Consider the following 57,671-nt stretch of genomic DNA (forward strand, 5'->3'; position numbering starts at 1 on the left):
CTACCAGCACTTTTCGGAGCAAGTGGCAGGTCAAAACGCCCAGCGCATCTGACTACGGATCAGAAGGTTAGGGGTTCGAATCCCTTCGGGCGCACAGAGATCGGCCCCGGCCCGCGAAAGCGGATCGGGGCCGAGCTACGTTCTCGATGAAGAGACCGGATGCCGTGCCTCGCCCGTACGAACGAGCCCTTACTTCCTCCGGCGTACCGGTCGAATGCGCCCCGCACGTCCGGCCCCTGAGCCCGGTGCCGGAAGCGGTGCTGCTGGGCAGTGGACGGCTTCGAGTGCGACAGCTGCGCCCGGGCCGCGATCATCTCGGACCACCGCGGCCGCCACAGCTCGTCCGACGCCGGGCGTGGACCGCGGTATCAACGGAATGCGTCGATGCTACGGCCGGCCCAGACCGCGAAAGAGGTGGCGGGCCGTCCAAGGACCGTCCGGACGTCGGCGCTGACACGAAGCTCCTCGGCGGTCGGTTGCCCGAGGATGGCGAGCGTGCCGTCGGCGACCGGCTCCGGCATCGACTGCAGCAGTTGCGCCCGTGCCCGGTCGTGTTCGAGCTCGACGAAGTCCAGGTGCTCGCCGAGGGCCGCACCGAGGATTTCGGACCGACGCCGCGGGCTGGTCGGCTCCGGCCCGGTGAGTATGTAGGTCCGGCCCGCGTGACCGTCGCCGGTGAGCGCGGCCGCGGCGACCTCGGCGATATCGAGAGGGTCCACCGCGGGAAGCGCTACATCGGCGTACGGCGCGTAAATCTTGCGCTGCGCACGGATCGACTCCACCCAGGCGAAGGCGTTGGTGGTGAAGCCGCCCGGTCGGAGGATCGTCCACGCCAGGCCCGAGGACCGGACGACCTGTTCCAGCGCGGCGAGCGGTGCGTGCGAAACCGACTCGGGCCGGGTGCCGGCGGCCTGCGACGACAGGAGGACGACGCGCTGCACACCGGCCTCGGCCGCATATCGCAACACCGCGGCGCCGTCTACGTGCGCTCCCGCGCCGGACACCATCAGGAACAGTGCCTCCGCTCCGTCCAGCGCCGGCGCCAGGCCGGCCGCATCGGCCAAGTCCGCGACGACCGGGGTGACCCCCTGCCGCGCGAGCAGTGGGGAAGTCACACCGCGGGAAACAGCGGTCACGGCATGGCCGGAGTCCGCCAAGGCCTCGACGAGAAGGCTGCCGACATTGCCCGTGGCACCAGTAACGACGATCAAGAAAACGCTCCTCGGTCAGGAGAACGCCGATGCTCTCCGAGCACCGGACCGCGTCCGATCGACAGCGGCACAAGGAAGGCTAAGAAGCGCCGCACAGTAGGTTCCCCCAGGAAAGTATTGGAGGCTCGCATGACCGCTACCGAAGAAACCGGCACCGACCCGCGCACGGCGTGCCGGATCACCCCGACAGTCGACCTGCTCTTCAGCCGCTGGACGACCCCGATCCTGTGGACGCTCAACCAGTCCGGGCCGGTGCGGTTCGTCGAACTCGAACGACAGCTCGGCACCATCACCGCCAAGGTCCTCACCCAACGACTCCGCCAACTGGAGCGCGACGGACTGGTCCGGCGGCACTACCATCCCGAGGTGCCACCTCGCGTCGAGTACGAGATCACCGAGCTGGGCCGAAGCCTCTCCCCCGTGTTCGCCGCCCTCGCCCACTGGACCGATGAACACCTACCGGCCGTCGAACGAGCCCGCGACGACTACACCGGCCCACTCCCTCGTTAGCGACTGCTACAACCGGGACCTCGTGGTACTGCGACGCATTGGCACAACCGGCACAGGCCGCAGACACAAAACATGCCACACTGGGGCTTCAGCAACCGGTACGGGAGGTTTGATGTTCGCGCTGGTGGTGAGGTTCGATCTGAAGGACGCCGAAGCTGCCGAAGGCTTCGATCGGCTCGTAACCGAGACGGCCGAGGGAATCGCCGAGCACGAGCCCGGGACACTCGTATACGCCACTCATACCGTCGAAGACGCACCACTGTCCCGCGTGTTCTACGAGGTCTACCGGGATCGCGACGCGTTCGAGGAGCACGAACGGCAGCCGCACACCCGTCGCTTCCTCGACAAGCGGCCCGACTACGTCGCCGACTTCCGGGTCGAGTTCCTCACCCCGGCCGCGGCCAAGGGTCTACCCTCCTGATCCGAGCCGCTCAGCCCGAGCTGGATGGATGCGCGGCAACCTCGCTCCCCGAGTGATGATTACTGCACACCGGCACGCTGAGCCAAGCCCCGAAGCGCGCTGTGCTGTCGCTCCTTCTCACGTAGCTCCCCCACAACCTGTTTCAACAGAGTTTGATACCGGACCCAGTCCGGACCACCGATCCGCTCCGCAGTCAGTAGTAGGTCCAATGCCCGCTGACGCTCTCCCATTCGAGCGAAGGCTGTCGCGCGGTCGAGAAGGTGCCGGGCCCGGCTCACCTGGGCGAGCGCCTCGCCGCCACCCGGCATCGCTTTCGCCGCCTCGATCGCTTCCGGGTAGCGCTCCGAGGACACATTCACATCGACGCACTGCATCACCACCTGGGACGGCCCGAAGTTGCACTCGTAGTGCTTGGTGTCGCCCGGCAACCGGGATGCCACCTCGCGTGCCGCGTCGGCGATATCGAGGGCGGCCTGCGCCTGTTGCTGCCGACCGGCAGCAGTGGCGCCCTGAAGTACGAGGGAGCCGTACACAGCCAGGTGTTCCTCCGATACCGCACCGATCGGCTCTATCGAAGAGGCTGCTCTGAGCGCTACCTTGTGGGACTCCTCGAACCGGCCTTGGACCAGTAGTTGCCAAGCGACCGACCCACGCAAGATGGCGGCGAGGAGCTGATCATCGCCCCTGTCGGCTGCGGTCAGCGCCGAACGGATCGCCGTGAAAGCGGGATCGGTCTGCCCCAGGTGGACCAAGGTGCACCCGGTCACCCAGTACATGCGCGCCAACAGTTCGTGCGCCGACGCGACGTCGCGGTCCTGCGCGAGGTTCGCCGACACACGCAGTTGTGTCAGCCCGGCCGGAAGTACCGCGGTCAGCGTCTCGTAGCGACCGTTCCAGTAAGCACCCCAGGCATAGTCGACCGCGCGCTGGGCTTCACGCAGGGTGACCGGCACGGGCTCGGATTCCTCGTCGATCAGGTCGTCCACGGAATTCAGCGCGCGCCGAATCGCGACAACTCCCGCGTCCGGATCGGCCGAGGGAATCCCGTAGCGCTTTCCGACGAGATCGGCGATATCGACATCCAGAGCCCGCGCGATCTTGTGCAGACTCGCGATACTGGCGCCTTCCCGCTTGCCCTGCTCCAACTGCCGAATCAGGGATGGATGTACCTCGGCCAGATCGGCCAACTGGGTCTGGGTCATCGATCTGCCGCGAAAATGCTTGATCCGCGCGCCGATACTCGTGTCCATAGCTCCGACATCCTCTGCTGTCGCCCGTATCACCCGAGGCTACCGAGATCCCGCCACCACAGCTGACACAAGGCGTGTTACTCGAATATCGATGAACAGCTTTATGTTTCGGATCGCACTCGATGCCGGGGACAGGCAAATGCCGCATCGGGCGCTGTGCCATCCAGCGAGACCACCACCAACACATTCCGAGGTCTTCGATGACAGATATTCCTGTTCCTCCCCTGCCCGTCCGGGCACCGAACCACCGGGCCATGGCGGCGACATTGAAACTGCTACAGGCCGGCAAGACCTGGGTCACCGACGACCCCGGGATCCTGCGGCTGATCGCGGACGGACTACGCGCGTATGACGACCCCACACCGTATTGCCGGTCGCAAGAGGCGATTCGCGGATACGCGCACGCGCACCAGGTGATGGCGGCCCATGCCGAGCATCAGTGCGCTCGTTTCGATGTGGCGGCCGAGTACGCGGCTCGGGCGCGACGGTGAGCCGGACGCCGGCCACGACGAGGAGAGCACTTCTGTTGCGCCGGTCCGATTGCGACAGCGGTGAGATCGACCGGTCGACGCGGAAACACGCGCTCGAAGTCGTGTACACAGTCGTGACGGATACCGCGCTCGGACTCGCGGCGATCATCGCTGTACATCACCTGCTGGAATCCGATGCCGACGTGCTGGTGGTCCCACACCTCACGGACGACGAGGTCCGCCGTAATCGCGCATGGCATCTGGTGATCGCGTTCGCGGAGCTGGTGACCGGCGCCGGAGTGGTCGATCGCACGCTCCTCGATTCCGAGGACACCGCCGAAGGTGACCGGTCGGCAGGCCACTGACCCCAGCTGTTCCCGGCATCCGCCACCACTCTCGCCGACGATTCGCCGGAAACCTCAACCGAACTGCATCTATGTTGATAGTTACTGACTATCACTATGTAACGCATCACATAACCCGCCGGATGGATCAGGGACCGGGTCGCAGACTGCGCACTCCGACCAACCCGAACAAGGGGAAACCTTGACCCATCAGCCTTATTCACCGCATCAGCCCAATTCACCGCATCAGCCCTACGGCGTCTCGCCTCAGCCGCCGCGCAGGAAAGCGAAGTGGCCGTGGCTCATTCCGCTGGGCATCGTCGCGCTGTGCGGATTCGGCGGCTGCGTCGCCATCGTGAGCAATACCAACCGCGATTCCGACAAGTCGAGCAGCGCGCCGGCGCCCGCCGAGGCGGCGGCGGCCGGGGCGGGCGCCGATTCCGGACCCGCGCCCGCGGGGTCGGCCGTCCGGGACGGCAAGTTCGAGTTCGTGGTCACCGAGGTCGAGACAGGCCGGAAAACGGTGGGCACCAACCCGTACCTGCAGAAGGAAGCGCAGGGGCAGTACGTCCTCGTGCATACGACGGTCACCAACACCGGCGATCGGCCGCAGTCGTATTTCGGCACGAACCAGACGCTGATCGATACCCAGGGTCGCGAATTCACCAACGACCCCATGGCGGAGGTGAATGTCAACGATTCCGCGATCGCGGGGACCGATATCAATCCGGGAAACAAGGTGGAGGTCGTCATCGCGTTCGATATCCCCGCCGACGCGCAGCCCGCGGCCATCGAGTTCCACGATTCGATGTTCTCCGGCGGCGTCGAAGTCGCTTTGCGGTAGGCGATCTCGGCAGCCGGCCGATCCGTCGGCGGCGTTCCGGGCAGGTCGGATCGCGGGGGAGGCGCGCGGGCGTCTCCCCCGCTTCCCGGGCTCCGGCCGGGTCAGGTCGAGTTCCGGACCCACCCCTGCGCGATATCGCCCAGATTCCACCAGGCGACGTGCCGGGCGTCCACCGATTCGAGCGACCATCCCCGCGCCAGGCGATCGAAGAAAGCGTCGTCACCGGTTCTACCGCCCTTGGGTTCGCCCACGTAGATCAGGCGGCGGCCGCCCCGGGACTCGAACACTTCGAGGGCGGCCGACGCCATCCGGTCACCCCAGCCCGGCGGCCAGCAGAGGAACAGGACCGACGCCTCGTTCAGCTCGGCCTCGAACCTCTGCGCTCCGCCGACGGGAAACCACACCGCGCGGTTGCCGGCACTCGCGGGGAACGAGACGTTCGCCGAAATGTCCGGGGGCGCGGTGTCGAAGGCGGTCACCGGGGCGCCTCGGTCGGCGAGCATTCGTGCCCAGTAACCGCGACCGGCACCCAACTCGATCACCGGGTGACCGGCACGGAACGCCTCGATCCAATCGAGTGTCTCCGGTGAGGGGATCGCGTAGGCGTAGGCGGCCTGCAGGATGGTCTGAGCGAACCCCAGCCGGACACTGCCTTTCGCATTTCCGCCGTCGACGACCCGGCGATCTCCCGCGACGCCCACACCGGGGCCGACGATTTCCCAGTACGGGTTTCCCGACCGGGCCTCGCCACCGGTCATGAAGTGCACGAAACGCAGGTCGAAGGCCGCGTCGGCGTGCGGGTCGCCGGTGCCGTCCAGCAGTGGCGCGGTGGACAGATATTCGGCGACCTTCGGATACTCCGTCCGCAACCGGGGCTCGTCGTCGAGCAGTGCGGCCAGTTCGGTGCGGCGTTCGGGCGTCAGGACGAGACCGGTCATACTCCGAATTCTCCCGGGCGATGGGCGTTGTTCGCCGATTTCCGCTCACCACGCCATGCCGTGACCGGCCGACCGGGTGATCCCGCGCCGCCCGAGCCCCGGGCTACGCCGTCGGATCCGCGGGTACGGACAGTTCGCGCATCGCACGGCATATCGTCGCGTGGACCTCGGACTCCGCTGTCGCCGCGTCCGGGTCCCAGGTCGGTTCCGGGGCGTTCGCGATCGCGGGGCCGAACAGCCACCACACATTGCTCCACGGGTCGACGAACCGGGCGAGTGAGGAACCGCCGTAGAACGGGGTGGTACCGGTGATCACCCGCGCCCCGCGGGCGGCGGCACGGCGCAGGATCTCGTCGCAGTCGGTCACATTGACCTGGAGCAGGGCCGGGCTGAACACCCAGTCCGGCTTGGAGTCGACCACCATCAGGCACGAATCCCCGATCCGTACCTCCGCGTGGATCAGCAGTCCGTCGGTGTCGACGGCGTGCGCGTCCGGCGTCTCTCGTCCGTCGAATACCGCCGTCAGGAATTCGATGAAGGCCCGGGCACCGCCGGGGCCCTTCACCGCGGCGAACGCGTTGACACTTCCGTACCCGTTGCCGAGGTCCCCGGTGCGGCTGACCAGAGGTGATGTCGTCATGCCGCGAGCATGGCACCGGAACAGGACGGGACCCGGCCGCAATTCGGCGGCGCGTCCCGGAAATCTGTCCTCAGTGCTCCGCGGTGACTATGGGAACCACATAGGAGCGGGCGAATTCGTCCAACTGCTCATCCGATTCCAGGGGCACCAGGCCGGTCGGGCACAGGATGAACGAATGCACCAGCCGGCACGCGACTTCGGCGCGGGTCAGCAGATCGGCGGGTTCGGCGAAAAGCCCGGCGTCCGCGGCGCGGCACAGCGCGGTGTGCGCGGCCGCCACCGACATGGCGAAAACCGGTCCGCCCTCGACGGTCAATTTCTCCAGAATGCGTTCCGGTTCGACGGTCAGCATCCGTTTGACCAGCGGATGACTCCGCCATCGTGTGACCACTGTCACAAAGATATCGGCGACGAGGTCGGGCAGCGTCGAGTGCCGGGTGGAGATGGCGTCGACCTCGATGAGGACCGCGGCTACCTCCCGGCTCACCACCGCCTGCACCACATCGTCGCGGGATCCGATGCGGCGGTATACGGTGACGCGGTCGACGCCGGCCTGCCTGGCGATGTCTTCGATGGTCGTCTTCTTGACGCCGAACTCGCTGAATCTGATCAACGCCGCGTCCAGAATGCGAGCCTCGATACCATCCTGCAGCCCGGGTGACGATGTGTGCGCGGCGGACATGCAGTTAACGCTAGCAAGTACTGCGTGAGCGCAAACACCTATCGGGCACTCGCAATATTGCAACATTGCTATTAATAATGTTGCCATGTAGATTCGCCGAATGGTGCAGACCAGCCAAGCAGCCGCTTGTTTCGTCCTGGTGCGTCGTATGCCCCGACTATCGGGAGACAACTGATGGGCACCCAGGTTCCGGCTCGCGGATTCCAGATGATCGGCACGGCCGTGGACGTCTGCCGTTCGATATTCGTCGCCCACCGGCCCGCGTCCCTGCTGCCGCAGTCGAAAACACTGTGGAACAACGGTTTCAACCGGCAACTCGTGGTCGCCGCCGTCCAGCAGGAAGCGGTGGACGTGGTCGGAGTAGTGCTCGTCGACCCCGAGGGCGAACCACTACCCGCCTGGCTCCCCGGCGCCCACCTGGACGTATCCCTGCCCTCCGGCCGGCGACGGCAGTATTCGCTGTGCGGGGACCCGCGTGATCGGTCGTCCTACCGGATCGCCGTCCGGCTCATGCCACACGGCAACGGTGGTTCCATCGAAATCCACGAGAACCTCCGCAGCGGAGATCCACTGCGGGTACACGGGCCCCGGCACACCTACCCCTTCCTCGACGCCCCCGACTATCTGTTCATCGCCGGCGGTATGGGGATCACCGCGATCCTGCCCATGGCCCAGGCGGCGGGCCGCCGCGGCAATTTGATCTACACCGGGCGCACCCGGGATTCGATGCCCTTCCTCGACCGGGTCCCCGATGCCGTGATCCGCCCCGACGACGAATACGGCGTCCCCGATATCGAGGAACTCCTCGCGCAGGCCGAGCCCGGAGCGGCCGTCTATGTCTGCGGTCCCCCGGCCATGCTCGAAGCCGCGATCCACGCCGTGCCGCGGGTGGCTCCGGCGAGTTCGCTTCACCTGGAACGCTTCCCGGCCGCCCGATCGGCATGTACGCGATCTTCGTTCGAGCCGGACCGCGGCCACGCCGCGCGCCGCCGCGACGAATCCGCTACCTGAACAGACAGATCAGCGGCCCCGTGCCTCCTGGCGCCGCGGCACTCACGACGGCCACCGGCATGGGCCCGCCCGGTCGGGCCGATCGCGATGCGGCCGCCGGGAACCGGTCCGGCGGAGACTTCACGCCGTGCGCGCGGATCGACACCGAGACTCCGATCGACGGCAGAAAGCCCCTCACCCGGAAATCCAGGTAAGGGGCTCGTGGCGGTGGCGGAGGGATTTGAACCCTCGGAGGGGGGTTACCCCTCACACGCTTTCGAGGCGTGCTCCTTAGGCCGCTCGGACACGCCACCGCCCGCAAGAATACCGGAACCACCCCGTATCCCTAAATCGGGGCCCGGACCTGGGTATCTCCGGCCGGCCCCGTACTCAACGCCGACCCCGGAAGAAGTCGTCGAGGACGGCCGCGCATTCGGTCTCCAGAATGCCGCCGCATACCTGGGGACGGTGGTTGAGACGCCGGTCGCGAACCACATCCCACAGTGAACCGACCGCACCCGTCTTCGGCTCCCACGCACCGAACAGCAGCCGGTCCACCCGGGCCGCGACCAGTGCGCCGGCGCACATGGTGCACGGCTCCAACGTCACCGCGAGCGTGGTGCCGGTGAGGCGCCAGCCGTCACCGTGGATAGCGGCGGCACGGCGCAGCGCCAGTACCTCGGCATGCGCGGTGGGGTCACCACTTGCCTCGCGGGCGTTGGTGGCGCGGGACAACTCGCGGCCCGAACTGTCGAACACGACCGCCCCCACCGGAATATCGCGCGGATCGGCGGTGGCGGCGACGGCCAGAGCCGTCCGCACCATCTCGATATCGGCGAGCGAGGCGTTCAACTCGAGCGTGGCAGTTTGTCGAGCACCGCGGAGAACTCCGACGCGAAACCCAGCCGCTGCGCGATCATCGTGAGCTGCTCGTCGGGGTAGAGATCGGTTTCGGCGAGGATCACGCTGAGCACCGGTTCGGGCAATCCCAGATCGGCCAGGATGGCGAGATCGCCCTCTTCCCACGGCTCGATATCGTCGAGCTCGTCGGGATCGATATCGGGGATCTCGATATGGAGTTCTTCGAGAACATCCGCGGCGATGTCGTAATCGATCGCCGCGGTCGCGTCCGACACCAGCAGCCGGGTACCGCTGGGAGCGGGACGGACCACGATGAAGAATTCGTCGTCGACGTCCAGGAGCCCGAAGACCGCGCCGGAGGATCGCAGAGCTTTCAGCTCGTTCTCCGCCGCCGACAGGGTGGTGAGCGCGGCCGAGGTCAGCGGGGTGCACCGCCACGTACCGTCTTCCCGGACAACGGCCACCGCGAACCCCTCCACGTCGTCGTAATCATCCGACGCCGCCTTGTTCGTGCCCGCGCGCTGTGCTGCCATGGGCGCAACGGTAGTCGGCCCGGGGCCGTTAGATGAAGTCGTATGCGAATCTGTTCCGGTGACTGCTGACGACCATACGGCGCTCTGTGTTCTCGGGACTGGTTTGATCGGCGGGTCGCTGCTGCGTGCGGCGACTGCGGCCGGCTGGACTGCCTGGGGATACAACCGCTCGGCGCCGGGCGTGGCGGCAGCCCGGACCTCGGGTTTCGATGTCGACGCCGATCTCCCGGCGGTGCTGCGCCGGGCCGCCGCGAGCGACGCGCTGGTCGTGGTGGCGGTGCCGATGCCGGCGGTCAACGCGATGCTGGACGCGATCGCCGAACATGCGCCGGAATGCGCGCTGACCGATGTGGTGAGTGTGAAGGCCCCTGTCGCCGCGGCGGTCCGCCGGTACGGCCTGGAGGCTCGCTACGTCGGCGGGCATCCGATGGCGGGTACTTCCGAATCGGGCTGGCAGGCAACCGATCCGGAACTGTTCCGCGAAGCGGCGTGGGCGGTGGGGGTGGATCCGGGAACGGATCCGGACAGCTGGGCACGGGTGACCCGACTGGCCCTGGACTGCGGCGCCGTGGTCGTACCGGTACTCGCCGCCGAACACGACCGCGCCGTGGCCCGCGTCTCGCACCTGCCGCATGTCCTCGCCGAGGCACTCGCGGTGGCGGGCGCGCGCGGTGGTGACCTCGCGCTGGGACTCGCGGCGGGGTCGTTCCGGGACGGCACCCGGGTCGCGGGCACCGCACCCGATCTGGTGCGCGCGATCTGCGAACCCAACTCCGACGCACTGCTGGCCGTACTGGACGAGACCCTCACCGCGCTGAGCGAGGCCAGGGAGTCGCTGAGCTCGGATACCTCCCTCGCCGAGCTCACCGCGGCCGGTCATACCGCCCGGCAGCGCTACGAATCGGCGCAGCGTTGGGAGATCACCGGAACTGTCCCCGGTGCGGTGGGCTGGCTGGAGAAACTGCAGGAAGCGGGCCGGACGGGCGGGGTCATCGCCCGCCGCGCGGCCACCGCCGGGAGCGACTGAACCGCGCTCAGACCCGTTCGGCGAGCCCGGGGTAGTCGAGCACGAAACCGTCGGGATCGACGGTGAGGGTGGCGCTGGACACCGGCGAGAGGACGCTGATCCCGTCCCCGGCGCTGCTGTAGGTGAGATCGGCCTCCTGCACCGTCAACTCCGGCAACCGCACGTAGACCACCGGGACCTGGATATCCTCCAGGGCGTGCTGTAACCCGAACCGGCGGATGGGCAGGGTGTTGAAGAACGGGCTGAGCACCACATCGGCATCCAGCGCGCCCCCGAAGGTGGACCGGATATGGGTCCCGGTGGCATCGACCAGCCAGTAGTTCTCCTGGTCGCGGGCGAGAGATGCGTGCCGCTCCCCCGCGGCGGTGGTACTGCTCAACGACAACCGCCTGGTCGCGCCGTTCTCGTCGGTGACCAGATCGTAGGAGGCGCTGAACGCGGTGTGCTCGCCACAACCACCGCCGACGATGCGACCGCTGGCCCGGATCCGATTGCCGTTGAGCGTTACGCGAACCGATTCCATCCGCGAACCGTCGTGCGCACGCCAGGTCAGCACAGCGGGCCACCGCCCGGACACCGGCGGCGCGGCCGGGCCGGGGGTTACGTCGCTCGATTGCGTCACGTGTCCACCGTACGCATTGCCGACCCGGTCGGCGCAGAAACAGCGCCGCCGCGCGCCCCGGCGAACTCTCCGAAGAGAGATCGTGTCTCGATCGACTGCCGCCGAGCTGCCCAGTAGCGGAGAAACCGGTGCGGAACGACACGGGACAATCAGGACTCGTGGAGGGTACGAAATCGGCGGTAGCGGCGGTAGCGTGCCAGGGACTCGGGCGTATTCGCGACGCCGTTCACCTCGGGACCGACAAGTGGAGTCGGACCGGGCACGATTTCGCGCACCACCTGCGGAGCAGCGCACAGCGCTACAGATTGTCCGACCGCGATATGCGGTTCATCTTCGAGCGGGAGATAATTCCCCAGCATCTGGAGATCCCGGTCGGCGGCGGGCGGATATCCGAGCGGCCCACGGTGACCGCGGTGGTGGGACAGCCCGGTGCCGGCAAATCCGTGACGATCCGTGCCATCGCCGATTCGTTCCGCGAGCGCGGCGGCGCCGTCCGGCTCATCGCCGACGATTACATGCGCCACCACCCCGACTTCGCGGAACTACGGGCGCGCGACGATTTCACCGCTGGTGATCACCTCTATCCGATCGCCGAGAGATGGCTCGATATGGCCATCGACCACGTTATTGCGCAACGCCGGCACGCCGTCCTGGAAGAAGGTGCGGGTGATCCGGTGCGGACTGCGCGGGTGATCCTGCGGTTTCAGCGGCACACCTACCGTTCGGTCGTCGATGCCATCGCGGTGCCGCGTGCCGAGAGCGAGGCTTCGGTCCTCACCCGCTTCCTCCGCGAGCGCCTGCGCGACGGCACGGGCCGATATGTCCCGGTCGCCGCGCAGCATACGTGTCTCCAGGGCTCGGCCGACCTGATCCGGGCGCTCGAATCGGACCGGCCCCCGGTGGCCGTGGACGAACTCCGGGTGCGATCACGTTCGGAGATCCTGTTCGACAACCACCGTATGGCACAGGGTGAATGGACCGAACCACCCGCGGGCTGGGATGCCCTACAGACGGAACGGGACCGCCCGCCGACGCCGGACGAGGTATACGCGCATTTCGAGAGAATCGAGCGATTCCGGGAAACCCTGGCGCAGGCGAATGCCGACGAACCAGGGCAGGGCATGAACTGGCAGCGGCTGCTGATCGAGATGGAGCAGACTTCCCGGTTGCTGCGGAGCTGAGCCGGAAACAGGACGCCGTGGCGCTCGTATTCGTTCCCGAGCACCGCGCGCGCCGAACACACCGCTCACGACGGCACGCCCACTGGAAAAGCTCAGCACTTGCGTTTCGGCGGAGACGGAGGGATTTGAACCCCCGGTCGCTCTCACGACTCTCGCTTTCAAGGCGAGTGCATTCGGCCGCTCTGCCACGTCTCCAGGGCCTCGATGGTAACCGATGCGACCGGCGACAACCGAAAGCCGGCCACCGGCCGGCGGCTCGCTCAGCGTGGCACCGCGAGCAGCTCACGAGTGATACCGGCGAGATCGGCGCATCCGGAAAGTCCCATGGCGGAGTCGAAATCGGCCAGCAGCAGGCGCAGTGCGTGCCGCACGCCCGCGCCGCCGCCGATCCCCAGCGCGTATGCCCAGGGCCGGCCGTAGCCCACCGCTTTGGCGCCGAGGGCGAGCGCGGCCAGGACATCGGAGCCGGAACGGATACCGGAATCGAACAGCACATCGGCCCGGTCGCCGACCGCGCCGACGACCGATCCGAGCGCGTCGAGGGCGGCGATCGCATTGTCGACCTGCCGGCCGCCGTGGTTGCTCACCCATACCGCATCCGCCCCGGCATCGACCACCAGCCGGGCGTCGTCGGGGTGCAGAACGCCTTTGACCGCGATCGGCAGATCGGTCCATTTCCGCAGTTCGGCCAGGTCGGCCGGGCGCAGTGTGTGATTGCCGAACAAGCCGACCCAGGTGAGGATCGCCATGCGCAGCGCCTCCTCGCTCTCCTCCGGCGGTGCCGTCAGCTTCGCCCGGAAAACCGGGTCGGACAGGTAGTTGGCGATCCCTTTGCCCAGCAGGAAGGGCAGATGGCCGAGTTCGAGGTCCCGCGGCCGCCAGCCCAGGGACGGAGTGTCCACGGTGACCACGATCGCTTTCGCCCCCGCCCGCTCCGCGCGCTCCACGAACGAACGGGCCAGCTCGTCGTCGGCGGGCCAGTACAGCTGGAACCACCAGTTACCGGCCACCTCGCCCACCTCCTCGATGGTCGAGGACGACGCGGTCGACAGGACGGTGCCCACGCCGAGCTCCTTCGCGGCCTGCGCCACCACCACCTCGCCCTTTTCGTGTAGCAATTCCAGCACGCCGACCGGCGAGGTCAGCACCGGTGCGGCCAGCTCGGTGCCGAGCACCTCGACGGAGGTGTCGCGGGCGCCCGGCCCGCTGGTACCGCGGAGCATGCGCGGCACGATCCGGTACCGATCGAACGCCGATGTGTTGGCCGACGCCGTCCGTTCGGTGGAGGCGCTACCGGCCACATAGGCGTAAGCGCGGGCATCGAGCAACTCCCGGGCCCGGTCGGCGAAACCGTCCGCAGTCATCGGCAGTTCGGGGACCGTCCCGCCCATTCCCTGGAGGTAGATCTCGTTCTGGAAGTCGATGAAGCTGCTCACGGCGCTCACGGTAGCCGTGTCGGGCCCGTCGCGGGCACCCTCTCCGCAAATTCTGATGCACTATGGGTCCCGTGCGTGCGATCAACTTGAACGGATTCGGCGGCCCCGAGGTGATGGAGTGGTCCGACGCTCCGGACCCGGAACCCGGGCACGGCGAGGTACTGATCGATGTGGCGGCCGCCGGGGTGAACCGGGCCGATCTGCTACAGCGGCGCGGGTTCTACGCGCCGCCGCCGGGCACCACCCCGGTACCGGGGCTCGAATGCTCGGGTGTGATCGCGGCGGTCGGCGAGGGCGTCCGGGAATGGTCGGTCGGCGACCGGGTGTGCGCGCTGCTGTCCGGCGGCGGATACGCCGAGCGGGTGGTGGTGCCGGCCGGACAGGTACTGCCGGTCCCGGACGGCCTGGATCTGGCGGCGGCCGCGGGACTGCCCGAGGTCGCGGCCACGGTCTGGTCGAATCTGGTGATGACCGCGGGACTGCATTCCGGACAGTTGCTGCTGATCCACGGCGGGGGCAGCGGGATCGGCACGCATGCGATCCAGGTGGCGGCGCAACTGGGCGCCCGGGTAGCGGTGACGGCGGGATCGGCCCCGAAACTGGCGCGCTGCGCGGAACTGGGCGCGCACATACTGATCAACTACCGGGAACACGATTTCGTGGACCTGGTCCGCGCCGAACACGGGCTGGGCGGGCCGGGCGCCGACATCATCCTCGACAACATGGGTGCCGCCTACCTGGGCCGCAATGTGGCGGCGCTGGCACTCGACGGTCAGATCGTGGTGATCGGGATGCAGGGCGGGGTGAACGCCGAACTGAATCTGGCCGAGCTCATGGGTAAACGCGGGACGGTGCGCGCGATCAAACTGCGGGACCGTCCGGCCACCGGTCGCGGCAGCAAGGCCGACATCATCACCGAGGTCCGCGCACATGTCTGGCCGTTGCTGGCGACCGGGGCGGTCGTACCGGTGATCCACGCCGAGATCCCGGTGACCGAAGCGGGCCGGGCGCACGAACTACTCGACGAGCACGAGACATTCGGCAAGGTGATCCTGCGGATCCGGAACGACGGTACGAACGGGCCGGGCCGGTAGGTCAGCCGAGCGCGGTCAGGGCCCGGCCGAACTGATCGATCTCGCGCCGAGTGGTGTACGGCGCGAGACCGATGGTCACCGCGCCGCCTTCGTCGTTCACACCCAACGCGTCCAGTAACCGGCTGCCGCCGTGCGCTCCCGCCAGGACATTGATGCGCTTATCGGCCAGTTCGGCGGCGATCTTCTCCGCCTGCATACCGTCGATGGTGAAACTGACCGTCGGGATCCGGGTGGAGGCCCGGCCGATCACGGTGAGTCCGCTGATCTTCTCCAGGGTGCTCATCAGATGGTCGAACAGCTGGTCGTGGTAGTCCTGCAGCGAGGTGATCGACAGTTCCAGCCGCTCCCGGCGCGTACCCCCGGCTCGTTCGTCCAGCCCGGCCAGATAGTCGATCGACGTGGTGAGCCCGGCCAACAGCGCGTACTGGTGCCCGCCGACCTCGAGCCGTTCGGGACCTTTGGCGTAGGGGTTGAGCGCCATGGACGGGATCCGGTCCAGGAAGGCGGGGTCGCGGAAGACGAGCGCGCCGACCTGCGGACCGCCCCAGCTGGGCGCGCTCAACGCCACTACATCCGCGTTCAGATCGTCGATACCGATGAGCGCGTACGGTGCGGCACCGACCGCGTCGGCGACCAGCAGACCGCCGACCTCGTGCACCCGTTCGGCCGCCACCCGCACCGAGGGTGCCGAACCCACGATCGGGGAAGCAGCGGTGATCGCGACCAGCCGTGCGGTGGGACCGATGAGTTCCTCGAACTGCCAGGCGGGCATCTCGCAGGTCTCGATCTCCACCTCGGCCCAGCGCACATGCGCCCCGTAACGGTTGGCGATCCGCAGCCAGGGAGCTACATTCGCCTCGTCGTCCAGCCGCGACAGCACGATGCCGGTCCCCAGGCCCAGCCGGGAACTCAGGGATTCGGCCAGCCAGGCCAGCAGTACGGCGCGATCGGGACCCAGGACGACCCCGCTCGGGTCCGCGCCGACCAGATCCGCCACCGCCACCCGCGCGTCGTGCAGGATATCGGCGCTGCGTTTGGCGGCGCCGTGGCGCCCGAGGTGGGAGAACGACGACGAGCGGAAACCGATGGACACCGCGCGCGAGACAGAATCCGGAACAAGCATGCCGGCCTGCGGAGCCAGGTTGATCCAGCCGTCGGCCAGGGAGGGGATCAGTCCCCGGACCCGCGCGACGTCGTAAGTCATGCAGGTCACTTTAAGGCAGGGTCCATATCTCGGTAACCCTGGTCCAGCCGATTTTCCCCGGACCTCCCGCACAGTCCGCCTCCGCCTCCGCGCCCGGGACCGATCCGTTCGTACTGTTACGCGCTCCGAGACTCACGTCACCACCACCGGCTTTAGCGCGTTCGGCGTGAACACGACATGATGGGGACCATGACGCAATCGGATGACGCATCGGATCCCGTTGTCGTGATCGGCCCCGAAGGCCGGCCGCTGGTGCTGCCCGCGGGCGCCGCGACGAGCGCGTCGTTCCCCGGCCGGGAGGCCCCCGGGCAGGATGCGGCCGAACGCGACAACTCCGAATCCCTGGCCGATATGGTCGAGCAGCCGGCCAAGGTCATGCGGATCGGTACCATGATCAAACAGCTGCTCGAGGAGGTGCGGGCGGCTCCGCTCGACGACGCCAGCCGGACCCGGCTGGCCGAGATCCACAAATCCTCGATACGGGAACTGGAACAGGGCCTGGCGCCGGAACTGCGCGCGGAACTCGAACGTCTCGCCCTGCCGTTCAGCGAGGACGCCATCCCCTCGGACGCGGAACTGCGCATCGCGCAGGCGCAACTGGTGGGTTGGCTGGAGGGGCTCTTCCACGGTATCCAAACCGCTCTGTTCGCTCAGCAGATGGCCGCCCGGGCACAGCTCGAGCAGATGCGCCAGGGTGCCCTGCCACCCGGTCTGCACACCGCCGACGGTCGCGGCGGACAGCCCGGCCAGTCCATCGGAGGCACCGGGCAATACCTCTGAACGCGGTGGTATATAAGCCAGCCGGTACCGGGACTCGGCCGCCGGGGTAGTGTCGTGCACCGTGCCTGCAGCTTCCGCTCGCTCCGACCTGGTAAACACCGAAGCCCGGGAGAGCACCGACGAGAGCCCGGTGCGCCCCGACCACGACCCCGCCGCAGATGAGAAGCCCGTGAGTTCCGAGCAGACCCCGGTCGCCGATGCCGATACCGCCGTCTCCGATATCACCGAGGTGACCGACGCGGATCCCATCGCATCGGATTCGCAGTCCTGGACCCGAGCCTGGCGCGATATCCGCGACGGGTTCCGGCAGCGCGAACTATGGCTCTCGCTCGGCTGGCAGGACATCAAACAGCGCTACCGGCGGTCGGTGCTCGGCCCGTTCTGGATCACCATCGCCACCGGCGTGCAGGCCACCGCCATCGGCATCCTGTACGCGGCACTGCTCGGCCAGCCACTCGCCGACTATCTGCCCTATGTGGCGGTCGGTCTGATCGTGTGGAATGTCATCAACGCCTCGATCCTGGAGGGCGCGGATGTCTTCGTGGCCAACGAGGGCCTGATCAAACAGCTGCCGTCCGCGCTGAGTGTCCACGTGTACCGCCTGGTGTGGCGGCAGATCCTGTTCTTCGCGCACAATGCGGCGATCTACTTCGTCGTGCTGGCACTGTTCGGTGTCTGGCGCGACCTGCACTGGACCGCGATCTTCGCGATACCGGCACTGATGCTGCTGTTCCTCAACGCCATGTGGGTCTCGGTGCTGTTCGGTATCTTCAGCACCCGCTACCGCGATATCGCGCCGATCCTGGGCAGTATGACGCTGATGCTGTTCGTGCTGACCCCGGTGATGTGGAATACCAAGAGCCTGCAGGAGCAGGGCGGTCAGGTCGCCGAGCGGGCCCGGCTGGCCGAGGTGGTGCCCACCTACCACTATCTGGAGATCGTGCGCGCACCGCTGCTCGGCGACGACCAGAAGCTGTACCACTGGGCGATCGTCGGTGCCATCACCGTGGTGGGCTGGATCGCCGCTGCGCTGGCAATGCGCCGGTACCGTTCCCGCGTGCCCTACTGGGTTTAGGAGTCAGGCGATCATGAGTGATCACGTGAGTATCGAAACCCGCAAGGCGTGGGTGGAGTTTCCGATCTTCGACGCGAAGTCCAGGTCCCTGAAGAAGGCTTTCCTGGGCAAAGCGGGCGGATCGATCGGCCGCAATCAGTCCGATGTCGTCGTGGTCGAGGCGCTGCGCGATATCAACCTGTCGCTGAAGGAAGGCGACCGGGTGGGCCTGGTCGGCCACAACGGCGCGGGTAAATCCACGCTGCTACGGCTGCTGTCCGGGATCTACGAACCCTCGCGCGGCAGTGCCCGGATCCGCGGGCGGGTGGCACCGGTGTTCGATCTCGGTGTCGGAATGGATCCGGAGATCTCCGGCTACGAGAACATCATCATCCGCGGCCTCTTCCTGGGGCAGACCCGGAAGCAGATGCTGGCCAAGATCGACGAGATCGCCGATTTCACCGAGCTCGGCGAATACCTGTCCATGCCGTTGCGCACCTATTCGACCGGTATGCGGGTGCGGCTGGCGATGGGCGTGGTCACCTCCATCGACCCGGAGATCCTGCTGCTCGACGAGGGGATCGGCGCGGTCGACGCGGAGTTCATGAAGAAGGCGCGGATCCGCCTGCAGGAACTGGTCGCCCGGTCGGGCATCCTGGTGTTCGCCAGTCATTCCAACGAATTCCTGGCCCAGCTCTGCGATACCGCGCTGTGGATCGACCACGGCCAGGTCCGGTTGCACGGCGGTATCGAAGAAGTCGTGCGAGCCTACGAGGGCCCGGAGGCGGGTAATCATGTGGCGACGGTCCTGCGGGAGATCGAAGCCGAGAAGTCCGGTCGCGCCGACGACGAACCAACACCCCGGTCGGCCGATGGCGAACGAGAACTGGAGAACAACACAGCATGAGCGAGTCAGGCCCGGAGGCGGAAGCGGAGCGTGACCACGCAGGGCCCTCGCTCGTGCGCGAACAGAACAGCATGAGCGAGTCAGGCCCGGAGGCGGAAGCGACGCGTGACCACGCAGGGCCCTCGCTCGTGCGCGAACAGAACAGCATGAGCGAGTCAGGCCCGGAGGCGGAAGCGGAGCGTGACCACGCAGGGCCCTCGCTCGTGCGCGAACAGAACAGCATGAGCGAGTCAGGCTCGGAGGCGGAAGCGACGCGTGACCCCGTAGAGCCCTCGCCGGTGCCCGAAGACAGCGCGAGCGCGCCGGGCTCCGGGGCGGAAGCGGCGCGTGACCACGCGGAGCCCTCGGCAGTGCCCGAAGACAGCACGAACAAGCCCGGCTCCTCCCCGGCGGGGGCTGCGCATGACCCGCCCAACGAGCACGACAGCAGCGAGTCGGCGCCGGAGGCGAAAGACGAGCGCGACGAGGTAACACCCGCGCCGGTATCCGACGAGCCCGTCGGCGAACCGGTATCCGAAGCGCAGGAGAAGCCCGATCGTGTGGAAGCCGGCCCGGTCGCCGGTGGGCACGGCACCGACGGCCTCCGTCGTTCGGCTCCGGATCCCGCGCGCGAGCCCGATACAGCCGCCGCGGTGCTGCCGGAGGTCGACTACGGCGCGGACGCCAAGATCGTCGCTGTCGTGGTGACGCACAAGCGACGTGATCTGCTCGCCGAATCGTTGAAAGCCGTCGCCACGCAGTCGCGGGCGGTCGATCACCTGATCGTGATCGATAACGGCAACGAAGCCGAAGTGGCCGAACTCGTGGCCGATCAGCCGATCGAGACCACGTATCTCGGTTCGGCGCACAATCTGGGCGGGGCGGGCGGTTTCGCGCTGGGCATGCTGCACGCGCTGAGCCTGGGTGCCGACTGGGTATGGCTGGCCGACGACGACGGGCGGCCGGAGGGCCCCGAAGTACTGGCCACGCTGTTCGATTGCGCGCGGCGACACGAACTCGTGGAGGTGTCACCGGTCGTCTGCGATATCGACGAACCGGACCGGCTGGCCTTCCCGCTGCGCCGCGGTGTGGTGTGGCGGCGATTGCGTTCCGAACTCGGCGGTGAGGATTTCCTGCCCGGGATCGCCTCGTTGTTCAACGGTGCCCTGATCTCCGCGCAGGCGGTGGATGTGATCGGCGTACCGGATCTGCGGTTGTTCGTCCGCGGCGACGAGGTCGAGGTGCACCGCCGGCTGGTGCGTTCCGGATTACCCTTCGGTACCTGTCTGCAAACGGCGTACCTGCACCCCAACGGTGCGGCCGAGTTCAAGCCGATCCTCGGTGGCCGGATGCACACCCAGTACCCCGACGATCCGGTGAAGCGGTATTTCACCTACCGCAACCGCGGCTATCTCATGTCGCAGCCGGGTATGCGAAAGCTGCTGCCGCAGGAATGGATTCGTTTCTCCTGGTTCTTCCTGGTGACCCGGCGCGATCCGGCCGGTTTGCGCGAGTGGTTCCATCTGCGCAGCCTCGGCCGCAACGAGCAGTTCCAGAAACCGGAATAGCCGATAGCTCGCGTACCGCCCGAATCGGTCACCCATCGGACAACCAGGGTTGACGGTCGATGCGAGAGTTTCTTCCCGGCCAGGTAAGTTCGGCTGGCAATCTGCATGATTCGGGAGGAGATCGATGAGTTACCCCGGCGGCCAGCCGCCACAAGGCCAGCCCGCACCCGGCCAGTTCCCACCGCCGCAACAGCAGTTCGCGCCACCGGCGCCGAACCCGGGTGGGCAGCCACAGTATCCAGGGGGGCCACAGGGCGGCCCGCAGCCCTGGGGCGCACCGCCCCAGGGTCAGCCGCAGCCGGGCGGTTACGGCCAGCCTCCCGGGCAGCCGCAGTACGCGAGCGGCGGCTACCCGCAGCCGACCGGGCAGCCGCCCGCCCAGTTCGGGCAGCCCGGTCCCTACGGTCAGCCGCCGCAGGCCGCGCCCAACGATCCGCCGGGTATCACGGTGGACTGCTCCTACACGCCGATGGCTTTCCTGCTCGCGATCACCAAGCCCAAGATCACGGTGAACGGACAGCGGGTGCCGAACACCCGGTGGGGCGCGAACCATATTCCGGTCGGCGCCGGTCAGTACCACGTGAAAGTCACCACACCCTGGTTGTTCGATATGGGTCCGGCCGATGTCGCGGTACCGGTGCAGCCCGGGCAGGCCGTCCGGTACTACTACCGGACGCCCGCGATCATCTTCCTCAACGGTGCGATCGGACCGGTGCCGCAGAAGACACCGGGCATGGTGGTCATGTACGTGATCTGGGCGTTCGTCGCCCTGATCTTCCTGATGAACATCCTGGTGATCTCCACCATGTGAGCCCGCGTTCCGCAGGTGGCGGGGCTCCGTGCCCCGCCACGTGCGGTCCCGGCCGGATGGCCGACACCGGGCTGCGCGGCCCCTGGGCAAGCGGGGACCTGTTACCTACGCTCGAAGCGCAGCGCCGATCGCACGGCGGTCGGCGTCCGCGACGACAGGAGGGCAGGCAATGACCGCAACCGGAGACAAACCGCTGAGCGGCCGGACGATGATCATGTCCGGCGGTAGCCGCGGTATCGGGCTGGAGATCGCCAAACGGGCGGCCGCTGACGGCGCGAACATCACATTGATCGCCAAAACCGATCAGCCCCACCCCAAACTTCCGGGCACCATCCACACCGCCGCCGCGGAACTCGAGGAAGCGGGAGCGACCGTGCTGCCGTTCGTCGGCGATGTGCGCATCGACGATTCGGTCGCCGAGGCGGTCCGGCTGACGACCGAACGGTTCGGCGGGATCGATATCGTGGTCAACAACGCCTCGGCCATCGATCTCTCCCCCACCGACGCGCTGGCGATGAAGAAGTACGACCTCATGCAGGACATCAACTGCCGCGGCAGTTTCCTGCTGTCGAAGCTGTGCATCGGGGCGCTGCGCGAATCGGCCGCCGCCGGTCGCAATCCGCATATCCTCACCCTGTCCCCGCCGCTGAACCTGGACCCCAAGTGGGCGGGTTCCTCGCTGGGTTACACCATCGCGAAGTACGGGATGTCCCTCACGACGCTGGGGCTGGCCGAGGAGCTGAAATCCGACGGTATCGGGGTGAATTCGCTCTGGCCGCGTACCACTATCGCGACAGCGGCGGTGCAGAACCTACTGGGCGGCGAGGAGATGGTCCGTACCTCGCGGACCCCGGATATCTACGCCGACGCCGCGTATCTGGTGCTCACCGCACCGGCCACCGAGACCACCGGCAATTTCTTCATCGACGACGAAGTGCTCGCCGCCCACGGCATCACCGATCTGGACAGGTACCGGGTGACGCCGGGCGACGAACCCCTCACCACCGATCTCTTCCTCTGACGACCGGGGCCACGCCGGAAACACCGGCGTGGCCCGTTCGGCCGGCCCGCGGCGTCAGGTGCGGTCGGAATCGATCCCGTACAGCCGCTCCCAGTTCTCGCGGCTGGTGAGTTCGGCGTGCGCGGCACGATAGCGCTGTTGCAGCTCCGGCAGCTCCTTGTACAGCCGGCGCAGTACCCGCGCCGTACGCAGCAGCAGTGCCCGGGCGATCGCCTTGTCGCGCTTACGGACCCGGACACCGGATTGCGAAGCGTCGGTGACCACCACGTGGTCGAACAGCGATACATGCCACCAGTGCGCATCCTCACGGGTGACCCCGACGACCCCGGGCTGGACCCGGCCGGTCCACTGCTGGATCGCGCGTTTGATCAGCACCGCCAGCAGGCGGCTGGGTTCGCCACCGGCGCGGCGCACCCGGATCTCGGAGGAGTCCACCGGCGGTGTGGCCGCCGGATGCTTCACGGTCTCCGAATAGTCCGAGCGGCTGGTCCGCGCTCGTTTCAGCGGCTCGATACCACCGTCGCGCAGGATCGACGGACCGGTGAGGAAGTCCTCGATGCCCTGGAGGGTGGTGTGCGCGAGTCCGTACTGCATACCGACCAGGTATTCGGAGATATTGCGGAAGAGCTGGCGGGTGACCGTGCTCGGATTCAGGTCCGCGTGCATCACGCTCACGATCAGCGAATTACGGGTGCTGAAGTAGCGGGCCCAGTCGTCGAAGTCCTTCCAGTAGAAGTCCGCGTGCCAGACCGCCGCGTTGGGCAGCGTGACCGTGACGAACCCGTGTTCGCGGGCGCGGACCCCGTATTCGACATCGTCCCACTGGAAGAAGATCGGCAGCGGCAGCCCTATCTTCTTCACGACCTCGGCCGGGATGAGGCAGGTCCACCAGGCGTTGTAGCCGGCGTCGACCCGGCGTTCCTGGTTCTTCTTCAGCATGCTGGTGTTGCGCAGCGCCTTGGGCACCTTCTGGCCGTGCATGAGCCGGTGCAGGTTCACATCCTCGGCGCCGACATTGAGGTAGTCGGGGTTGAGCAGGAACAGCATCTGCGCGCCGACCAGGGTCGGTTCCACGGTCAGGTTGGCGAATGCCTGCATGCGCAGGACGGTTTCGGGTTCGCAGAGGATATCGTCGTCCATGAGGATGACGTCGGCGTGCTCGTTGGCCGCGGACACTTCGTAGAGTCCGCGGGTGAAACCGCCCGCGCCGCCCAGGTTGGGCTGGCGGATATAACGCAGCTTCTCACCGAACATCGATCGCGTGGCCTGGTACAGCGGCCGGTTCTCCACCAGATCGGTGCCCTGGTCCACCACATAGACCGCGTCGAGCGAGCCGAGCACGGTCTGATCGGAGGCCAGCGCGGCGATGGTCTCGGCGCAATCCTGGGCGCGGTTGAAGGTGCAGATGGCGATGGCGACCGGACGCACGGTCTCGGGCGCGGTCGCGGTCCAGGTGAGATCGGAGATCTCCAGGTCGCCGCCGACGGCTTCGAACTCCAGCCACAGAGCCCCGCCGTCGACGAACTGGTCCAGTGGCGCGGTCAGGGTCAGCGGGCCACCGGCGGTGACCTCGGCGGTGCCGACGATCCGGCGGTGCCCGGCGATATCGGATGCCACGATCCGCACCCTGGCGTGTTTTCCGACCTGGAGGACCATCGTGGCCTCTACCTCGGTGACCACGGTCCAGCGCTGCCAGTAGCTGGCGGCGAACCGGCCGAAGTAGGTGTTGGTGTGCGCGGTGGAGCCCTTGTCCAGGCGCAGACTCATCCGGTCCCGGGTGGCACGGCCCTTGACCACCGCGTACAGCTCGTCGCTGATCTTCGCCGACGGTCCGGTGAAGATGCCCCGGGCGAGTACCAGTCGCCGCGGCGCCCGGTGGTGTTCGGCGCGCAGCGACTCCGGCGCGACCGCAGCGTGATCGTTCGTCTCGGTAACGGCCTGCATAGCCGACTGGTCCATGAAGTCCTCGAAATCCTTATTGTGCCGACGGGACAGACATGTCCCTGAATACGGTTCGCGGCGGGCCCGAGGATATCAATCAGCCACGCCGGTCGCCCGGTTGGTCGTTTCCCGATCGGGTTCGCCGGTAAACACGAACTTGTCGTATGCCCAATACCGGAACACCACGGCGACTATCTGACCGATCAGTGTTCCGGAAATATTGTCCGCCAGGGGGCTGGACAGTTCCAGGATGTACCTGGAGAACCCGAGGCAGCCCAATTGCAGTCCGATCGCGATCACATTGATCGCCGCGTAGCGCACGTACTCCCGGACCGGGCTGCCGGTCTGCTTGTGCGAGAACGTCCACCACTTGTTGCCGAAGTAGGTGACCACTGTGGCCACCCCGATCGCGATGATCTTGGCGGGCAACGGCGCCGAGTACATGACACCCTCGCCGCCCCAGGCCCCCAAGTTGAACACCAGGACGTTGTAGGTTCCCGCGTCGACCAGGAAGCCGACCACGCCGACGACCAGGAACGCCGCGCTCTGCCGCAGCCCGGTCCGCAGCCGCTCCGACAGCGAACGGGGGGCCGGCGCGTCGGCGGCGACAACGGCCGATGACTCACCAGATGACACGCGCCGACGTTACCGCAGTGACCCGAGTCGTCCGCTCCGGCACGGCATGATCGAGTCGGGCCCGGAGGCGGCAGCGCCGCGTAACCACGCAGGGCCCTCGCTCATGCCCGGTAGATGCAGCATGATCGAGTCGGGCCCGGAGGCGGCAGCGCCGCGTAACCACGCAGGGCCCTCGCTCGTGCCCGGTAAATGCAGCATGATCGAATCGGGCCCGGAGACGAAAGCGCAGCGTAATCACGTAGGGCCCTCGCTCATGCCAGATGAACACGGACCCGGTACTCTCCCCGTGTTCCCATATCCGTCGATTTCGAGGATTTGACCAGGTGGAATCCACCGATCTCCTAGTTGCCGCCGTGGTTCCGTGCCACAACGAAGAAGCGTCGGTCGCCAAAGTCGTCACCGACCTCAAAGCCGCGGTGCCCGGAATTGTCGTGTACGTGTACGACAATCTCAGCACCGACGCCACCGCCGAGAAGGCCCGGGCCGCCGGCGCGATCGTGCGCGCAGAGCGGGCCAAGGGCAAGGGCAATGTGGTGCGCCGCGCCTTCGCCGATATCGAAGCCGATATCTATCTGATGATCGACGGCGACGACACCTACGAGGCGTCCGCGGCGCCGGCGATGATCGAAACCCTGCTGTCCGGCCCCTACGACCACGTACTGGGTGTCCGGAAACAGGACGAGCACGGATCGGCCTACCGGGCCGGCCACGAAACCGGGAACAGAGTCCTCAACGGTGTGGTCGGCAAGGTCTTCGGTGAGAACGTCGAGGATATGCTCAGCGGATTCCGGGTGTTCTCCCGCCGTTTCGTGAAGAGCTTTCCCGCGGTATCACGCGAATTCGAGATCGAAACCGAACTCACCGTGCATTCGCTGCACCTGCGGGTACCGCAGACCGCGGTACCCGTCGGTTTCCGGGACCGCCCGGCCGGCAGTGAGAGCAAACTGCGTACCTACCACGACGGTTTCAAGATCCTGGCCCTCATCGTCGGGCTGGCCCGGCACGAGCGCCCGGTCGCCTTCTACGGTCTGCTGGGCACGGTCGGCTGGCTCATCTCGGTGGTGCTGACGGTCCCGATCGTGATCGAGTACTACGACACCCACACCGTCCCCCGCTTCCCCACTCTCTTCCTCGCCTGCACCCTGCTGCTGGTCGGTTTCCTGGCCTGGACGGCCGGACTGATCCTCGACGGTATCCGCCGTTCCCGGCACGAGGCGTCCCGGCTGATCTACCTGCGTTACGAGGCGCCCGGTACGGGCACGCGCTCGGCGGCGACCGGCACGGACCGGCCGAATCAGGTGGCCGGGGACATCCGTTGACCGCCGACACCGAGACCCGCCCTGCCGGACCCGAGCAGGCCGCGGGTCGTTCCGTGCTGGCCGGATCCCGCCGTACCGGGGAGGCCGTACTGCGCCGGGTGGGTCCGGCGACCGTCGCGTTCACACTGCTGGCCGGGATATTCGGCCTAGTCTTCGCGGTGATGACCCCGCCGTTCTGGGGTCACGACGAAATCACCCAGTTCGGTCGCGCCTATCAGGTGGCCCACGGCGGCCTGACCCCCACGCGCATCGATGACGACCGCGGCGTCTCCTACGGCGGTGCGGTACCGGCGTCCGTCGAGGCGCTCATGGGATACGCGCTGAACGACTACACCCACAACCCGGGCGAACCGTACCCCGATGTGGCTGATCCGGCCGCCTACCAGCGGCTCGGCGATGCGCCGGTGACCGACGAACGCAAGATCATCTGGTTCACCAACACCGCCGCCTATTCCGCGGTCCCCTATGTGCCCAACGCGATCGGTATCCGGTTCGCCGAGTTGATCGATGCCGATGCCGCCACCATGGTGCGCCTGACCCGGCTGGCCGGGCTGGCCGCCTACCTGCTGGTGGTCGGCTTCGCGCTGTGGGCACTGCGGAAGCACCGCCTCCAGTGGCTGGCCTTCACCGTCGCGGTCCTGCCCATCGCGGTGTTCCAGGCCGGCACGGTCACCGCCGACACCCTCACCAACGCACTCGCCGTCCTGGTCTCGGTCCTGCTCGTGAAGGGCCTGTTCCTCGGGGAGCGGCTGGGTCGCGTCGAAACGGGTGCGGTACTCGCCACCGCGATCCTGCTTCCGCTGTGCAAACCCACCTATGTGCTGCTGGCCATGCTGGTGGTGCTGATCCCCGCCGCAAACATGGGTCTCGACGGTTGGCGCCGCCGGCTCACCTGGGCCTGCGCCGCGATCGGGGCGATCGGGTTCGCGGTGTGGATGAAGATCGCCGCGCCCACCGGCGAGGGCACCAGCCTGATGCGCCCCCGGGAACAGTGGTACACCGTGAACACGGGCGAACAGCTGACCGGCATCATCACCGGCCCGTTCGGATTCCTGCGCACCTTCTGGGAGAGCATTCTGCGGCGCGACCAGGAATGGTTCACCGAATTCTTCGGCGAACTCGGTTTCGCCTACATCGAGGTCCCGGCCACCGCGGTCGTGGCCTGCCTACTGGCCTTCGCGGTGAGCGTGGGGATGGCAGAGCGGTTCGACCGGCCGGATTTCCGGCGCACGCTGGTGGTGGCGCTGACCATGGCGGCCAGTGTGGCGATGATCTACGTCACGCTCTACATGTCCTTCACCCCGGTCGGCTACTACATCATCGACGGAGTCCAGGGGCGCTATTTCGTTCCGCTGGCGATCGTCTCGTTCGCGGTACTGCTGCGCTGGATGCCCTTCCGGCTGCGCGGCCCCGGTGACCGTGCCCCCGGCCGTTATGCCGCGGTCACCATTGTTGTCGCGACGCTGATCTCGCTGATCGCCTCGGTGGCGAAGTACCACATGTACGTCTGGGCCTGACGGCTCGGCAGTCCTGTCCGCCGTGAGCCACCCGGCCCGCCCGCCGGACCGGGTGGCTCACGGGAGGGCCACGGTCCGCTCCCCAGCCTCGGCATAGGCACGCTCCGTGGCGGCCTTGACCGGCCGCCACCAGGATTCGTGCTCCCGGTACCAGGTGACGGTGGCCGCCAGTCCGGCCCGGAAATCCGCGTACCGGGGCTCCCAGCCGAGTTCTTCGCGCAGTGGGCCCGCGTCTATGGCGTAGCGCTGGTCGTGCCCGGCACGGTCGGTGACATGGTCGAAATCATCGGGTTCACGGCCGAATTCGGCGAGAAGCAGTTCCACCACCGTGCGGTTGTCCAGTTCGCCGTCGGCCCCGATCAGGTAGGTGCGGCCGATCCGGCCGCGGTCCAGCACATCCCAGACCGCGCGATTGTGGTCGGTCACGTGGATCCAGTCGCGGATCTGATGCCCGGCACCGTAGAGCCGCGGGCGTACGCCGTCGATCAGATTGGTGATCTGGCGTGGAATGAACTTCTCCACATGCTGGTAGGGCCCGTAGTTGTTGGAGCAGTTCGACAGCGTGGCACGGAGGCCGAAGGACCGCACCCAGGCCCGGACGAGCATATCGCTGGCGGCCTTGGTCGCCGAGTACGGACTCGACGGGTTGTAGGCGGTGCTCTCGGCGAACGGGGGGTCCTCGGGGGCGAGGTCTCCGTAGACCTCGTCGGTGGAGACGTGGTGGTAGCGCACATCGTGGCGCCGGACCGCCTGCAACAGCGAATAGGTCCCGACGATATTGGTCTGCACGAACGGCCAGGGTTCGGCCAGCGAGTTGTCGTTGTGCGATTCCGCGGCGAAGTGGACCACCGCGTCCACACCGCTGACCAGCTCGTCGACCAGGTCCAGATCGGCGATATCGCCGTGCACGAAATCGATCCGATCGGCCACCGGGTCGAGTGAGGCCCGGTTACCCGCATAGGTGAGCGCGTCCAGCACGGTCACCGTCGTATCCGGCCGTTCGGTGACGGTGTGCTGGACGAAATTGGCTCCGATGAACCCGGCTCCTCCGGTCACGAGTAGGCGCACCCGTCCACCCTACGTCCTGGTCATCGAGCCGGTCGGCGCTCGGTGGCCCTGCCGCCGCGGGTGGTCCGGAATCCGGATCCGCTCGGGTGCCGGAGTCCGGCGCGAACCACTCCGGAAACTGATCAGGAATACGAGATTTTACGAAATAGCAAGCGTAGGAGCATTTTTCGGGACCCCGATCGATCGAGACCCGCTCCCGTGCCGATAACCTTCGTGCCTGGATCCGGCCGACCAGCACCGATCGGCCGCGTCCGTTCGCATGACACGGATCTGTGCCCGCACTCCCATATGAGGTGAATACATGCTCGTCAGGAGTTTGACCACGATGTCGACGCTGCTCATCGCCGCGCTCGGTATCGCATCCGGCAGTGCCCACGCAGCACCCACATCCCAACCGGGGCCGGTCGGCTTCACCGCGCAGGTGGCGGACGGCCGGTCCGTCGTGACCATCGACTCCGGCTCCATGGTGGTCGAGGACGGGGCGTTCAAGATCGAATCCGCGGACGGTACCGTCCTGGCCGCCACCCCCCTGGTATTCCGGCTCGACGATTTCGAGTTCCCGATCGCGGCGGAGATCTCCGGTCGTACCGCCACGCTCACCCCGCAACTGGATCCGGACCGGGCACAGTACCGGCCCACCGCATTGCCCCACCAGGAAACGGCACCCTGGAAAACCCCGTACGACCGGGAAGTCGCCGCCTTCACCCGGCTCAAGGACACCATCGCCACCGGGGCGGCGGTCGGCACCGTGATCGGCAGTCTGGGCGGCGCCGCGCTCGGCTGCGTACTCGGCGGTGTCGCCGGCGCCACCGTGGCCGCGGCCACCATCGTCGGGCTCTTCGGACCGTTCGTCCCGGCCGCGGTGATCGGCTGCCTCGGCGGGATCGTCGCGATCGGCGCGCTGGGCACCGTAGCGGGCCAGCTCCTCGTCACCGCCCCGGTCATCGTGGGCGCCGTGATCCAGTACTTCACCACCATCAACGAACCGTTCCCGGCCAACTGACCGAAGCGGGCGCGACCGGCGTCGGGTGCGGCACAGGGCCGACCCGGCACCGGTCTCGGGCGACCGGACGAAGCGACCGTCCGATACGACCGGCGAGCGGAGATAGACCGGCAGCGCGATCGCCGGCCGGACAGCGCGATCGCGTCGGCCCCACATCCGGAAAGCATCCACGCGTCCCGGAATCGGCCGGCGGTAGCGGGCACCACGTCCGACCGGCCCGCCGGCTGTTCCGCGACCGATATCCGCGAAGTCGCCGGGGCGCGATACACCACCCGCAGCGACATCGGATGGTTCACAAGGTACGAAGCCCCGATCGCCGACGAATTCCTCCCCCGAAACGCCCATTCGACCCGGACCGCGAAATATTCGGGGGCGGGCGTGACGTTCGGTCCTGTCATGAAGATCGGCGTCAACACCTTCCTGACCGATGAGGGCATCGACGGGACCGTACTGGGCCCGGCACTGGAGGAACGCGGTTTCGAATCGCTTTTCCTCGCCGAGCATTCGCATATCCCCGCGAGCCGGCAGTCCGCCTACCCCGGCGGCGGCGATCTGCCCCGGGTCTATTTCCGTACCCTCGACCCGTTCGTCGCGCTGGGCTCGATCGCGGCGGTGACCGACCGGCTCGTCCTGGGTACCGGGGTGACGCTGCTGATCCAGCGGGATCCGATCCACACCGCGAAGGAGGTCGCGACACTCGACCGGATCTCCGGCGGCCGGGTGGTCTTCGGGGTGGGCGTCGGCTGGAACCGGGAGGAGATGGCCGATCACGGCACCGATCCGCGTACCCGCGGCGCTCTGCTCGACGAACAACTCGAGGCGATCGTCCGGATCTGGACCGAGGACCTCGCCGAGTACCACGGGAAATTCGTCGATTTCGATCCGATGTACGCCTGGCCGAAACCGCACCGGCAACCCCATCCGCCCATTTTCATCGGTGGTGGCGAGGCCGCGGCCGCGCGCGCGATCCGGCACGGGGTGGGCTGGATTCCCAACGGGGTGGCCGATGCCGCAGCGGTACCCGCGCAGCTGGCGGAATTCACCGCCACCGGTCTGCCCGTCACGGTCACCCCGGCGCCGGCGGATCCGGCGGTACTGGACGCCTACGCCGCGGCCGGGGTGGAGCGGGTGACGCTGAAGCTGGAAACACAGCCCGAGGCGGATACCCTGCGCGATCTGGACGAGTTCGCGAAACTGGCCGAACGGTACCGGGACTGAACGCTCAGACGGCGGGTAACCGGGTGGCGCCCCAGCTGCGATGTACGTAGCCGACCACCTGGTCCAACTCCTCCCGGTCGACCGCGGCCAGTTCACCGGGCTCGAGCGGATCGAAGTGGAAGATGTAGACGCGCGAAGCGAACTGCTCGAACGGCAGCGAGGCTTCGCCGAACCGTTCGCCGTGCCCGGCGGTGCCGACCACCACTCCGTCGCCCCAGTCCTGACCGCTGTCGTTGTTGGGGTTGTAGAAATAGACCCGCATCTGTTCCTGGGGGTCCAGTGCCACTCGCAGCACGGTGATCGCATGCCATCCCACGAAACGGGCGGCACTGTCGGTCACGGCCACACCGGCCGGCTGCGGGTGGATCAGCGGCTGATTGCCGTTGTAGAACGGGTGATAGCTGGCGTAGAAATGCCGCAGGAACTCGTCCAGATCGGTGAGGTTACCGGTGGCCACATCCACATTGATCCGAAAGCCGCGGCCCGACCACCACCCGTGGAATTCGGGATTGATCCAGCGGTGCGGATCGCCCTCCCGACCGATGCAACGCCTTCCCATCTCCGCGTATATACGGTCCAGATGCGGTACGACCAGCAGCGATACCGGGTCCAGATCCATCGGCAGTTCGGTGGCGACCCCGCCGATACTGTCCCGGGAGGAGATCGGCTCACCTTCGAAATGCATCACGACCTCGTCGTCGCGCACGGCCCAGGCCAGTGTCTGCAGCAGATAGTCGGGGTCGTTGTAGGACCACATCGACAGTGCCCGCGCGGACTGGCAGGTCGGATTGTCACCCTGGCCTATCCCCAGTGGCAACCCCAGAACCGACAACATGCCCGAGAGCAGCCAGGCCCGGGGGGCGGGTTCCGGTCCGAAGACCTGGGCCAGACGCTGCCGGGAATGGGCCGACAGCTGGAGCGCCAGTTGCCGCCACAGCGCCGGAGCGACCGGGGGCTGGTACAGGATCCCGCGTTCCAGCAGCAGAGCCAGCCCGTAGATGCACTGCGCCGTCTCGACGTGCACGGCCTCGTCGACGAGCCGCCGCACCAATTCGTGGTAGCAGAGCAGGCATTCACGACCGGTACTGGACAATCCGAGTGCCTCGCCCAGCAGATACTCGCCTTTGCCGAGCAGGAAGCGCAGCAGCACCGCGTGGTACGGCGAGACCAGCCCGGTATCGTGCATCGACCGCGCGAAACCGGCCGTCTCGTACTGCAGCGCGCTGTCGTCCATGGTCTCGAGCCGGGCGCGGTACACCTCGACGCCGGGGTCCTCGCGGCAGGCCTCGGTAGTGCCGTACAGACTGCTGATCAGCCGGTCCGCGCCGAGACCGCCGGCGCCCAGATCGATATCGGGATTATTGCGCGCGACGGCTATCTGGGTGATCATCCGTTTGACCGGATCGACCTGGATCGGGCGTTGGCGCAGGATGCGCCAGATCTCGTCGACCAGATTCTCGAGGACCTTCTCGTAACCCACCTCCTCCACCAGATGACGCAGTAGTTCCCGCGATACCTGGGCCATTCGTCCCTGCTGCGTCCGCTCGGCCTCCGACGGCGGGGTGAACAGCAGCGACAGATTGATCGCGAGAACCTGCGACAGATGGTGGTGGGCTTGCTCCGCCGAGACCAGCGGATGCACATAATCGCCCTTGGCGACCTCCAGCAACCGCAGATTGCTGACCGTTTCCAGGACGACGGTGTCCGGATTGGTACTGCGCAGCGAACCGCTGCTCATCGATGGAATGAGGATCTGCGGGCGCGCCCAGTCCGTTCCGAGGAACAGCCCGGCGGTATCCAGCCGCATCGCACGTGAACGCACTGCGGTGCATCCGCCGGGCAGCAGCAGTACCCGGCGCAGTGCGCCGAATACCCGCGACAACTTGACCTGCTTACCGAAATCACCGGCATCCGCAAGTGCCTGGATGGAGTCGTCCAATCTGGCCAGATACCTGTCCATGGACTCTCCATCGCTGCTGAGTGGACTCAACCGCCCAACCTCCCCGAAGGATCCGTTGCCGGCAACGGATCATATATAGAAATCGAGCTCTTCCTGCCTTTTCAAGAGATCCCGGAGAGCATACGGGTCCTCTCCGAAGAAGTACAGAAGGCCCCAATGGTTTCCGAACGCGGTACGTTTCATGACTTTCTCGGTCAGCGGAGCCGTGAGCTCGTGTGATTCGAAATAATCATGATCTTCGGTCTCATCCGGCACCGCCAGCCTACTGACCACCCGGCGGCGCGGGTAGACCCCGAAAGTGCCCGCATGACCCTTGGCATCCTCCACCTCCTTGGGGAAGAACGCCACGATCTCCTCTTCCGTGGTTTTCGGATCGAATGCGAGGACCAGCGCGTGGTAGGCATTGAATCCATAGGATCTCTCCAGCAACTCGAACACTTTGAATCCCGGCGGGCGGTAGGCGACCTCACCGAAATACATTTCGCCGTCGCTGGTGACGAAGTACTCGGGATGAACGAATCCGAATTCGATATCGAAGGTCTTTATCAGCCGCTCCACCTGGCGAGTGATCTCCGGCCGGTACTTCTCGAGTTCGGGTGTCGCCGGTACGAATACCGAATAGCCCAGCGTCACATATTCCGATATGTTCAGGAATCGGATCTTACCGTCGTGGATCCACGCCTCCACGGCGAATTCCCAACCGTCCAGATGGGACTCCATGAGTACCGGGAAGTCTTCATCGGGGATGGTCTCGATCTCGTCCGGCGTCCGGATCACCCGATGCCCCAGGCAGCCGGCCTTGTCGAACGCCTTGATGTGGATCGGATCGTTCGGGTCGCCGTCCAGTTTCATCAGCGTCTGGTTCACCCGTTTGAGGAATCGGATCACATCGTCGCGCTCGTGCGCTTCCTCGAAGATTCCGACCCTGATGCCGCCGAGTTGCGCTCGGCGTTTCATCAGAGCTTTGTCACGCAAAAGCATGGCCTGACCGAACAGCCGGGGATTGTCCATCAGGACGGAATTGATCGCCCCGGCCCATTCCACGGTTTCCTCGAAGATCGGGATCGCGACATCCACTCCCATATCGCGCAGTGTCTCCGCGATCTCCACCGAACGTTCGTTGAGCCTCTCGAAGTTCCAGAGAATATACGGGATGTTGTGTTCGTTACAATATGACTCGGCCCATTCCGGGGCGACCACCACGAAGCGTCGATCGAAACGATCGATCGCCTCGACCGCACCGAGACTCCAGCCCAGCAGAGCTATATATCCCTTGTTCGGGTTTCGATTTTTTGATTCCACAGCCGGAACCGACAAAGCCTCTCCCCTCTCAATCCCTTTTCACACCAAATCAGATCTCGAGGGCGCAATATCACGGCCGCGCGCATCAGGCCACGCGACACGGAATTCGGGCGGATACTCGACCGAATCCTCAACAAAAATATCGAGACGGATCTGTTTCGGATCCCTGTATCGCCCTCATTCTCCGGGAGTACCCAGGCAGCCGGGCACCAAACGGTGCCGAGGTCCGGCAGCGCGGGCCGGCTCATACGAGGCGGCCGCGGGTTCCGGCACCGCCGCCCGCCACACCGGCCCCGAACCCCGCCGCACGCAGCCGCGCGGCCGCGAGCTGGCACACTGACCGGATATGCGCGGAATCATACTGGCGGGCGGCACCGGGTCGCGTTTGCATCCGATCACGCGCGGGGTGAGCAAACAGCTGGTCCCGGTCTACGACAAACCGATGGTCTACTACCCACTGTCCACTCTCATGCTGGCCGGGATCCGGGACATCCTCGTGATCACCACGCCCGAGGACGCCGAATCGTTCACCCGGCTCCTCGGCGACGGCTCCCAGTTCGGCATCACGATCGACTACGTAGTACAGCCGGTTCCCGACGGCCTCGCCCGGGCGTTCGTGCTGGGTGCCGACCATATCGGCGGCGATTGCGCCGCACTGGTCCTGGGCGACAACATCTTCCACGGGCCCGGTCTCGGTACCAGCCTGCGCCGGTTCGCCCGGATCGACGGCGGCGCGATCTTCGCCTACCGGGTATCGGACCCCACCGCCTACGGCGTGGTCGAATTCGCCGACGGCAAGGCGATTTCCATCGAAGAGAAACCGAAGCAGCCGCGGTCCAACTACGCCGTCCCGGGACTGTACTTCTACGACAACGACGTGGTCGAGATCGCGCGCGGGCTCCAGCCCTCGGCCCGCGGCGAATACGAGATCAGCGATATCAACCGGGCCTATCTGGAAGCGGGCAGGCTCAGTGTCGACGTGCTGGCCCGCGGCACCGCGTGGCTGGATACCGGGACCTTCGATTCGCTGCTGGACGCCGCCAACTATGTCCGCACCATCGAGGAGCGGCAGGGCCTGAAGATCGGCGTACCGGAAGAGGTCGCGTGGCGGATGGGCTTCATCGACGACGAGCAACTGTGCCTGCTCGCCGACCCGCTCACCCGCTCCGGTTACGGTGAGTACCTGCTCGATCTGCTCGAGCACGGACGAAGTTGGTGAGTGGGTAGATGCGGATCAGTGAGATGTCGGTCCCCGGCGCCTGGGTTTTCACTCCGAAGATCCACGGTGACGATCGGGGCGCCTTCGCCGAGACCTTCCGGGCCTCGGAATTCGAGAAGGCCACCGGCCGGCCCTTCGATCTACTCCAGGTCAACACCTCGGTTTCCGCCGCCGGCGTACTGCGCGGCATCCACTACACCGACGATCCACCGGGGCAGGCCAAATACGTGACCTGTGGGCGCGGCGCGTTCCTCGACGTGGTGGTCGATCTGCGGGCCGATTCCCCCACCTTCGGCCGCTGGGACAGCGTGGTACTCGACGATATCGACCGCCGTTCGATCTTCCTCTCCGAAGGACTCGGGCACGCCGTGCTGTCGCTGCAGGACGATTCGGTCCTCACCTATCTGTGTTCCCTCGAGTACAGCCCCGAACACGATCACGATCTGGACGCCTTCGACCCGGATCTGGCGATCGAGTGGCCGGAGACGGGCCGCGACGGACAGCGGCTGACCTACCTGCGTTCCGCCAAGGACGCCGCGGCGCCACGACTGCGGAGCAAATGACCGTGCCGGCCGTGCGGCCGCAGCGTGATTCACATCGCAGCCGCCGAGTCATACGGCCGCGCAACCGCTGAGCGATTCGCCACAGCCGGCTCGATTATTTGCGGGGTCCGCGCCGAAACCGCCAGAACTGCACCGCCCGCACATCCTCGGACAATTGGTTCACCGGCTCGGCGACCTCGGACAGCACCTGGAACAGATCGTCGGCGAGATCGCTGATGTGCTCCACCCGGGTCGCGAGCCGCGAGGCATTCACCAGGAACTCCAGGAAGAGCCGGACCGCGGCGGCGATCGTCAGCGCGAACGGAATCGCCAGTAGTGCCGCCAGTACGCCGAGCAGCGCGGATACCCGCCACACCACGACGGTCACCACCACCGGAACGGCTACCGCGACCGCCAGCCCGAGCAGATAGACCAGCGGCAACAACGTCCGGGTCGCCGGGCGGCGGAACTGCACATCCAGCAGGCCGCGCACCGCGTCGGCCCCCCAGGAACGTGCCGCTGCGGCCGGGTTCTCCGGTTCCGGACGGGGTTCGGCCTCCTCGGCCGCGGCAGCGGCGGCGAAGCGTTGCGCGGCAACCGCGCGCCGGCTGAGTTTCCGCCGGATTCGCCGACCCGGCGAATCCGCAGTATCGTCCTGCTCCGGCGGTCTTACTCCGGCCCCGTCGTACGGTTCGGAGGAAACCGCCGGCTCAGGTGCTCCGGCCGCCGCCGGACCGGTTCTCGGGGATTCGTCCGCCGCCTCACTGGCCATAGCCGAATCCTGCCCGGATTCCGCGAGTGAAGCCAACCAGGATCCCGACGATCGTCCTGTACCAGTGGAAGTCGACTGCTGCCACAAATGAGAGGAAGCCGACAGTCGAAAAAAATCCCTGGAACGGCGTAACGCCCCGGGCACCCGGCACCGATACGACCCATGAAAGCCGGAGCTTATCTATACCGGGGAATGGAGATGACAGTGCGTACGACGTTTCCGACTTCCGTCTCGGCGGCCGCCAAGTCCGCTGCCGCGCGGGATTACGCCCAGCGTGGCTGGACGGTCGCCGAAACGACCAACGGCCTGTGCCTGATCACCGACGAAGACCTGTCCGCCGTCGAGGTCACCGGGGAGTTGGCCGCGTCGGTCCGCCGCTACATGCGCGCGAACAACCTGACCGGTCCGGTGATCGAGATCCCGGGCGCCGAGCGCCGGGAGATCCACCTCGTCACCGGGATGCGCAAAGCCCAGCGTGCGGTCGAGGCACTGCGGCAGGCCGGTGCGGTCGTGCACACCGACGGCGACGGCATCCCGCTGCCGCCCACCCACCTCTCGGCCGGTTCGGCCAGCTGGGGCGTGGGCCCCGAAGAGGCTCGCTGGATCCCGCCCGTGGTCGCGATCGGCGCGGCGGTTCGTTCCGTAAGCGCGCGGCGGCCGCAGCGGCTGACCAGCGTCGCCTGCGCCTGAGTTATCCGCCGCGGCCCGCGGCACCCCGACAACCACACAGCAGTGAGCCCCGGTCGTATCGACGACCGGGGCTCACTGCTGTGCGCAGAACTAGCGGATACGGAAGATGACCAGCCGCTGCACCACGAAATTGATCACCGTGGCCGTGCCCTGGGCGATGACGTAGGCAAGCGGAACGCGCCACCAGACACCCTCGTCGAAGGCGTGATAGAAGATCCAGTTGATACCCACCTGCACACAGAAGGTCAACGCGTAGAGGATCACCACCGCGATGAACCTGGCCCGGCTGGGCTCCGCGGCGAAGGTCCATCGACGGTTGATCAGGTAGGCCGTCGTGGTGCCGGCGATGAAACCGATCGCCTTGGCCGGATTCACCGGAACACCCACCACCTCGAGCAGCAGCACGTACAGCCCGAAGTCGACGACGGCCGAGAGCACACCGGTGACGCCGAACCGCACCAGCTGTGTCACCAGACCGATCTGCTTGCTCTCCTGCCCCGGGATACCCGGGTCATCCGGTTCGGACACGGCGGCGGCCGGCTCCTCGGGCGAGACGGAAACTTCCCCGGCGCCGTCCGGCGCCACCCGGGTGCTCCGGCCTACTGCGTTGCTTTCTGAGCCCACCGACGGAAATGTACTTGTCCGAAGCCGCCTGTGGGCCCGCGGGTTGCTCACAGCCCCGCGAGTCGCCCACAGCGCGCCGACCGGCCGTCCTCCCCGCGGACACTGCCCACCCGGCTCCGGAGCGCGAGGAGCGAACCGACCGATCGCATGCGTTCGGTTGTCCGCGGCCAGCACGCCCCGGCAGTGACGCGGACCACCCGGGCAACCGAGTTCCGGCCCGTACACATCTCCCGTTCGCTCCGGGTGGCCGACACCCGCAGGTTGTGCCCGCCCGCAGGTTGTGCCCGCCCGCAGGTTGTATTCGCCCGCAGGTTGCGCCCGCCCGGCGCGCAGCGATGGGGCGAAGGGGCCCGGCAACCGATCACGTGCCCCGACTGAACCGACACCGCTGACGCGTCACCAGGTAACGACAGTGCCGCGGATTCAATCGCAGTCGAGGCTCGGCCCCGTTCGTTTCGAGAGACCCGTTCCGAGAGGTCGGCACTCACGCGGCGCCCACCCCTGCCAGAAGCCACAGAGCGAAGGAGCCCGGCAAGCGCGCCGCGCCCACCGACTGCCCACAGCCCCGCGACCCGTCATCACGCACCTGCAGCGACGCGCACCCCACCCGAATGAACATGCTCAGGTCCGCACGCATCCCCCGATGGTCCACATTCCACTTTCCGGATGGCCCGCCTCGGTGGGCGGGGCCCACCCCGGTTCTGGAGCGACGCAGCGACCTAACACGGACGAAAACCCGCGACCACAAATCACTCACCTACCGCCGAAGGCGGGACCGACAACAAAGGCGGGGCCCGCCCCGGTTCTGGAGCGACAGAGCGAAGGAGCGAAGCGACTGAGCGGCGGAGTGAAGAACCGGGGTTAATAGGGCCCCGCCCCGCGACGCCGGAGGCGGCGCCATGAGACAGCCTGTAGCCTCTAAGCCGATGTCCACGAAAGCTCCGACCTCGACTCAGGCGTCCGGTACCGAGACCCCGCCGGCCGGCGATCCAGATACCGCTGGTCCGGGGTTCACGCTACCCACGCGAACCCGGACGCTCACCGGATGGGCCCGTACGGCGGGCACCACCGCCGAGGTTCTCTCGGCCAGCGATCCCGAACTCATCGCCCGCGCGGTCGCCATGGTCGCCGAGGACAACGACGGCAAACCGGAGCACCTACGGCGCGGTGTGATCGCCCGCGGGCTCGGCCGCTCCTACGGCGACAACGCGCAGAACGCGGGTGGGCTGGTCATCGATATGACCGCCCTGAACAAGATCCACCGCATCGATCAGGACACCCGGCTGGTGGACGTCGACGCGGGTGTCAACCTCGATCAGCTCATGAAGGCCGCGCTCCCGTTCGGCCTGTGGGTTCCGGTCCTGCCCGGCACCCGGCAGGTGACCGTGGGCGGTGCCATCGGCTCCGATATCCACGGTAAGAACCATCACAGCGCCGGCAGTTTCGGCAACCATGTGCGTTCGATCCAGCTGCTCACCGCCGACGGCGAGGTGCAGACCATCGGCCCGAAGAAGAACGCCAAGCTGTTCTGGGCCACTGTCGGCGGCTGCGGTCTCACCGGCATCATTCTGCGTGCGACGATCGAGATGACCCCGACCGAGACCGCGTACTTCATCGCCGACGGCGATGTGACCGCGGGCCTCGACGAGACCATCGCGTTCCACAGCGACGGCACCGAGGACAACTACGAGTACAGCTCGGCCTGGTTCGACGCGTTGAGCCCGATGCCCAAACTGGGCCGGGCGGTGATTTCGCGCGGTTCGCTGGCCAAACTGGACCAGCTGCCGAAGAAACTGCAGAAGAACCCGCTCGGTTTCACCGGGAAGACCTTCCTGACCTTCCCCGATGTGTTTCCGAACGGTCTGCTCAACAACAAGACCTTCACCCTCGCCACCGAGGTCTGGTATCGCAAGGGCGCGACCTACCGGCAGAAGCCGCAGGATCTCACGGCCTTCTATCATCCGCTCGATATGCTGGGCGAATGGAACCGGGCCTACGGGTCGCGGGGTTTCCTGCAGTACCAGTTCGTGGTGCCGCCGGAGGCGGTGCAGGAGTTCCGGCAGATCCTGATCGATATCCAGGCCAGCGGGCACTACTCGTTCCTCAATGTGTTCAAGCTCTTCGGCGAGGGCAATCAGGCGCCGCTGAGCTTCCCGATCCCGGGTTGGAACGTCTGCCTGGACTTCCCGATCGCGCCCGGGCTCAACGAGTTCGTCACCGAATTGGACAAGCGGGTCCTGGAATTCGGTGGGCGGCTCTACACCGGTAAGGATTCGCGCACGACCGCCGAATCCTTCCATCAGATGTATCCCCGGATCGACGAGTGGATCAAGGTACGCCGCAGCGTCGATCCCACAGGCGTTTTCATGTCCGATATGGCGAGAAGGCTGGAGCTTCAGTGATCAACGCGGTAGGCAATCCGCAGTCCATTCTGCTGTTCGGCGGGACCTCGGAAATCGGCCTCGCGATCGTTGCGGAGTATCTGAAGAAGGGCCCGGCCCGGGTGGTCCTGGCCACCCTGCCGAACGATCCGCTACGCGATACCGCGGTGGCGCAGGCCGAGGCCGCGGGTGCGAGCCAGGTCGATGTCGTGGATTTCGACGCACTCGATACCGACAGCCATCCGAAGGTGGTCGACCAGGCCTGGGCCGATGGCGATATCGATGTCGCGATTGTCGCGTTCGGCCTGCTCGGCAATGCCGAGGAGCTGTGGCAGGACCAGCGCAAGGCGGTGCAGATCGCGCAGATCAACTACACCGCTGCGGTATCGGTCGGCGTTCTGATCGGCGAGAAGATGAAGGCGCAGGGCTTCGGCCGGATCATCGCCATGTCCTCGGCGGCCGGCGAGCGGGTACGCCGCTCCAACTTCGTCTACGGTTCGACCAAGGCCGGTCTGGACGGTTTCTACCTCGGTCTGGGCGAGGCGTTGCGCCCGCACGGCGCGCGGGTGCTGGTCATCCGGCCGGGCCAGGTGCGCACCACGACCACTATCGAGCACTGGAAGGCCACCGGCGCCAAAGAGGCGCCCTTCACGGTGGACAAGGAAGAGGTCGCCGCGCTGGCGGTAGCCGCTTCGGAGAAGGGTAAGGAACTCATCTGGGCGCCGGGCGCGTTCCGGTACGTGATGATGATCCTGCGCCATATCCCGCGGCCGATCTTCCGCCGGCTGCCCGTCTGAGTTGTCGGCGCCGCCTTCGGCGTCGCGGTCGGGACCCTATTGACCCCGGTTCGGTCCACGGCCTCCTTGGTCACGTCCCCGCTGAACGGTAGTCCGGCGGAACCGTCACATCGCGAAAGCTCGAGGGCCGTCGCTCCCGGATCTTCTCCGGTGAGCGACGGCCCTCGTCGTATTCGGTATTCCCGGCGGGCCACGGCGTGCCGTGGCCGTGGCCACTGTCAAACGCGTGTCATTCGCTGGCCCAGTTCGCGGCGCAGCACCTCCTGAGACGGCAAGCGTCCGAGGACGCGTAATACCGAAGGTCGTAGTTCCTTTTGCTCCTCGGCGGTGAGCAAGCCGACGAGATCGCGCAGTTCCATATCATCGAAGGCCGAAGTCATACGAACCAGCGTATCGGCCGTGCCGCCGTTCGTCATCCGTTCGGCAATTCCCTCACGTGGAAATAAACCAACATGTGAGCCATCCCACTTGATAGACGAGTCTCGATGTAGCACAACCTCGTTCAACTCACGCGGATCGGATCATCGGTGCTCGCACCGCCCCGGTCCACCTCCGTGACGGTCAGTTCGGCGGGTCCGGCGTCGGGTCGGTAGGGGGTGAACCGTTCGAGCGAACCCCAGTCCCGGGCCCAGTCGTCGGACAGATAGGTCGCGACCGAATCGGCTTCCAGCAGAAGCTCGGTCCAGCCCAAGGGGCCACCCCCGATACTGTCCTGCCACGCATTGGAGGCGTCGGAACCGACCCGGTCGGGCAGGATCCGCCAGCGCGGCACCTCCGCGACGCCGTGGCTGTGGTCGAACGGCCGCTGGCAACCGAAGGCGAGACCGACGTGCCAGTCCAGCAGGACCGGGTCGGTATGTCCCACAACGGAGTCCAGGGTGGCCAGGCGCGGCAGCCGCGGCGGCGTCACCGCCAGCCACTGCCGGGCGGTGATGTCGTTGTCCACCGCCACCAGGCGGACCGCGTTCGCCTCCCGGGGCAACTGGTCCAGCGGCACCCGCAGATTGCGCCACGACGGATTGGGGCCGATATCGAGCGGCGCCACCGATCCGAGCACCCGCATACTCCCGTCGGCGTTACGGATCCCGTACTCCACCGTGAGGTCCTGGCCGTAGGTGAGCACCCCGTCGGCATCCACCGATTTGATCCGCCCCGCGGCGGTCAGGGCCAGTACCCGGTAGGCCGGATCGGCACGCATCTCGTCGGTGAGATCCAGGCGGTACCACTGGGTGGTCAGTTTCGCCTGCTGCTGATCGCCGGAACGGTAGCTGCCGAGCACCGGGGTCCGGGCCGGGTCGAGACCGAACGGCAGCGCCACGGTGGAGCCGTTGATACCGGTCTGGACCGTGGTGCCGCCACCGGTACCGGCACCGGTGGTGTCGGTGGTCTTGTTCTCGGTATCGGATTCGACGGAATTCGCACCGCCGGAGGTGGTTTCCTCGGCGTCGGCGGTCAGATCCTCGGCGACACCGTCCGGGGTGAACCCGGAGGTCTGCGCGTCGGGATCGGTGGAGACCAGACCGGCGGCGGGATCACCCTCGTACGGGAGCAGCAGCGAATCGGCGGTATCGGTCTCCACCAGCACATCGTCGGCCAGACCGCACGGATCACCGGCCAGGGCACGGAAATTCGATTTCGCGATGGAATAGGCCGGATACTGCCCGACCGCGGCCTTGGTCAGCGACGCGATCTCGAACAGCACCAGCAGCGCCGCCGCCACCGTGAGCGGGGCCGAGGCATACCGGGCCGAACGCGACGGTGGACCGCTGCGGTAGGGCGCACGGTAGTGCAGCCACATCGCCACCAGCAGCGCGAGCACGGCCAGCCCGAGGAACAGGGTGGACAGGCCCTTACCCGCGACCAGCGGGGCCTTGTCCCACCACGGGACACCGAAGCTGGACACGTACCACCAGCCGTTCGACCCGGTGAACGTGATCGCCAGCAGGAACAGTACAGCCGCGGCGAACAGCGCGCGGTTGCGCGGGGCACGGATACCGTTGGTGCCCACCGCGACCGCGGCCAGCGCGGCCAGCGAACCGGCCAGTCCCGCGTACACACCGAAATGGTGGGTCCATTTGGTGGGGGTGAACATCATCAGCAGCAGTGAGGCGAAGACAATGCCCAGGATGCGCACCGACGGCCCGCGCGAGGTTCCCGGGATCCGGCCCTTCCGCAGCACCTGCAGCACGCAGACCAGCAGGCAGAGCAGCATGAGCAGAACTCCGAAGCGACGCGCCAGCGAGCCGTCCGGCGACAGCATGAGCAGCGAATCCCAGCGGGTGCGCTCGTCGAACCAGGCCACATTCGGCCCCACCGCGGTCCGGACGCGGGTGGCCTCCAGCACGGTCGACAGCGTCTGATCGGCGAAGATCACCACCAGCACCAGGGCTCCGGCGGCCAGGCCCGGCGCGACGATACTCGCGTACCGCCACAGCGCCTGCCCCCGCGAGGCCCCGCCCCGAGCCCGGGCGATGATGATCTGCAGCACGGGACGGGATCCGGCGATCAGCGCGGCGATGCAGATCAGGCCGGTCGGTCCGGCGGCCAGCGAGAACGCCGCGATCAGGACCGCGATCGCCGCGGGCAGCAGCCGCGCGGTGGCGATCGCGCGTTCGATCGAACACCAGGTGAGCAGGGCGCCGGCCGCGATCAGCGGCTCCGGGCGCAGACCGTTGTCGTAGGGCAGCCAGAACGCCAGGAACACCAGCCCGGCGGTCCACAGGGCGATCTGGTTACCGCGGACACGGGCCCCGAGGCGGGGCAGCACCTCCCGGCTGATCACCAGCCAGCACACGATCCCGGCGAGCAGAGTCGGCAACCGCATCCACGGGCTGGACTCCGAGACCCGCGTCATCCAGGCGAGTACCTCGTAGGACCAGCCGAACGGTGCCTCGGGGACCCCGAACCACCGGTAGTAGTTCGCCAGGTAACCCGCTTTGTCCGAGACCCGGGCCATGTTCAGGATGTAACCGTCGTCGGAGGTGTTGGCCCCGATGATGTGCCAGCCGGCCAGGACACCCAGCACCACGCCGTCGGCGAGCCGGAACCGCCACCAGTGCGCGGGCAGGAAGCGTCGGGCGCGCCGGCCGTCGGTGGTGTCCAGCAGGTGCAACGCGATCAGGGCGAGCACCGTGAAGACGACCGCGCCGACGATCGCGGCGGTTTTGAGCGGGGTCGGCGACGAGGTGAAGCGGGAATCGATATCGGCGTGCAACCGGATACCGCCGAGCCGGTCCGCGGGAAGGTCGGTGAACACCCCGACCAGCTGCGGCCGGATATCCCGGCCCACCTCCGCGCGGAACGGTGTGCCGTCCGCGCGGGTGGTGCCGGTGAGTTCCGCGGTGGACGCGGCGGCCGTCGAGGTGACGGTCAGGCCTTCGCAGCCGCCCAGTTCCGCCCGCTCGGCCGAGAGCAGCGGTACATCGCGCAGCACCACCGACAGGCCGGCGTCGGTCACCGTGACGCGCAGACCACGCGCCGAGGACTGCCCCGAACCGTCGGGAACCGTCTCGACCACGGTGCCCTCGGCACCGCTCAGCACCGCGCACGGCACAGTGAGATCGAGTCGCAGCGGCTGATAACTCACCAGCGGCGCCTCGACACTGGCGGCGCCCGCCTGCGGCCAGTCCAGACTCGTCCGGTCCTGGCGCACCGGCAGCAGCGGCGCCGCAATCGCCAGCACGAACCCGAGTAGCCCGGAAACCAGAGCCAGCAGGCGGATACGGTTCAACGCTCGAGGAGATCGGTCCGGTCGCACGGGGCTCGACTCTAATAGGCACCGCCCCACTCGGAGACCGCGCATGGCCGCAGCGCGATACGGGTACCGCTCAGCGTTTCAGCACGATCAGGGTGAAAGGCCCGATATCGGTGGTGGTGAACCGCGGATCGTCGAACAGTTTCGCGGGGAACGCCACGGTGTAGCGCTTGACGTTGGGATCGTTCGGGTACACATCGGCCGCCAGCCGCAGGGTGTACTCGTCGCCGCTGCGCCGGAACAGGAAGGCGTCGGGCGCACGCCACGGCGCGGACTCCAGCGCATCGAGAAGTTCGCCCGGTGTGTCCTTTTTGCTCCACTCTTCGATCGCCGCGGAGCGATCCGCGTAGTCTGCCAGCGGATTGGCGTAGTGCGAGGTCATCCCCTGGAATCCGAAATACGGATAGTAGGCGAGGAAGGTGGTGTCACCGGTGAGAACGACAGTTTCCGACGGTTCGCGGCCGGTCTGCGCCCGCAGGGCGTCGTCGATGTTGTGGTAGTGCCGGACAGCGGAGGGGTCGCGCTGATCGGCACGCTCACCGTCACCGTCGGTATCGGTGTAGGCGGTGGTGATCTCGGGCGCGAGGACATGGGGTATGTCCTGGCAGTAGGCGAGGGCGCCCACCGTGGCCAGCACAATGGCCACCCAGCGGAACCGCGCCGGTTCGTTGAACGCCTGATAGACCGCGCGGGCACCCTCCACGAAACCGAATCCGCCCGCCGCCGCGAGCAGCACGAGCAGTACCGGTTCCAGCCGGAACGACAGCAGGGTGGAGCCGGCCGCCGTGGCCAGCATCGACAGCAGCGACCACAGGTACACCGCGAGCACACCGAGTCCGAGCGACTGGGCGCGCCGCGAGGAACTCGCGCGCATCACCAGCCAGATGACCCCGACCAGGCACAGCGCCCCGAGCAGCGAGAAATGCATCATCGGCAGCGGCAGTTCGGAACCGGCCTCGGGCAGATAGTGGAAGGCACCGCCTGACTGGAGCTTCGGGCGGTCCAGCATCCGGGCCAGGAACGGCAGGAACACCGGTAGCGCGATCACCGCGGCGACCACACCCATGACGATCAGCCGCAGCAGCGGGGCGCCGATCGCCCGGCCGGCACTACCCACCGGCGCATGTGATTTCTCGGAATGTGCCGCGATGCGGCGCGGGGTGCGGGCCGCGTAACGCGCCCGCAGGCCGAGCCCCGCGGCGACCACGGCCATGAGCACGACGGTGAACACCGCGAAGGCGAAGTACAGGGTGTAGCAGGCGGCGGCGAACCCGAGGAAAAGCCCGGTACCCAGTACCGCGGCCCAGCCGCCCGCGGTGGGGCCGTCATCGGAGTCCGCGGGCCGGCCGGTGACCTCGGCAGGACGGTACAGCGCCCCCCAGGCCAGCACCAGCACCGGCGGCAGCAGGATCGCGATCACCGCGCCGTAGGCCTCCGGCGCCGCGTAGGTGACGGCCACAGCCGTCACCGCGCTGGTGACCCCGACCGCCCAGTCCGCGCGGATCAGCCGGGTCCACAGCACCAGCGATACCACCGCCGCCACCGCGATCGACCCGATCGCGTACGGCTTGAAAACCTCCCAGCCGTCCATTCCGAGCACATTCGCGACGCGCCCGCCGACCCAGAACCAGCCGGCCGGATAGAACGGCGGCAGATCGGCGTAGGTCATATCCCGCAGCGCGGCGCTGTCGGTGAGCCGGGTCAGGTACTCGGTCCGGAACTCCTGGTCCACCGAGATACCGAACAGGTACAGCTTCGTGGCCGCCAGCGGCATCCCGAGGGTGACGGTGACGAACGCCGAGATACCGGTCCAGGACAGCAGTTTCGCGAGCCACCGCGAACGCCGTAGTCGCAGCAGGGCGATCGAACCCGCGATCAGCGCGGCGGCCCCCACCTGGCCCACCGTGGTCAGGGCGCGTAAGACATTGGAGGAGTTGAACGCGGGCCACTGCACCAGGGAGAACGCGACCAGCCCGACAGCGACCACCACCACCGCGACCACCGCCGCGAGCACTGCTTCGCCGATTCCGGCCCCGACCTGACGCACCAACCGCGCGCCGCGACTCGTCGTCATCGGCGTACTTACCTCCGGCTCCCGATCCACCTACTGGGCGTCGGTCAGCCTAGTGCAGGAATTCCGAGGACCTGCGCTCACACGAAAGCGGCGGCGCCGAAGCTCTCCCGGTAGGGGTGTCAGTAGCTGGTGTCGGACGGACCGTCGTGCACATTGATCTGCCGGAGCTCCGCCGAGAACCTGGTTGCGGTCACGAAGTCCGAATCATCGTGCACGACCACCAGACCGTGATGCGCAGCAGTGGCGCAAACTTGCAGGTCCACGGCAGACAAACATTGATGGCTACCTCGTTCGGCCGCGGAGTACTGCACCTTGCCGATCCACTGACCCGCCCCCTTGGGCACAGTGGCATCTCGGTACAGGGTGTCGAACATCCGGCAGAACTCCGAATACTCCTTCAGATTCCGTGCAGAGGCCAAGAATTCACTACGTTGCGGATAACAGGACCGAAATTCACCGCTGGCGAGAGTTTCCCGCCACAGTTCCAGAACCGAGCGATCCCGCAGGATGCGCCACAGCGCCGACGAGTCGATCAGATGACCTGTCACCGGCGGAAGGCCCTCTTCTCTGCAGCGTGTGCAGCTTCGGCCCCTTCGATATCCCAGTCACGGGCCAGTTCGAAGTAGTAGTCGACGGCGGCAGCTCGACTCAAGCGCTGGTTGTACTGACGCAGCGCCTCCGCGACAGCTGCCGTTTTGGTCTTGTGGCCGCCCAGCTTCTTGGCGGTCTCCAGTTCCTCGTCGTCGATCTCGATATGGGTCAGTGACACAACGACCTCCTGTACAAAAAAGCAACGACCGGACATTGGAAATTGTACATTCCGATGCCCGGTCGTCACTGGGTCCAGCAGGTCAGAAGACCCGGAGCTTGCCCGGATCCCACAACCCGTTACGGGTCGCGGTACCGGTCACCAGCTGCGCGGGAACCGCGTCGTAGTACTGGTCGTAGCGTTCCAGCGTGCCCCAGTCGCGGCCCCAGTCGTTCTTCAGATAGGTCGGGATCGTGGTCGATTTCGCCAGCATCTGGGAGAACCCGAGCGGACCACCGAACTCCTGGGCCTGCCAGGTGTTGGTGGAACTCACCGCGAGCGGGCGGTCCGGCAGGATACGGAACTTCGGCACCTCGGCGACACCGTTCACGTGCCGGAACGGACGCTGGCACGGGAACTGCAGGCCGACCGCCCAGTCGAGCAGGATCGGCTGCTCCGAACCGAGATAGTCGTTCACGCTCTCCAGCTTCGGCACCCGCGGCGGGGTGAACGCCAGCCACTGGTCACCGATGAGGATCGGATCATTGGCGACGACCCGGACCGCGTCGGCCTCCGGAGCGATCTCGTCCAGCGGCACCCGCAGATTGCGCCAGGACGGGAACGGGCCGATATCGCGCGGCAGATAGGTCCCCAGCTGGGTGATCGAACCATCGGGCTGCCGCTTGCCGTAGTCGACGGTCAGCGACTGGCCGTACTGCATGGCGCCGGTGTCGTCGTAGGACAGGATGCGCCCGGCCGCGGTGATGACCACGAGCGGGTGGTCCGGCGTGCGCTCGGGCAGCTCGTACCAGCTCGACGAGACGAACGCCGGCTGCTGGACACCTTCCTGGTAGCTGCCCAGGATGGGCGTGGTGGCCGGATCCAGGCCGAAGGGCAGCGCCACGGTACTGCCGTTCACACCCTGGGCCCCCTGACCGCCGCCGGTACCGGCGTTCTGGCCTTCGGCGAACGCGGCACCCACCGACTGGCTGGAGGTGTTACCGGTACCCGGTTTCACCTCGACCGCGTCGGCGGACAGATCGTCGGGGACTCCGTTGGGATCGAACCCGACCGGGTCGACACCGGCCAGCGGATCGTTCGGGTTCGTGGGCGGATGCGCGGGATCGATGATCGGGTTCAACTGCCCGGCGTTGGCATTCGATTCGACCAGCACGTCGTTGGCGAGACCACAGCTCTGGCCGGTGAGCGCGTCGATATTGCCCCGGGCCAGCGAATACGCCGGATACTGCGAATAGGCGCCCTTGGCCATCGAGAGCACCTCGAACAGCACCATGGCGGCGGCCACCAGGGTGAGCGGGATGGCGGCGAACTTACGCATCCGCCGTCCCCGGGCGGTCCGCGTGGAAGTGGGCGGTTTGGCGTAACCCTCGCGCAGCACATGCCAGGCCACCAGCAGCAACGCCGCTCCGAACAGCACCAGCAGCACGGTGTTGGAGGAGATACCGCCCAGCACGACCCGTTTGTCGAACCAGGGCACCCCGTAGCTGGAGACGTACCAGTAGCCGTTGATACCGGAGAACGCCAGCGCGAGGGTGAACAGCAGGCCGGCCAGGAATATCGCCCGGTTCTTCCGGGCCCGCAGCGCCGATGCCGATACCGCGACCGCGGTCACCGCCGCCAGCGAACCCGCGATCCCGGCGTAGGCGCCGAAGTGGTGGGTCCACTTGGTGGGGTTGAACATCATGAAGAAGATCGTGCCGAACACGACCCCCATCAAGCGCCAAGTGGGCGCGGCGGCGATCCCCGGCACCCGGCGCCGGCGCAGCAGCACCAGCATGGTGGTGAACAGGCACAGCAGCATCGCCAGGAAAGCGAAGCGGCGCGACAGCGACCCGTCGACCGTTTCGACGAACATGTAGTAGTAGCGCAGGTAGTCCTCGTACCAGGCCAGGTTGGGGCCGGCCAGCTGCCGCACCCGGTTGGCCTCCTGGATACCGGCGAAGGTCTGGTCGCTGTAGACCACCGTGAGCACCAGGAACCCGGCGGCGGCGAGCGGTGCCAGCAACGCGACGGTCCCGTGCTCCCGATGCCGGCGGACGACGATGCGGGTGAGGGGCCGGATACCGGCCAGCAGCGCCGCCACACACATCAGGCCGGTCGGGGCGGCGGCGAGTGTGAACGCGGCGACCACCACCGCCACCGCGGCCGGCAGCAGTCGCCCGGTCGCGATGGCACGTTCGATGGAGACCCAGGTGAGCAGCGCGCCGAGGGCGACGATGGGCTCGGATCGCAGACCGTTGTCGTAGGGCAGCCAGAACGCCAGGAACACCAGGCCACCGGTCCACAGCGGGACACTGCCGAACCAGGCCCGTCCGCGCGCGCCGCGCAGACCGTTGCCCAGCCGCGGCACCACCTCGCGGCTGATCACCAGCCAGCACAGGATCCCGCAGGCCAGGGCGGGCAGCCGCACCCACGGGCTCGCCGTGGAGACCTCGGCGAACAGCTGGATCACGTAGTAGTACCAGCCGAACGGCGCCTCGGGTACGCCGTACCAGCGGAAATAGTTGGCCATATAGCCCGCGTCCGGCGCCACCCGCACCATGCTCAGGATGTAGCCGTCGTCGGAGGTGTTGGCCCCCAGGAAATGCCAGACCAGCAGCGTGCCGATCACACCGCCGTCGGCGATGGTGGGTTTGAGCCAGTGCGCGGGCAGGATGCGGCGGTGGCCGCGCCCGTCGCTGGTGTCCAGGCGGGCCAGCGCCACCAGCGACAGCAGGGTGCACACCACCGCGGCGATGATCGCGACGAGTTTGATCCAGGTCGGATTGGACGTGAACCGGGTGTCGATCGTGGAGTCCAGGCTCAGCCCGGCCGGGATATCACCGGTCATATCGGTGAACACGCCGACCATCTGCGGACGCAGATCGCCGACCAGCCGGCCCGCGTTGGGCGCGCCGGTCTCGGTGGTCAGCCCCTCGAACGCGGCGCTGGTGGCCGTGCTGTCGGAGCGGATGGTGATGGCCGAGCAGTTCGCCATCTCCGCCCGGTCGGCGGTCGCCACGACCGCGTTACGGTCCACCACATCGACCGAGGTCTCCGAGACGCGGACGAACAGCGCCTCGAGTGCGGCCCGGTCACCCTGCGGGGGCGCGGTGGCCAGCAACATGCCGCCCTGCGGAGGCAGCTGGTTCACCGCCGAGCACGGGATGGTCGCGGTGAGATCGGTCGGCACCTGCGACATGAGCGGCGCCTGGATACTCGCCAGCGTGTCGTTCTGCGGCCAGCTCAGCGTCGCCGTGGTCTGGGTGACGGGTAGGAAGGGTGTGGCGATCGCGAACAGCGCCCCCAGCACACCGGTGATGATCGCGACGAGACGCGCGACCCGGAAATCCTTCGGCGCGACCTTCGGCTCCGGCTCCGGTGGCGTCTTCGTGAGTACTGCGGTGGCGACTTCTGGCACGCTGGCATGCTAGTCGAGCGCGACGCGCGCGGCCCGGTGGTGCCCCGGCGAGTACCCGATCCGAACGGAAACACACCCGGCATCCGGGGCATATAAACCATCCGGATGGGGTAAAGAGGGGCGGCTGGCACAATCGGCCGGGAAACCACCCCCTTATGCGCGGGGTATTGCGGCGGTAATGGAAAGGTAGGGGCATGACCAAGGTGAATCTCGAGACGAACTACGGAACCATCGGCCTCCAGCTGGACGAGGCGAAGGCGCCGGACACCGTCCGTAACTTCGTCGAATACGTCAAGTCGGGACACTACGACGGCACGATCTTCCATCGCGTTATCCCGGGTTTCATGATCCAGGGCGGTGGTTTCGACGGCCAGATGCAGCAGAAACCGGCTCAGGCGCCCATCCAGAACGAGGCGGCCAACGGCCTGAAGAACAACAAGTACACGGTCGCCATGGCGCGTACCAACGATCCGCATTCGGCGACCGCGCAGTTCTTCGTGAATGTGGCCGACAACGACTTCCTCAATCACACCCAGCCCGCGGGCCAGGGCTGGGGATACGCCGTTTTCGGCGAGGTCACCGACGGCACCGAGGTGGTCGACAAGATCGCCGCCGTCTCCACCTCGTCGCAGGGTATGCACCAGGACGTCCCGGTGGAGAACGTGGTCATCGAATCGGCGACCATCACCGGCTGAGCACGTTCCGTACGTGAAGGTTCGGGTTGTTCTCCAGCGGAACAACCCGAACCGGAACCGTTTACAGCGGCAGCAGGTGATGTTTGCGCGGGTTGCGGACAACGGTCTTGTCCCGCAACAGATGTAGCGCGCGCCGCAGTTCCAGCCGGGTCTGCGACGGTTCGATCACCGCGTCGATGAAACCGCGCTCGGCGGCCACCCAGGGGGTGGCCATGGTGGCGTTGTAGAAGTCGATCATCTGCTGGCGCACGGCCGCCTTCTGATCCTCGGGTGCGGCGGCGATCTGCGCCGCTCCGATGAGGCTGACCGCACTCTCCGCGCCCATCACCGCGATCCGCGCGGTGGGCCAGGCCAGGTTGATATCGGCGCCCAGCTGTTTGGACCCCATCACCGCGTAGCCGCCACCGTAGGATTTGCGCACCACGACGGTCACCTTCGGTACGGTCGCCTCCACGAAGGCGAACAGGAACCGGCCGCCGCGTTTGATGACACCGACCTTCTCCTGTTCGACGCCGGGCAGGAAGCCCGGCGTATCGACCACGAAGACCAGCGGAATCTCGTAGGCATCGCAGAGCCGGACGAAATGCGAGGCCTTGTCCGATGCCCGGGCGTCGAGCGCACCCGCGTACACCATCGGCTGATTGGCCACGACGCCCACGCTGCGGCCGTCCACCCGGGCGAACCCGGTGATGATGTTGCGGCCGGCTTCGGCACCGTATTCGTGGAAGTGGCCGTCATCGAACATCCGCAGCAGCACTTCGTGCATGTCGTAACCGGAGTTGTCGGAATCCGGCACGATCCCGTTCAGTTCCCGATCCGAATCGGTGATCTCCGGCTCCAGACCGGGGTTGATCACCGGCGGCTGTTCCTGACAACTGGTCGGCATATACGACAGGTACTCGCGCACCCAGTCGAATGCAGCCTGCTCGTCCTTGGCGACATGGTGGATATTGCCGTACTGGGCCTGGCTGTGCGCGCCGCCCAGTTCCTCCAGGCTGACATCCTCACCGGTGACCTCACGGATGACCTTGGGCCCGGTGACGAACATATAGGCCGCCTCGGTCGCGACCACGACATCGGTGTTGATCGGCGAATATACGGCGCCACCGGCGCATTTGCCGAGAATCAGCGAGATGGTGGGGACCATCCCCGACAGCAGTTCCTGCCGGGTCGCCAATTCGGCGTACCAAGCCAGCGAGGACACCGCCTCCTGCACCCGGGCACCGCCGGAATCGTTGATACCGACCAGCGGGCAGCCCACTTTGGCGGCGTATTCCATCACCGCGGCCACCTTGCGGCCGAACATCTCGCCGACCGACCCGCCGTACACGGTCTGATCGTGCGAGAACACCGCGACCGGGCGGCCGTCGACCAGTCCGTGACCGGTGACGACACCGTCGCCGTACAGCGCGTCGGGATCACCGGGCCGGCGGACCAGGGCACCGATCTCGACGAACGAACCCGGGTCGAGCAGGAGCTTGATCCGGTCGCGAGCACTGGGGATACCCTTGCGCGCCCGTTTCGCGACGGCGGCCTCCCCCGCCGGTTCCTGCGCCAACTCCAGTCGTTTACGGAGATCGGCGAGTTTCTCGGCAGTCGTGCTCACTTGCTCCCTTTCCCGGCCTCACTCGAGCTGATCCGGTCGAGTTTAGCGGTCAGGTCCGCGCCGATTCGGCCGATCCGCGGTTCATCGATGATCTGGAGGTGGTCGCCGGGAATATGGACGATCTCCAGATTGGGCAGGTACTCGTCCCAGCCGCCGTTGGGCCGCCGCTCGGCGTAGCGGGGCTCGAGCTCGATCGCACCGTCGTGGTAGCGGTCGGCCAGATAGAGCACCACATCACCGTCGTAGTGCGTGGGTTGCACCCGCTGCAGTGCGCGGTTCTCGACCCATGAGGTCTTCTGATGTTCGAGGACCCCACCCGGGATCTTCGCCCCGGTCATCTTGATCAGATCGGTGATCATCTTGAACTGCTCCTCTTCCGAGGAATCGGCCAGTTCACGGAGCTGGCTGTCGTCGAGTTCACCGGCGATATTGAAGGTCTTCTTGGCGAAGACCTGGTAGCGCCGCATCCGCTCCAGGCGCTCCTCGGGGGTATTGCTCTCCGGTTCGGCCGGGATGGCGAGATCGATCAGGCCCACCAGACGTACCTCGGCGCCCTCGGCCCGCAGGATCTGCGCGACCGCCATCGCCAGCACCGCGCCGAGCGACCAGCCGTAGAGGACGTAGGGCCCGTTCCCCTGGAGTTTGCGCAGCTCGGGAACGTACTCCCGGGCACGTTCCTCGATCGCACCGTCGACCCGTTCGAAGCCGTACATCGGCGTACCCTCGGGCAGCTTCTTGAGCAGGGGCTCGTAGACCAGGGTGTTCCCGCCCGCGGGATGGAAGACGAATACCGGTACCGCGTCGGAGTTCTCGCCCCGCGCCCGGATCGGACGGACGAACCCGTCCACGTCCGCACCGCTGTCCTGCAGGGTCCGCACCACGTCGGCGAGCTGCTCGACGGTCTCCGAATCCAGCACGTCGTCGACGGTGATCTCCGCCCCGACCCGCTCGGTGAGCCGGGCCGCGAGCCGCTCCGCGGTGTCCTCGTCCAGGATCGGCAGGGTGTTGAAGATACCGCCGGCCGATTCGCCGGTGATCGTCGCCCAGGCCGCGTAGGTGAGGCGTTCGGCCGCGTCACGTGGCGGAACGTTGTCCTCGTCCGCACCCGTGGCACCGCCGCCGAAGAGTGCGGCACCGGCGGCCGGGGCCGGTTCGGCCGTCGGCGCGGCGAGGGTCGCGGGAACAGCGGGTTCCGCTTGGCTCGTGGTCGCGGATTTCTCGGCGGGAGCCGCCGCCTCGTTCAGCGCGGCCACCGGGTCCTGCCCGGACTCCATGGCGGCTTTGGCGGCGTTCACGAAGTTGTCGTCCACGCTCAATGCGCCGGATTCCCCGCTGGCCTGCTGGTCGGCCATTTCCTGGACCTGGTCGCGATGCTCGATCGCGTAGCGGAGCACCTTCCCGACCTCGTGCAGGCTGGCGTCACGGACGGCCGAGATCTGCAGCTGCGGGATATCGAATTCGTATTCGACCCGGTTCTTGATCCGCATGGCCATCAGCGAGTCCAGCCCGAGTTCCATGAGCGGGATCTCCATCGGCAGATCCTCGACCGCGTAGCCCATGGATTCGGCCACGATCAGGGCCAGCCGCTCCTCCACCGTCTGGCCGCTGTCCGGGTTCCACCGGTCCCCGAAGCCCACCGTATCGATGGTTTCGGCGACTTCCGCTTCGACGCCGGCCGGCGCGGCCGGGCTCGCCGCCGGTTCGACCGGGACGGGCAGGGCGGCGCCGGAGGTGACGACGGCGTCGAACAGCAACCGGAACTGCGCGCCGTCCCGGGCGTGCACCTGAACGGACGCGCCACCCGGATGCGGAGTGAGGGTCGTGGTGAGCGAACCGGTCGCGGGCAGCGGCGCGTGCGCGACACTGGCGCCCGGATTCACCTCGGCGAGCACCTGTGCCGCGGCCGAATGCACCAGCGTGGGCAGATCGTCGACCGAGGCCGCCTGCACCTCCCACACATGCCGGCCGTCCGGCAGCGCGACGGAGACGCCCGGTGCCCGGGTGTTCCCGCGGGCCGAGAAACCGCTCATCTTGGGCCAGTACGGTTTACGCACGAATGCGGTACGCGGGATATCGGCATACGGTCCGGCCGCCACCAGCGAGCCCAGGTCCACCGGATGCCCGTGCACGTACAGCTGAGCCAGCGCGGCGATCACACCGGCCGATTCGTCTTCCTTGCGCTTGAGCGTCGGGATCAGCTGGGCGTCGGGCAGCCCGGCGGCGAAGGTGGTGCCCAGCACCTGCATCAGCGCCACCGAGTTCGGCGCGAGCTCCAGGAACGTGGTGATCCCGGAATCGACCGCGAGTCGCACCGCGTTGGTGAAGTACACGCTGTGCCGCATGTTCTTCACCCAGTAGTCCTCGGTGTGTACCGGGTCGTGCCCGGGCGCGTAATACTGCTCTTTGTCGACCGTGGAGTACAGGCCGACCTTCGGTTGCGTCGGCTCGATTCCGGCCAGTTCGGCGGCCAGTTCGCCCAGCAGCGGATCCATCTGCGAGGTGTGCCCGGCGCCCTTGGTCTGCAGGACTCGCGCGAATTTGCCCGCGGCCTCCACCCGGCCGACGATCGCGGAGACCTGGTCCACCGGACCACCGATCACCGTATTGGTCGGCGCGGCGTACACCGCGACCTCGACATCGGGGAATTCCGGCAGCAGCGCGGCGACCTCGTCGGCGCTCATCTCGACCAGTGCCATATTCCGCACATCGGCGTCGGAGAGCATCTGCTCGCCCTCGCCCATCAGCCGCGACCGCGCGCAGATGGTGCGTACGGCGTCCTCCAACGGAAGACCGCCGGAAATATAGGCACCGGCCACCTCACCCATGGAGTGGCCCACCACGGCGGCGGGTTCGGCGCCGTGCGCGCGCAGCACCGCGGCCAGACCGAGCTGGATGGTGAAGATACCGACCTGGGAGGTGCCCACGTCGTAGTCCTGGGCGTCGTCCAGGATCATCTCGCGCACCGAGTAGCCGGCCTCGTCCTGCACCAGCTCGTCGACCTCGTCGACGGTGCGGCGGAAGATCGAGTTCTCCTGGTAGAGCTGTTTACCCATCTTGCGGTGCTGGGCCCCGAACCCGGCCATCACCCACATGGGTCCCTGCGCGGCCGGAGCGTCGGCGGTGAAAACACCCGGCCCGGGTTTACCGGCGGCGATCGCGCGCAATCCGGCGACGGCCTCGCTGTGATCCTTGGCCAGCACCACACCGCGCGAACGCCAATGGCTGCGCTTGGCCAGCGAACGGGCCACATCCACGAGCGGAGTCCGCTGTCCCGCTTCGGTTTCCAGCCAATCGGCCAGATCGGCGGCGGCGCGGCGGCGCCGTGAGGGCAGATAGGCCGAAACCGCCAGGATCACCGGCAGCGGCTCGGCGCGATCGGCCGACCATTCCGGCTCGGGGGCGGCCTCGGCGGCGACCGCCGCGGCCTCGGCGACCACATCGGTGCTCGCCACCGCCAGCGTTTCGCCGTCCGCGTCCGGTACGAAGGGCTCGGAGACATCCAGCGGCGCGGCGGGTACATACTCCTGCACGACCACGTGCGCATTGGTGCCGCCGAAGCCGAAGCCGGAGATACCGACCGTCGCGGTACCGCTGTAGCGCGGGAACGGGGTCGGCTCTTCGACCACCTTCAAACGGGCCTGTTCGAACGGGATGTACGGGTTCGGTCCGGCATAGTTGATGGTGGCCGGCAGCACATCGTGCTGGAACGACAACAGCACCTTGGCCAGGCTCGCCGCGCCCGCTCCGGATTCCAGATGCCCGAAATTGGTCTTCACCGAACCCAGTAGCGCCGGCGCGTCGGCGGCGCGACCGGCGCCGACCACCTGTCCCAGCGCCTGGGCCTCGAGCGGGTCGCCGACCAGGGTTCCGGTGCCGTGGGCCTCGATGTAGTCGACGGTGGAGGGCACGATACCGGCGTCCCGGTAGGCGCGGCGCAGTACATCGGCCTGGGCGTCGGGATTCGGGGCGAGAAGCCCGTTGCTCCGGCCGTCACTGTTGACCGCCG

General features: G+C 67.1%; 50 protein-coding genes and 2 tRNA genes (1 of these 52 running past the window's edge). 25 read left to right on the forward strand and 27 right to left on the reverse strand.

Going from position 1 to position 57,671, the window contains the following annotated elements:
- Positions 1 to 368: 368 nt before the first annotated feature.
- On the reverse strand, positions 369 to 1,211 hold the full coding sequence (locus ACWEWT_RS30250) for an NAD(P)H-binding protein (protein ID WP_452564086.1): 843 nt from the start codon (positions 1,209 to 1,211) through the stop codon (positions 369 to 371).
- Positions 1,212 to 1,340: 129 nt separating this feature from the next.
- On the opposite strand from ACWEWT_RS30250, the gene ACWEWT_RS30255 reads away from it, so the two are divergent.
- Complete coding sequence (locus ACWEWT_RS30255) at positions 1,341 to 1,721, forward strand: winged helix-turn-helix transcriptional regulator (RefSeq protein ID WP_452564088.1); 381 nt, start codon at positions 1,341 to 1,343, stop codon at positions 1,719 to 1,721.
- A 112-nt stretch (positions 1,722 to 1,833) separates the two neighbouring features.
- On the forward strand, positions 1,834 to 2,142 hold the full coding sequence (locus ACWEWT_RS30260; RefSeq protein WP_452564089.1) for a putative quinol monooxygenase: 309 nt from the start codon (positions 1,834 to 1,836) through the stop codon (positions 2,140 to 2,142).
- Between the two features lie 59 nt (positions 2,143 to 2,201).
- Here the strand turns inward: ACWEWT_RS30260 and ACWEWT_RS30265 are convergent, their stop codons facing one another.
- Positions 2,202 to 3,392 (reverse strand): helix-turn-helix domain-containing protein, encoded by a 1,191-nt coding sequence (locus ACWEWT_RS30265; protein ID WP_452564091.1) that lies wholly within the window; start codon positions 3,390 to 3,392, stop codon positions 2,202 to 2,204.
- Between the two features lie 200 nt (positions 3,393 to 3,592).
- Here ACWEWT_RS30265 and ACWEWT_RS30270 point away from each other — a divergent pair, with 200 nt between their 5' ends.
- The 3 genes from ACWEWT_RS30270 to ACWEWT_RS30280 all read left to right on the forward strand — a co-directional run bounded on the left by ACWEWT_RS30270 (position 3,593) and on the right by ACWEWT_RS30280 (position 5,050).
- Positions 3,593 to 3,883: a hypothetical protein gene (locus tag ACWEWT_RS30270; RefSeq protein WP_452564093.1), complete on the forward strand. Its 291-nt coding sequence runs from the start codon at positions 3,593 to 3,595 to the stop codon at positions 3,881 to 3,883.
- 35 nt (positions 3,884 to 3,918) lie between these two features.
- Entirely contained in the window at positions 3,919 to 4,227 is a 309-nt protein-coding gene (locus ACWEWT_RS30275; RefSeq protein WP_452564095.1) for a hypothetical protein, read from the forward strand.
- 181 nt (positions 4,228 to 4,408) lie between these two features.
- Positions 4,409 to 5,050 (forward strand): DUF4352 domain-containing protein, encoded by a 642-nt coding sequence (locus ACWEWT_RS30280; protein WP_452564097.1) that lies wholly within the window; start codon positions 4,409 to 4,411, stop codon positions 5,048 to 5,050.
- Positions 5,051 to 5,151: 101 nt separating this feature from the next.
- Here the strand turns inward: ACWEWT_RS30280 and ACWEWT_RS30285 are convergent, their stop codons facing one another.
- From ACWEWT_RS30285 to ACWEWT_RS30295, 3 genes are all read right to left on the reverse strand, one after another.
- Complete coding sequence (locus tag ACWEWT_RS30285) at positions 5,152 to 5,988, reverse strand: hypothetical protein (RefSeq protein WP_452564098.1); 837 nt, start codon at positions 5,986 to 5,988, stop codon at positions 5,152 to 5,154.
- Positions 5,989 to 6,091: 103 nt separating this feature from the next.
- The gene (locus tag ACWEWT_RS30290; protein ID WP_452564100.1) at positions 6,092 to 6,628 is read right to left on the reverse strand and encodes a VOC family protein; all 537 of its coding nucleotides are present in this window, start codon (positions 6,626 to 6,628) and stop codon (positions 6,092 to 6,094) included.
- A 70-nt stretch (positions 6,629 to 6,698) separates the two neighbouring features.
- On the reverse strand, positions 6,699 to 7,310 hold the full coding sequence (locus ACWEWT_RS30295) for a TetR/AcrR family transcriptional regulator (RefSeq protein WP_452564101.1): 612 nt from the start codon (positions 7,308 to 7,310) through the stop codon (positions 6,699 to 6,701).
- Between the two features lie 174 nt (positions 7,311 to 7,484).
- Between ACWEWT_RS30295 and ACWEWT_RS30300 the strand changes: the two genes are divergently transcribed.
- On the forward strand, positions 7,485 to 8,321 hold the full coding sequence (locus ACWEWT_RS30300; RefSeq protein WP_452564103.1) for a ferredoxin reductase: 837 nt from the start codon (positions 7,485 to 7,487) through the stop codon (positions 8,319 to 8,321).
- A gap of 202 nt (positions 8,322 to 8,523) precedes the next feature.
- Here the strand turns inward: ACWEWT_RS30300 and ACWEWT_RS30305 are convergent.
- The 3 genes from ACWEWT_RS30305 to ACWEWT_RS30315 form a co-directional block, all read right to left on the reverse strand.
- Positions 8,524 to 8,614, reverse strand: a tRNA-Ser gene (locus tag ACWEWT_RS30305).
- A gap of 76 nt (positions 8,615 to 8,690) precedes the next feature.
- Positions 8,691 to 9,125, reverse strand: a complete 435-nt coding sequence (locus ACWEWT_RS30310) for a nucleoside deaminase (protein WP_452564167.1) — start codon at positions 9,123 to 9,125, stop codon at positions 8,691 to 8,693.
- Positions 9,126 to 9,148: 23 nt separating this feature from the next.
- Entirely contained in the window at positions 9,149 to 9,694 is a 546-nt protein-coding gene (locus ACWEWT_RS30315) for a tRNA adenosine deaminase-associated protein (RefSeq protein WP_452564104.1), read from the reverse strand.
- 58 nt (positions 9,695 to 9,752) lie between these two features.
- Here ACWEWT_RS30315 and ACWEWT_RS30320 point away from each other — a divergent pair, with 58 nt between their 5' ends.
- Positions 9,753 to 10,721, forward strand: a complete 969-nt coding sequence (locus tag ACWEWT_RS30320; RefSeq protein WP_452564106.1) for a prephenate dehydrogenase — start codon at positions 9,753 to 9,755, stop codon at positions 10,719 to 10,721.
- Between the two features lie 7 nt (positions 10,722 to 10,728).
- Here the strand turns inward: ACWEWT_RS30320 and ACWEWT_RS30325 are convergent, their stop codons facing one another.
- Positions 10,729 to 11,343: a putative glycolipid-binding domain-containing protein gene (locus ACWEWT_RS30325; RefSeq protein WP_452564107.1), complete on the reverse strand. Its 615-nt coding sequence runs from the start codon at positions 11,341 to 11,343 to the stop codon at positions 10,729 to 10,731.
- 158 nt (positions 11,344 to 11,501) lie between these two features.
- On the opposite strand from ACWEWT_RS30325, the gene ACWEWT_RS30330 reads away from it, so the two are divergent.
- Positions 11,502 to 12,524, forward strand: coding sequence for a zeta toxin family protein (locus tag ACWEWT_RS30330; protein WP_452564109.1), 1,023 nt, complete (start codon positions 11,502 to 11,504; stop codon positions 12,522 to 12,524).
- Between the two features lie 110 nt (positions 12,525 to 12,634).
- Here ACWEWT_RS30330 and ACWEWT_RS30335 read toward each other — a convergent pair.
- Both ACWEWT_RS30335 and ACWEWT_RS30340 read right to left on the reverse strand, forming a co-directional pair.
- Positions 12,635 to 12,719, reverse strand: a tRNA-Ser gene (locus ACWEWT_RS30335).
- Positions 12,720 to 12,784: 65 nt separating this feature from the next.
- Complete coding sequence (locus ACWEWT_RS30340) at positions 12,785 to 13,960, reverse strand: alpha-hydroxy-acid oxidizing protein (protein WP_452564110.1); 1,176 nt, start codon at positions 13,958 to 13,960, stop codon at positions 12,785 to 12,787.
- 71 nt (positions 13,961 to 14,031) lie between these two features.
- Here ACWEWT_RS30340 and ACWEWT_RS30345 point away from each other — a divergent pair, with 71 nt between their 5' ends.
- Positions 14,032 to 15,054: an NAD(P)H-quinone oxidoreductase gene (locus ACWEWT_RS30345; RefSeq protein ID WP_452564112.1), complete on the forward strand. Its 1,023-nt coding sequence runs from the start codon at positions 14,032 to 14,034 to the stop codon at positions 15,052 to 15,054.
- A 1-nt stretch (position 15,055) separates the two neighbouring features.
- Here the strand turns inward: ACWEWT_RS30345 and ACWEWT_RS30350 are convergent, their stop codons facing one another.
- The gene (locus tag ACWEWT_RS30350) at positions 15,056 to 16,258 is read right to left on the reverse strand and encodes a cysteine desulfurase-like protein (RefSeq protein ID WP_452564114.1); all 1,203 of its coding nucleotides are present in this window, start codon (positions 16,256 to 16,258) and stop codon (positions 15,056 to 15,058) included.
- A gap of 189 nt (positions 16,259 to 16,447) precedes the next feature.
- On the opposite strand from ACWEWT_RS30350, the gene ACWEWT_RS30355 reads away from it, so the two are divergent.
- From ACWEWT_RS30355 to ACWEWT_RS30380, 6 genes are all read left to right on the forward strand, one after another.
- A complete protein-coding gene (locus ACWEWT_RS30355; protein ID WP_452564116.1) occupies positions 16,448 to 17,038 on the forward strand; it encodes a bacterial proteasome activator family protein in 591 nt (196 codons plus the stop codon).
- 220 nt (positions 17,039 to 17,258) lie between these two features.
- Positions 17,259 to 18,113, forward strand: a complete 855-nt coding sequence (wzm, locus tag ACWEWT_RS30360; protein WP_452564168.1) for a galactan export ABC transporter permease subunit Wzm/RfbD — start codon at positions 17,259 to 17,261, stop codon at positions 18,111 to 18,113.
- A 13-nt stretch (positions 18,114 to 18,126) separates the two neighbouring features.
- A complete protein-coding gene (gene wzt / locus ACWEWT_RS30365; protein WP_452564117.1) occupies positions 18,127 to 18,999 on the forward strand; it encodes a galactan export ABC transporter ATP-binding subunit Wzt/RfbE in 873 nt (290 codons plus the stop codon).
- 635 nt (positions 19,000 to 19,634) lie between these two features.
- The gene (gene glfT1, locus ACWEWT_RS30370; RefSeq protein WP_452564169.1) at positions 19,635 to 20,546 is read left to right on the forward strand and encodes a galactofuranosyltransferase GlfT1; all 912 of its coding nucleotides are present in this window, start codon (positions 19,635 to 19,637) and stop codon (positions 20,544 to 20,546) included.
- A gap of 124 nt (positions 20,547 to 20,670) precedes the next feature.
- Positions 20,671 to 21,357: a hypothetical protein gene (locus tag ACWEWT_RS30375; RefSeq protein ID WP_452564119.1), complete on the forward strand. Its 687-nt coding sequence runs from the start codon at positions 20,671 to 20,673 to the stop codon at positions 21,355 to 21,357.
- A 169-nt stretch (positions 21,358 to 21,526) separates the two neighbouring features.
- A complete protein-coding gene (locus ACWEWT_RS30380; protein ID WP_452564121.1) occupies positions 21,527 to 22,378 on the forward strand; it encodes an SDR family oxidoreductase in 852 nt (283 codons plus the stop codon).
- A gap of 54 nt (positions 22,379 to 22,432) precedes the next feature.
- Here the strand turns inward: ACWEWT_RS30380 and ACWEWT_RS30385 are convergent, their stop codons facing one another.
- Together ACWEWT_RS30385 and ACWEWT_RS30390 are read right to left on the reverse strand one after the other, a co-directional pair.
- Positions 22,433 to 24,337, reverse strand: coding sequence for a glycosyltransferase (locus ACWEWT_RS30385; protein ID WP_452564123.1), 1,905 nt, complete (start codon positions 24,335 to 24,337; stop codon positions 22,433 to 22,435).
- A gap of 75 nt (positions 24,338 to 24,412) precedes the next feature.
- Positions 24,413 to 24,955 (reverse strand): GtrA family protein, encoded by a 543-nt coding sequence (locus ACWEWT_RS30390; protein WP_452564125.1) that lies wholly within the window; start codon positions 24,953 to 24,955, stop codon positions 24,413 to 24,415.
- 323 nt (positions 24,956 to 25,278) lie between these two features.
- On the opposite strand from ACWEWT_RS30390, the gene ACWEWT_RS30395 reads away from it, so the two are divergent.
- Both ACWEWT_RS30395 and ACWEWT_RS30400 read left to right on the forward strand, forming a co-directional pair.
- Entirely contained in the window at positions 25,279 to 26,274 is a 996-nt protein-coding gene (locus ACWEWT_RS30395) for a glycosyltransferase (RefSeq protein ID WP_452564127.1), read from the forward strand.
- Positions 26,271 to 27,791 (forward strand): DUF2142 domain-containing protein, encoded by a 1,521-nt coding sequence (locus ACWEWT_RS30400; RefSeq protein WP_452564129.1) that lies wholly within the window; start codon positions 26,271 to 26,273, stop codon positions 27,789 to 27,791. The genes ACWEWT_RS30395 and ACWEWT_RS30400 overlap by 4 nt, the downstream gene beginning before the upstream one ends.
- A gap of 57 nt (positions 27,792 to 27,848) precedes the next feature.
- Here ACWEWT_RS30400 and rfbB read toward each other — a convergent pair whose 3' ends face one another.
- Complete coding sequence (gene rfbB, locus ACWEWT_RS30405; RefSeq protein WP_452564130.1) at positions 27,849 to 28,859, reverse strand: dTDP-glucose 4,6-dehydratase; 1,011 nt, start codon at positions 28,857 to 28,859, stop codon at positions 27,849 to 27,851.
- A 301-nt stretch (positions 28,860 to 29,160) separates the two neighbouring features.
- Here rfbB and ACWEWT_RS30410 point away from each other — a divergent pair, with 301 nt between their 5' ends.
- Positions 29,161 to 29,862: a hypothetical protein gene (locus tag ACWEWT_RS30410; RefSeq protein WP_452564131.1), complete on the forward strand. Its 702-nt coding sequence runs from the start codon at positions 29,161 to 29,163 to the stop codon at positions 29,860 to 29,862.
- 396 nt (positions 29,863 to 30,258) lie between these two features.
- Complete coding sequence (locus ACWEWT_RS30415) at positions 30,259 to 31,080, forward strand: TIGR03619 family F420-dependent LLM class oxidoreductase (protein ID WP_452564132.1); 822 nt, start codon at positions 30,259 to 30,261, stop codon at positions 31,078 to 31,080.
- Positions 31,081 to 31,084: 4 nt separating this feature from the next.
- Here the strand turns inward: ACWEWT_RS30415 and ACWEWT_RS30420 are convergent, their stop codons facing one another.
- Both ACWEWT_RS30420 and ACWEWT_RS30425 read right to left on the reverse strand, forming a co-directional pair.
- Positions 31,085 to 33,040 (reverse strand): hypothetical protein, encoded by a 1,956-nt coding sequence (locus ACWEWT_RS30420; protein WP_452564134.1) that lies wholly within the window; start codon positions 33,038 to 33,040, stop codon positions 31,085 to 31,087.
- A 69-nt stretch (positions 33,041 to 33,109) separates the two neighbouring features.
- A complete protein-coding gene (locus tag ACWEWT_RS30425; protein ID WP_452564170.1) occupies positions 33,110 to 34,150 on the reverse strand; it encodes an ATP-grasp domain-containing protein in 1,041 nt (346 codons plus the stop codon).
- Between the two features lie 538 nt (positions 34,151 to 34,688).
- On the opposite strand from ACWEWT_RS30425, the gene rfbA reads away from it, so the two are divergent.
- A complete protein-coding gene (gene rfbA / locus ACWEWT_RS30430; RefSeq protein ID WP_452564136.1) occupies positions 34,689 to 35,561 on the forward strand; it encodes a glucose-1-phosphate thymidylyltransferase RfbA in 873 nt (290 codons plus the stop codon).
- Between the two features lie 8 nt (positions 35,562 to 35,569).
- The gene (locus ACWEWT_RS30435; protein WP_452564138.1) at positions 35,570 to 36,124 is read left to right on the forward strand and encodes a dTDP-4-dehydrorhamnose 3,5-epimerase family protein; all 555 of its coding nucleotides are present in this window, start codon (positions 35,570 to 35,572) and stop codon (positions 36,122 to 36,124) included.
- Positions 36,125 to 36,218: 94 nt separating this feature from the next.
- Here the strand turns inward: ACWEWT_RS30435 and ACWEWT_RS30440 are convergent, their stop codons facing one another.
- Positions 36,219 to 36,875, reverse strand: coding sequence for a DUF4282 domain-containing protein (locus ACWEWT_RS30440; protein ID WP_452564139.1), 657 nt, complete (start codon positions 36,873 to 36,875; stop codon positions 36,219 to 36,221).
- Between the two features lie 192 nt (positions 36,876 to 37,067).
- Between ACWEWT_RS30440 and ACWEWT_RS30445 the strand changes: the two genes are divergently transcribed.
- Positions 37,068 to 37,565, forward strand: coding sequence for a hypothetical protein (locus ACWEWT_RS30445; protein ID WP_452564140.1), 498 nt, complete (start codon positions 37,068 to 37,070; stop codon positions 37,563 to 37,565).
- Between the two features lie 90 nt (positions 37,566 to 37,655).
- Here the strand turns inward: ACWEWT_RS30445 and ACWEWT_RS30450 are convergent, their stop codons facing one another.
- A complete protein-coding gene (locus tag ACWEWT_RS30450; protein WP_452564141.1) occupies positions 37,656 to 38,093 on the reverse strand; it encodes a GtrA family protein in 438 nt (145 codons plus the stop codon).
- A gap of 1,022 nt (positions 38,094 to 39,115) precedes the next feature.
- On the opposite strand from ACWEWT_RS30450, the gene ACWEWT_RS30455 reads away from it, so the two are divergent.
- The gene (locus tag ACWEWT_RS30455) at positions 39,116 to 40,591 is read left to right on the forward strand and encodes an FAD-binding protein (protein WP_452564143.1); all 1,476 of its coding nucleotides are present in this window, start codon (positions 39,116 to 39,118) and stop codon (positions 40,589 to 40,591) included.
- Positions 40,588 to 41,367, forward strand: a complete 780-nt coding sequence (locus ACWEWT_RS30460; RefSeq protein WP_452564145.1) for a decaprenylphospho-beta-D-erythro-pentofuranosid-2-ulose 2-reductase — start codon at positions 40,588 to 40,590, stop codon at positions 41,365 to 41,367. The genes ACWEWT_RS30455 and ACWEWT_RS30460 overlap by 4 nt, the downstream gene beginning before the upstream one ends.
- A 218-nt stretch (positions 41,368 to 41,585) precedes the next feature.
- Here the strand turns inward: ACWEWT_RS30460 and ACWEWT_RS30465 are convergent, their stop codons facing one another.
- The 6 genes from ACWEWT_RS30465 to ACWEWT_RS30490 all read right to left on the reverse strand — a co-directional run bounded on the left by ACWEWT_RS30465 (position 41,586) and on the right by ACWEWT_RS30490 (position 51,364).
- Positions 41,586 to 41,783, reverse strand: a complete 198-nt coding sequence (locus ACWEWT_RS30465; RefSeq protein ID WP_452564147.1) for a hypothetical protein — start codon at positions 41,781 to 41,783, stop codon at positions 41,586 to 41,588.
- Between the two features lie 86 nt (positions 41,784 to 41,869).
- The gene (locus tag ACWEWT_RS30470; protein WP_452564149.1) at positions 41,870 to 45,169 is read right to left on the reverse strand and encodes an arabinosyltransferase domain-containing protein; all 3,300 of its coding nucleotides are present in this window, start codon (positions 45,167 to 45,169) and stop codon (positions 41,870 to 41,872) included.
- 25 nt (positions 45,170 to 45,194) lie between these two features.
- On the reverse strand, positions 45,195 to 47,195 hold the full coding sequence (locus ACWEWT_RS30475) for a galactan 5-O-arabinofuranosyltransferase (RefSeq protein ID WP_452564150.1): 2,001 nt from the start codon (positions 47,193 to 47,195) through the stop codon (positions 45,195 to 45,197).
- A 119-nt stretch (positions 47,196 to 47,314) separates the two neighbouring features.
- Positions 47,315 to 47,743: a PIN domain-containing protein gene (locus tag ACWEWT_RS30480; protein ID WP_452564151.1), complete on the reverse strand. Its 429-nt coding sequence runs from the start codon at positions 47,741 to 47,743 to the stop codon at positions 47,315 to 47,317.
- Positions 47,740 to 47,964, reverse strand: a complete 225-nt coding sequence (locus ACWEWT_RS30485) for a type II toxin-antitoxin system VapB family antitoxin (RefSeq protein WP_452564153.1) — start codon at positions 47,962 to 47,964, stop codon at positions 47,740 to 47,742. Before ACWEWT_RS30485 ends, ACWEWT_RS30480 begins: the two co-directional genes overlap by 4 nt.
- Positions 47,965 to 48,046: 82 nt before the next feature.
- Positions 48,047 to 51,364: an arabinosyltransferase domain-containing protein gene (locus tag ACWEWT_RS30490; protein ID WP_452564155.1), complete on the reverse strand. Its 3,318-nt coding sequence runs from the start codon at positions 51,362 to 51,364 to the stop codon at positions 48,047 to 48,049.
- Between the two features lie 194 nt (positions 51,365 to 51,558).
- On the opposite strand from ACWEWT_RS30490, the gene ACWEWT_RS30495 reads away from it, so the two are divergent.
- Positions 51,559 to 52,059, forward strand: a complete 501-nt coding sequence (locus ACWEWT_RS30495) for a peptidylprolyl isomerase (protein WP_452564156.1) — start codon at positions 51,559 to 51,561, stop codon at positions 52,057 to 52,059.
- A gap of 61 nt (positions 52,060 to 52,120) precedes the next feature.
- Here ACWEWT_RS30495 and ACWEWT_RS30500 read toward each other — a convergent pair whose 3' ends face one another.
- A complete protein-coding gene (locus ACWEWT_RS30500; protein ID WP_452564157.1) occupies positions 52,121 to 53,665 on the reverse strand; it encodes an acyl-CoA carboxylase subunit beta in 1,545 nt (514 codons plus the stop codon).
- Positions 53,662 to 57,671: the 3' portion of a polyketide synthase Pks13 gene (gene pks13, locus ACWEWT_RS30505; protein WP_452564159.1), read on the reverse strand. It continues 1,234 nt past the right edge of the window; the window shows 4,010 of its 5,244 coding nt (coding positions 1,235-5,244); its start codon lies off the right edge, out of view — the gene reads right to left on this strand; it ends in the stop codon at positions 53,662 to 53,664. Before pks13 ends, ACWEWT_RS30500 begins: the two co-directional genes overlap by 4 nt.

This window comes from Nocardia sp. NPDC003963 (assembly GCF_053605105.1).

Coding starts and splice junctions, on each gene's coding strand:
- ACWEWT_RS30255 (WP_452564088.1), top strand. CDS start 1,341: ATGACCGCTACCGAAGAAACCGGCACCGACCCGCGCACGGCGTGCCGG.
- ACWEWT_RS30260 (WP_452564089.1), top strand. CDS start 1,834: ATGTTCGCGCTGGTGGTGAGGTTCGATCTGAAGGACGCCGAAGCTGCC.
- ACWEWT_RS30265 (WP_452564091.1), bottom strand. CDS start 3,392: ATGGACACGAGTATCGGCGCGCGGATCAAGCATTTTCGCGGCAGATCG.
- ACWEWT_RS30270 (WP_452564093.1), top strand. CDS start 3,593: ATGACAGATATTCCTGTTCCTCCCCTGCCCGTCCGGGCACCGAACCAC.
- ACWEWT_RS30285 (WP_452564098.1), bottom strand. CDS start 5,988: ATGACCGGTCTCGTCCTGACGCCCGAACGCCGCACCGAACTGGCCGCA.
- ACWEWT_RS30290 (WP_452564100.1), bottom strand. CDS start 6,628: ATGACGACATCACCTCTGGTCAGCCGCACCGGGGACCTCGGCAACGGG.
- ACWEWT_RS30295 (WP_452564101.1), bottom strand. CDS start 7,310: ATGTCCGCCGCGCACACATCGTCACCCGGGCTGCAGGATGGTATCGAG.
- ACWEWT_RS30300 (WP_452564103.1), top strand. CDS start 7,485: ATGGGCACCCAGGTTCCGGCTCGCGGATTCCAGATGATCGGCACGGCC.
- ACWEWT_RS30310 (WP_452564167.1), bottom strand. CDS start 9,125: ATGGTGCGGACGGCTCTGGCCGTCGCCGCCACCGCCGATCCGCGCGAT.
- ACWEWT_RS30315 (WP_452564104.1), bottom strand. CDS start 9,694: ATGGCAGCACAGCGCGCGGGCACGAACAAGGCGGCGTCGGATGATTAC.
- ACWEWT_RS30350 (WP_452564114.1), bottom strand. CDS start 16,258: ATGACTTACGACGTCGCGCGGGTCCGGGGACTGATCCCCTCCCTGGCC.
- ACWEWT_RS30355 (WP_452564116.1), top strand. CDS start 16,448: ATGACGCAATCGGATGACGCATCGGATCCCGTTGTCGTGATCGGCCCC.
- wzt (WP_452564117.1), top strand. CDS start 18,127: ATGAGTGATCACGTGAGTATCGAAACCCGCAAGGCGTGGGTGGAGTTT.
- ACWEWT_RS30375 (WP_452564119.1), top strand. CDS start 20,671: ATGAGTTACCCCGGCGGCCAGCCGCCACAAGGCCAGCCCGCACCCGGC.
- ACWEWT_RS30380 (WP_452564121.1), top strand. CDS start 21,527: ATGACCGCAACCGGAGACAAACCGCTGAGCGGCCGGACGATGATCATG.
- ACWEWT_RS30385 (WP_452564123.1), bottom strand. CDS start 24,337: ATGGACCAGTCGGCTATGCAGGCCGTTACCGAGACGAACGATCACGCT.
- ACWEWT_RS30410 (WP_452564131.1), top strand. CDS start 29,161: ATGCTCGTCAGGAGTTTGACCACGATGTCGACGCTGCTCATCGCCGCG.
- ACWEWT_RS30415 (WP_452564132.1), top strand. CDS start 30,259: ATGAAGATCGGCGTCAACACCTTCCTGACCGATGAGGGCATCGACGGG.
- ACWEWT_RS30420 (WP_452564134.1), bottom strand. CDS start 33,040: ATGGACAGGTATCTGGCCAGATTGGACGACTCCATCCAGGCACTTGCG.
- rfbA (WP_452564136.1), top strand. CDS start 34,689: ATGCGCGGAATCATACTGGCGGGCGGCACCGGGTCGCGTTTGCATCCG.
- ACWEWT_RS30435 (WP_452564138.1), top strand. CDS start 35,570: ATGCGGATCAGTGAGATGTCGGTCCCCGGCGCCTGGGTTTTCACTCCG.
- ACWEWT_RS30440 (WP_452564139.1), bottom strand. CDS start 36,875: ATGGCCAGTGAGGCGGCGGACGAATCCCCGAGAACCGGTCCGGCGGCG.
- ACWEWT_RS30445 (WP_452564140.1), top strand. CDS start 37,068: ATGGAGATGACAGTGCGTACGACGTTTCCGACTTCCGTCTCGGCGGCC.
- ACWEWT_RS30455 (WP_452564143.1), top strand. CDS start 39,116: ATGTCCACGAAAGCTCCGACCTCGACTCAGGCGTCCGGTACCGAGACC.
- ACWEWT_RS30465 (WP_452564147.1), bottom strand. CDS start 41,783: ATGACGAACGGCGGCACGGCCGATACGCTGGTTCGTATGACTTCGGCC.
- ACWEWT_RS30470 (WP_452564149.1), bottom strand. CDS start 45,169: ATGCGCGGTCTCCGAGTGGGGCGGTGCCTATTAGAGTCGAGCCCCGTG.
- ACWEWT_RS30475 (WP_452564150.1), bottom strand. CDS start 47,195: ATGACGACGAGTCGCGGCGCGCGGTTGGTGCGTCAGGTCGGGGCCGGA.
- ACWEWT_RS30495 (WP_452564156.1), top strand. CDS start 51,559: ATGACCAAGGTGAATCTCGAGACGAACTACGGAACCATCGGCCTCCAG.